The sequence below is a fragment of the Ruegeria sp. CL6 genome, assembly GCF_056536465.1.
The window spans coordinates 450,445-504,428 of the sequence record NZ_JBQFPR010000003.1 but is presented as its reverse complement, the minus strand read 5'-3'; the positions used below and the strand labels follow the sequence as shown (position 1 = coordinate 504,428).

The 53,984-nt window shown below is 59.9% G+C and carries 62 protein-coding genes (2 of these 62 only partly in view); 29 read left to right on the top strand and 33 right to left on the bottom strand.

What is annotated here, in order from left to right; genetic code table 11:
- Window positions 1-777, bottom strand: the 5' portion of a protein-coding gene (locus ACR0LH_RS12090; protein ID WP_480721137.1) for a cell division protein FtsX. It extends 123 nt beyond the left edge of the window; the window shows 777 of its 900 coding nt (coding positions 1-777); the start codon lies at window positions 775-777; its stop codon lies beyond the left edge, outside the window.
- The gene (locus ACR0LH_RS12085; RefSeq protein ID WP_170485095.1) at window positions 774-1,451 is read right to left on the bottom strand and encodes an ATP-binding cassette domain-containing protein; all 678 of its coding nucleotides are present in this window, start codon (window positions 1,449-1,451) and stop codon (window positions 774-776) included. Before ACR0LH_RS12085 ends, ACR0LH_RS12090 begins: the two co-directional genes overlap by 4 nt.
- A 183-nt stretch (window positions 1,452-1,634) precedes the next feature.
- Between ACR0LH_RS12085 and ACR0LH_RS12080 the strand changes: the two genes are divergently transcribed.
- Window positions 1,635-2,384, top strand: a complete 750-nt coding sequence (locus tag ACR0LH_RS12080) for a zinc-ribbon domain-containing protein (RefSeq protein ID WP_480721136.1) — start codon at window positions 1,635-1,637, stop codon at window positions 2,382-2,384.
- Window positions 2,385-2,393: 9 nt separating this feature from the next.
- Here the strand turns inward: ACR0LH_RS12080 and ACR0LH_RS12075 are convergent, their stop codons facing one another.
- From ACR0LH_RS12075 to argH, 5 genes are all read right to left on the bottom strand, one after another.
- Entirely contained in the window at window positions 2,394-4,934 is a 2,541-nt protein-coding gene (locus tag ACR0LH_RS12075; RefSeq protein ID WP_480721135.1) for a TIGR02302 family protein, read from the bottom strand.
- A 37-nt stretch (window positions 4,935-4,971) separates the two neighbouring features.
- Complete coding sequence (gene lysA, locus ACR0LH_RS12070) at window positions 4,972-6,237, bottom strand: diaminopimelate decarboxylase (protein ID WP_170387470.1); 1,266 nt, start codon at window positions 6,235-6,237, stop codon at window positions 4,972-4,974.
- A 65-nt stretch (window positions 6,238-6,302) separates the two neighbouring features.
- Complete coding sequence (locus tag ACR0LH_RS12065) at window positions 6,303-6,452, bottom strand: hypothetical protein (RefSeq protein ID WP_170415035.1); 150 nt, start codon at window positions 6,450-6,452, stop codon at window positions 6,303-6,305.
- A gap of 85 nt (window positions 6,453-6,537) precedes the next feature.
- Entirely contained in the window at window positions 6,538-6,720 is a 183-nt protein-coding gene (locus tag ACR0LH_RS12060; protein ID WP_170485101.1) for an argininosuccinate lyase, read from the bottom strand.
- Complete coding sequence (argH, locus tag ACR0LH_RS12055) at window positions 6,720-8,108, bottom strand: argininosuccinate lyase (RefSeq protein ID WP_170485103.1); 1,389 nt, start codon at window positions 8,106-8,108, stop codon at window positions 6,720-6,722. The genes ACR0LH_RS12060 and argH overlap by 1 nt, the downstream gene beginning before the upstream one ends.
- 21 nt (window positions 8,109-8,129) lie before the next feature.
- Here argH and ACR0LH_RS12050 point away from each other — a divergent pair, with 21 nt between their 5' ends.
- The 10 genes from ACR0LH_RS12050 to yddG all read left to right on the top strand — a co-directional run bounded on the left by ACR0LH_RS12050 (window position 8,130) and on the right by yddG (window position 16,127).
- On the top strand, window positions 8,130-8,696 hold the full coding sequence (locus ACR0LH_RS12050) for a TlpA disulfide reductase family protein (protein WP_480721133.1): 567 nt from the start codon (window positions 8,130-8,132) through the stop codon (window positions 8,694-8,696).
- 92 nt (window positions 8,697-8,788) lie between these two features.
- Window positions 8,789-9,118 (top strand): hypothetical protein, encoded by a 330-nt coding sequence (locus tag ACR0LH_RS12045; RefSeq protein ID WP_170387461.1) that lies wholly within the window; start codon window positions 8,789-8,791, stop codon window positions 9,116-9,118.
- A gap of 61 nt (window positions 9,119-9,179) precedes the next feature.
- Window positions 9,180-9,566: a hypothetical protein gene (locus tag ACR0LH_RS12040; RefSeq protein ID WP_480721131.1), complete on the top strand. Its 387-nt coding sequence runs from the start codon at window positions 9,180-9,182 to the stop codon at window positions 9,564-9,566.
- Window positions 9,563-10,534: a sterol desaturase family protein gene (locus tag ACR0LH_RS12035; protein WP_170485109.1), complete on the top strand. Its 972-nt coding sequence runs from the start codon at window positions 9,563-9,565 to the stop codon at window positions 10,532-10,534. The genes ACR0LH_RS12040 and ACR0LH_RS12035 overlap by 4 nt, the downstream gene beginning before the upstream one ends.
- A 90-nt stretch (window positions 10,535-10,624) precedes the next feature.
- Window positions 10,625-10,813 carry a hypothetical protein gene (locus ACR0LH_RS12030; protein ID WP_170387455.1) on the top strand — a complete coding sequence of 63 codons (189 nt, stop codon included), beginning with the start codon at window positions 10,625-10,627 and terminating at the stop codon, window positions 10,811-10,813.
- 100 nt (window positions 10,814-10,913) lie between these two features.
- Window positions 10,914-11,747, top strand: coding sequence for an EAL domain-containing protein (locus ACR0LH_RS12025; RefSeq protein WP_480721129.1), 834 nt, complete (start codon window positions 10,914-10,916; stop codon window positions 11,745-11,747).
- A gap of 183 nt (window positions 11,748-11,930) precedes the next feature.
- A complete protein-coding gene (locus ACR0LH_RS12020) occupies window positions 11,931-13,106 on the top strand; it encodes an acetyl-CoA C-acetyltransferase (RefSeq protein ID WP_170415051.1) in 1,176 nt (391 codons plus the stop codon).
- A 187-nt stretch (window positions 13,107-13,293) separates the two neighbouring features.
- Complete coding sequence (gene phbB / locus ACR0LH_RS12015) at window positions 13,294-14,016, top strand: acetoacetyl-CoA reductase (RefSeq protein ID WP_170485113.1); 723 nt, start codon at window positions 13,294-13,296, stop codon at window positions 14,014-14,016.
- Window positions 14,017-14,316: 300 nt separating this feature from the next.
- A complete protein-coding gene (locus tag ACR0LH_RS12010) occupies window positions 14,317-15,264 on the top strand; it encodes a transcriptional regulator GcvA (protein ID WP_170485115.1) in 948 nt (315 codons plus the stop codon).
- Window positions 15,261-16,127 (top strand): aromatic amino acid exporter YddG, encoded by an 867-nt coding sequence (gene yddG / locus ACR0LH_RS12005; RefSeq protein WP_480721128.1) that lies wholly within the window; start codon window positions 15,261-15,263, stop codon window positions 16,125-16,127. The genes ACR0LH_RS12010 and yddG overlap by 4 nt, the downstream gene beginning before the upstream one ends.
- Here yddG and ACR0LH_RS12000 read toward each other — a convergent pair.
- The 3 genes from ACR0LH_RS12000 to ACR0LH_RS11990 all read right to left on the bottom strand — a co-directional run bounded on the left by ACR0LH_RS12000 (window position 16,124) and on the right by ACR0LH_RS11990 (window position 17,395).
- Window positions 16,124-16,288: a DUF465 domain-containing protein gene (locus tag ACR0LH_RS12000; protein ID WP_170387443.1), complete on the bottom strand. Its 165-nt coding sequence runs from the start codon at window positions 16,286-16,288 to the stop codon at window positions 16,124-16,126. The two genes, yddG and ACR0LH_RS12000, sit on opposite strands and share 4 nt — an antisense overlap.
- Before the next feature lie 124 nt (window positions 16,289-16,412).
- Entirely contained in the window at window positions 16,413-17,183 is a 771-nt protein-coding gene (locus ACR0LH_RS11995; RefSeq protein ID WP_480721127.1) for a tRNA1(Val) (adenine(37)-N6)-methyltransferase, read from the bottom strand.
- Window positions 17,180-17,395 (bottom strand): putative signal transducing protein, encoded by a 216-nt coding sequence (locus ACR0LH_RS11990; protein WP_170387439.1) that lies wholly within the window; start codon window positions 17,393-17,395, stop codon window positions 17,180-17,182. The genes ACR0LH_RS11995 and ACR0LH_RS11990 overlap by 4 nt, the downstream gene beginning before the upstream one ends.
- A 56-nt stretch (window positions 17,396-17,451) precedes the next feature.
- Here ACR0LH_RS11990 and ACR0LH_RS11985 point away from each other — a divergent pair, with 56 nt between their 5' ends.
- A complete protein-coding gene (locus ACR0LH_RS11985) occupies window positions 17,452-18,450 on the top strand; it encodes a polyprenyl synthetase family protein (protein ID WP_170696565.1) in 999 nt (332 codons plus the stop codon).
- Here ACR0LH_RS11985 and ACR0LH_RS11980 read toward each other — a convergent pair.
- The 4 genes from ACR0LH_RS11980 to soxR all read right to left on the bottom strand — a co-directional run bounded on the left by ACR0LH_RS11980 (window position 18,443) and on the right by soxR (window position 23,308).
- Window positions 18,443-19,264: a 4-(cytidine 5'-diphospho)-2-C-methyl-D-erythritol kinase gene (locus ACR0LH_RS11980; protein WP_480721126.1), complete on the bottom strand. Its 822-nt coding sequence runs from the start codon at window positions 19,262-19,264 to the stop codon at window positions 18,443-18,445. The genes ACR0LH_RS11985 and ACR0LH_RS11980 overlap by 8 nt on opposite strands.
- Entirely contained in the window at window positions 19,254-20,969 is a 1,716-nt protein-coding gene (locus tag ACR0LH_RS11975) for a tetratricopeptide repeat protein (protein ID WP_480721125.1), read from the bottom strand. The genes ACR0LH_RS11980 and ACR0LH_RS11975 overlap by 11 nt, the downstream gene beginning before the upstream one ends.
- Window positions 20,970-21,070: 101 nt before the next feature.
- The gene (locus tag ACR0LH_RS11970; RefSeq protein WP_480721124.1) at window positions 21,071-22,717 is read right to left on the bottom strand and encodes an electron transfer flavoprotein-ubiquinone oxidoreductase; all 1,647 of its coding nucleotides are present in this window, start codon (window positions 22,715-22,717) and stop codon (window positions 21,071-21,073) included.
- A gap of 135 nt (window positions 22,718-22,852) precedes the next feature.
- Window positions 22,853-23,308 carry a redox-sensitive transcriptional activator SoxR gene (gene soxR, locus ACR0LH_RS11965; RefSeq protein WP_480721123.1) on the bottom strand — a complete coding sequence of 152 codons (456 nt, stop codon included), beginning with the start codon at window positions 23,306-23,308 and terminating at the stop codon, window positions 22,853-22,855.
- Between the two features lie 85 nt (window positions 23,309-23,393).
- Here soxR and ACR0LH_RS11960 point away from each other — a divergent pair, with 85 nt between their 5' ends.
- From ACR0LH_RS11960 to ACR0LH_RS11950, 3 genes are all read left to right on the top strand, one after another.
- Window positions 23,394-23,774, top strand: coding sequence for a VOC family protein (locus ACR0LH_RS11960; protein WP_170415079.1), 381 nt, complete (start codon window positions 23,394-23,396; stop codon window positions 23,772-23,774).
- 141 nt (window positions 23,775-23,915) lie between these two features.
- Window positions 23,916-24,386 (top strand): transcription elongation factor GreA, encoded by a 471-nt coding sequence (gene greA / locus ACR0LH_RS11955; protein WP_170387425.1) that lies wholly within the window; start codon window positions 23,916-23,918, stop codon window positions 24,384-24,386.
- A 14-nt stretch (window positions 24,387-24,400) separates the two neighbouring features.
- Window positions 24,401-25,393: a hypothetical protein gene (locus tag ACR0LH_RS11950; RefSeq protein ID WP_170387423.1), complete on the top strand. Its 993-nt coding sequence runs from the start codon at window positions 24,401-24,403 to the stop codon at window positions 25,391-25,393.
- On the opposite strand, the gene ACR0LH_RS11945 is transcribed toward ACR0LH_RS11950, so the two are convergent.
- From ACR0LH_RS11945 to ACR0LH_RS11930, 4 genes are read right to left on the bottom strand one after another with little or no spacing between them, the layout of a single operon-like run.
- Window positions 25,390-26,655, bottom strand: coding sequence for a molybdopterin-binding protein (locus ACR0LH_RS11945; RefSeq protein WP_480721122.1), 1,266 nt, complete (start codon window positions 26,653-26,655; stop codon window positions 25,390-25,392). The genes ACR0LH_RS11950 and ACR0LH_RS11945 overlap by 4 nt on opposite strands.
- Complete coding sequence (gene mobB / locus ACR0LH_RS11940) at window positions 26,652-27,143, bottom strand: molybdopterin-guanine dinucleotide biosynthesis protein B (RefSeq protein WP_480721121.1); 492 nt, start codon at window positions 27,141-27,143, stop codon at window positions 26,652-26,654. Before mobB ends, ACR0LH_RS11945 begins: the two co-directional genes overlap by 4 nt.
- A complete protein-coding gene (mobA, locus tag ACR0LH_RS11935; protein ID WP_170485288.1) occupies window positions 27,140-27,784 on the bottom strand; it encodes a molybdenum cofactor guanylyltransferase MobA in 645 nt (214 codons plus the stop codon). The genes mobB and mobA overlap by 4 nt, the downstream gene beginning before the upstream one ends.
- A 4-nt stretch (window positions 27,785-27,788) precedes the next feature.
- Window positions 27,789-28,730: a formate dehydrogenase accessory sulfurtransferase FdhD gene (locus ACR0LH_RS11930; protein ID WP_480721119.1), complete on the bottom strand. Its 942-nt coding sequence runs from the start codon at window positions 28,728-28,730 to the stop codon at window positions 27,789-27,791.
- Between ACR0LH_RS11930 and ACR0LH_RS11925 the strand changes: the two genes are divergently transcribed.
- A complete protein-coding gene (locus tag ACR0LH_RS11925) occupies window positions 28,729-29,445 on the top strand; it encodes an AzlC family ABC transporter permease (RefSeq protein WP_480721118.1) in 717 nt (238 codons plus the stop codon). The two genes, ACR0LH_RS11930 and ACR0LH_RS11925, sit on opposite strands and share 2 nt — an antisense overlap.
- Window positions 29,442-29,774 carry an AzlD domain-containing protein gene (locus tag ACR0LH_RS11920; RefSeq protein WP_480721117.1) on the top strand — a complete coding sequence of 111 codons (333 nt, stop codon included), beginning with the start codon at window positions 29,442-29,444 and terminating at the stop codon, window positions 29,772-29,774. The genes ACR0LH_RS11925 and ACR0LH_RS11920 overlap by 4 nt, the downstream gene beginning before the upstream one ends.
- Here the strand turns inward: ACR0LH_RS11920 and ACR0LH_RS11915 are convergent.
- The 7 genes from ACR0LH_RS11915 to ACR0LH_RS11885 all read right to left on the bottom strand — a co-directional run bounded on the left by ACR0LH_RS11915 (window position 29,763) and on the right by ACR0LH_RS11885 (window position 36,272).
- Window positions 29,763-30,395 carry a hypothetical protein gene (locus ACR0LH_RS11915; protein ID WP_480721116.1) on the bottom strand — a complete coding sequence of 211 codons (633 nt, stop codon included), beginning with the start codon at window positions 30,393-30,395 and terminating at the stop codon, window positions 29,763-29,765. The genes ACR0LH_RS11920 and ACR0LH_RS11915 overlap by 12 nt on opposite strands.
- Window positions 30,396-30,416: 21 nt before the next feature.
- Entirely contained in the window at window positions 30,417-30,551 is a 135-nt protein-coding gene (locus ACR0LH_RS11910; RefSeq protein WP_058281864.1) for an aa3-type cytochrome c oxidase subunit IV, read from the bottom strand.
- A gap of 67 nt (window positions 30,552-30,618) precedes the next feature.
- Window positions 30,619-31,179 (bottom strand): hypothetical protein, encoded by a 561-nt coding sequence (locus ACR0LH_RS11905; RefSeq protein ID WP_480721115.1) that lies wholly within the window; start codon window positions 31,177-31,179, stop codon window positions 30,619-30,621.
- Window positions 31,166-33,004, bottom strand: a complete 1,839-nt coding sequence (locus ACR0LH_RS11900) for a glycerophosphodiester phosphodiesterase (RefSeq protein WP_480721114.1) — start codon at window positions 33,002-33,004, stop codon at window positions 31,166-31,168. The genes ACR0LH_RS11905 and ACR0LH_RS11900 overlap by 14 nt, the downstream gene beginning before the upstream one ends.
- Before the next feature lie 64 nt (window positions 33,005-33,068).
- A complete protein-coding gene (locus ACR0LH_RS11895; RefSeq protein WP_170387405.1) occupies window positions 33,069-33,518 on the bottom strand; it encodes a DUF6173 family protein in 450 nt (149 codons plus the stop codon).
- A 4-nt stretch (window positions 33,519-33,522) separates the two neighbouring features.
- Complete coding sequence (locus ACR0LH_RS11890; RefSeq protein WP_170804533.1) at window positions 33,523-34,569, bottom strand: MBL fold metallo-hydrolase; 1,047 nt, start codon at window positions 34,567-34,569, stop codon at window positions 33,523-33,525.
- Window positions 34,569-36,272 (bottom strand): acyl-CoA dehydrogenase family protein, encoded by a 1,704-nt coding sequence (locus ACR0LH_RS11885; RefSeq protein ID WP_480721113.1) that lies wholly within the window; start codon window positions 36,270-36,272, stop codon window positions 34,569-34,571. The genes ACR0LH_RS11890 and ACR0LH_RS11885 overlap by 1 nt, the downstream gene beginning before the upstream one ends.
- A gap of 137 nt (window positions 36,273-36,409) precedes the next feature.
- Between ACR0LH_RS11885 and ACR0LH_RS11880 the strand changes: the two genes are divergently transcribed.
- Window positions 36,410-37,360: an L-threonylcarbamoyladenylate synthase gene (locus tag ACR0LH_RS11880; RefSeq protein WP_480721112.1), complete on the top strand. Its 951-nt coding sequence runs from the start codon at window positions 36,410-36,412 to the stop codon at window positions 37,358-37,360.
- On the opposite strand, the gene ACR0LH_RS11875 is transcribed toward ACR0LH_RS11880, so the two are convergent.
- A complete protein-coding gene (locus ACR0LH_RS11875; RefSeq protein ID WP_170387396.1) occupies window positions 37,361-37,915 on the bottom strand; it encodes a YqgE/AlgH family protein in 555 nt (184 codons plus the stop codon). It abuts the gene before it with no gap.
- Window positions 37,916-38,060: 145 nt separating this feature from the next.
- Between ACR0LH_RS11875 and ACR0LH_RS11870 the strand changes: the two genes are divergently transcribed.
- Entirely contained in the window at window positions 38,061-38,873 is an 813-nt protein-coding gene (locus ACR0LH_RS11870; RefSeq protein ID WP_480721169.1) for a protein-disulfide reductase DsbD domain-containing protein, read from the top strand.
- Between the two features lie 5 nt (window positions 38,874-38,878).
- A complete protein-coding gene (locus ACR0LH_RS11865) occupies window positions 38,879-39,298 on the top strand; it encodes an NUDIX hydrolase (RefSeq protein WP_480721110.1) in 420 nt (139 codons plus the stop codon).
- On the opposite strand, the gene ACR0LH_RS11860 is transcribed toward ACR0LH_RS11865, so the two are convergent.
- The 6 genes from ACR0LH_RS11860 to ACR0LH_RS11835 form a co-directional block, all read right to left on the bottom strand.
- Window positions 39,295-42,693 carry an efflux RND transporter permease subunit gene (locus ACR0LH_RS11860; RefSeq protein ID WP_480721109.1) on the bottom strand — a complete coding sequence of 1,133 codons (3,399 nt, stop codon included), beginning with the start codon at window positions 42,691-42,693 and terminating at the stop codon, window positions 39,295-39,297. The genes ACR0LH_RS11865 and ACR0LH_RS11860 overlap by 4 nt on opposite strands.
- A gap of 5 nt (window positions 42,694-42,698) precedes the next feature.
- The gene (locus tag ACR0LH_RS11855; protein ID WP_170696593.1) at window positions 42,699-44,153 is read right to left on the bottom strand and encodes an RND family efflux transporter; all 1,455 of its coding nucleotides are present in this window, start codon (window positions 44,151-44,153) and stop codon (window positions 42,699-42,701) included.
- A gap of 104 nt (window positions 44,154-44,257) precedes the next feature.
- Window positions 44,258-44,800: a molybdenum cofactor biosynthesis protein B gene (gene moaB, locus ACR0LH_RS11850; protein WP_480721108.1), complete on the bottom strand. Its 543-nt coding sequence runs from the start codon at window positions 44,798-44,800 to the stop codon at window positions 44,258-44,260.
- Between the two features lie 6 nt (window positions 44,801-44,806).
- On the bottom strand, window positions 44,807-45,427 hold the full coding sequence (locus ACR0LH_RS11845) for a LysE family translocator (RefSeq protein ID WP_480721106.1): 621 nt from the start codon (window positions 45,425-45,427) through the stop codon (window positions 44,807-44,809).
- A complete protein-coding gene (locus tag ACR0LH_RS11840) occupies window positions 45,424-46,023 on the bottom strand; it encodes a metallophosphoesterase family protein (RefSeq protein WP_480721105.1) in 600 nt (199 codons plus the stop codon). The genes ACR0LH_RS11845 and ACR0LH_RS11840 overlap by 4 nt, the downstream gene beginning before the upstream one ends.
- Window positions 46,023-46,787 (bottom strand): uracil-DNA glycosylase, encoded by a 765-nt coding sequence (locus ACR0LH_RS11835; RefSeq protein ID WP_480721168.1) that lies wholly within the window; start codon window positions 46,785-46,787, stop codon window positions 46,023-46,025. Before ACR0LH_RS11835 ends, ACR0LH_RS11840 begins: the two co-directional genes overlap by 1 nt.
- Window positions 46,788-47,002: 215 nt before the next feature.
- Between ACR0LH_RS11835 and ACR0LH_RS11830 the strand changes: the two genes are divergently transcribed.
- The 8 genes from ACR0LH_RS11830 (at window position 47,003) to ACR0LH_RS11795 (ending at window position 52,227) form a co-directional block, all read left to right on the top strand.
- Complete coding sequence (locus ACR0LH_RS11830; RefSeq protein WP_480721104.1) at window positions 47,003-47,188, top strand: hypothetical protein; 186 nt, start codon at window positions 47,003-47,005, stop codon at window positions 47,186-47,188.
- 409 nt (window positions 47,189-47,597) lie between these two features.
- The gene (locus ACR0LH_RS11825; protein WP_170387378.1) at window positions 47,598-48,533 is read left to right on the top strand and encodes an aspartate carbamoyltransferase catalytic subunit; all 936 of its coding nucleotides are present in this window, start codon (window positions 47,598-47,600) and stop codon (window positions 48,531-48,533) included.
- Complete coding sequence (locus ACR0LH_RS11820; protein ID WP_480721102.1) at window positions 48,530-49,048, top strand: hypothetical protein; 519 nt, start codon at window positions 48,530-48,532, stop codon at window positions 49,046-49,048. The genes ACR0LH_RS11825 and ACR0LH_RS11820 overlap by 4 nt, the downstream gene beginning before the upstream one ends.
- Window positions 49,033-49,419 carry a hypothetical protein gene (locus ACR0LH_RS11815; protein ID WP_480721101.1) on the top strand — a complete coding sequence of 129 codons (387 nt, stop codon included), beginning with the start codon at window positions 49,033-49,035 and terminating at the stop codon, window positions 49,417-49,419. The genes ACR0LH_RS11820 and ACR0LH_RS11815 overlap by 16 nt, the downstream gene beginning before the upstream one ends.
- Window positions 49,416-50,696, top strand: a complete 1,281-nt coding sequence (gene pyrC / locus ACR0LH_RS11810) for a dihydroorotase (RefSeq protein WP_480721100.1) — start codon at window positions 49,416-49,418, stop codon at window positions 50,694-50,696. The genes ACR0LH_RS11815 and pyrC overlap by 4 nt, the downstream gene beginning before the upstream one ends.
- Window positions 50,696-51,301 carry a glycerol-3-phosphate 1-O-acyltransferase PlsY gene (gene plsY, locus ACR0LH_RS11805; RefSeq protein WP_170696603.1) on the top strand — a complete coding sequence of 202 codons (606 nt, stop codon included), beginning with the start codon at window positions 50,696-50,698 and terminating at the stop codon, window positions 51,299-51,301. The genes pyrC and plsY overlap by 1 nt, the downstream gene beginning before the upstream one ends.
- Window positions 51,298-51,576, top strand: a complete 279-nt coding sequence (locus ACR0LH_RS11800) for a hypothetical protein (protein ID WP_480721098.1) — start codon at window positions 51,298-51,300, stop codon at window positions 51,574-51,576. The genes plsY and ACR0LH_RS11800 overlap by 4 nt, the downstream gene beginning before the upstream one ends.
- Window positions 51,577-51,750: 174 nt before the next feature.
- Window positions 51,751-52,227: a YHS domain-containing (seleno)protein gene (locus tag ACR0LH_RS11795; RefSeq protein WP_170387368.1), complete on the top strand. Its 477-nt coding sequence runs from the start codon at window positions 51,751-51,753 to the stop codon at window positions 52,225-52,227.
- Window positions 52,228-52,294: 67 nt separating this feature from the next.
- Here the strand turns inward: ACR0LH_RS11795 and ACR0LH_RS11790 are convergent, their stop codons facing one another.
- A complete protein-coding gene (locus ACR0LH_RS11790) occupies window positions 52,295-53,278 on the bottom strand; it encodes a quinone oxidoreductase family protein (RefSeq protein WP_170696607.1) in 984 nt (327 codons plus the stop codon).
- A gap of 193 nt (window positions 53,279-53,471) precedes the next feature.
- On the opposite strand from ACR0LH_RS11790, the gene ACR0LH_RS11785 reads away from it, so the two are divergent.
- Window positions 53,472-53,984 carry the 5' portion of a DUF2189 domain-containing protein gene (locus ACR0LH_RS11785; protein WP_480721097.1) on the top strand. Its footprint extends 345 nt past the window's final position, so 513 of the gene's 858 nt are visible here — the first part of the coding sequence; the start codon lies at window positions 53,472-53,474; the stop codon falls past the right edge of the window.

Below are 53,984 nucleotides of genomic sequence, written 5' to 3'. Positions count from 1 at the left end.
CAAAAAGCCCCCTTCGTCCGAGGCTTCGGGTAAAAGCAGCACCCCCGTCATACCTAACAATACCCCGACCACAGCCCCAAAAAAGGCCCGATAGGTAAACCGGCGAACAAAGGCGTTTGCGATGAACCGGTCGCGTGCTCCAACTAGGCGCAGCACTTCTATGATCTGTGCGTTTGCGGCAAGCGACGCATTGGCGGCCAAGGTGATCATTGCGGCCGTAGCTCCGCCGATCAGTAGAATGGACACCCACCCCAGCCGTCTCAACGATGTCGCCGCATCGACCAGAGGTTCACGCCAGCGGGTGTGGTCGTCAAGAACTGCGCCCGGCACCTCAGCCCCAAGTCGCAGGCGTAGACCGGCGGCATCCAGCCCCGGCGCGCCCTCGATGATTTCGATCAGCTGCGGGACGGGTAGCGTGTCCAACGGAAGATCGGGGCCAAACCAAGGGGACAAAAGGGCCAGTTGTTCTTCCGAAGTCAAAGCGCGGGCCGAAGCAACGCCGGGCGTTTGCAACAAAACAGTCAGCGCGGCCTCGGTCTGTGCGGCAAGCTGATCGGACGGCGCGTTGATGCGCAGCGTGGCAGCCCCCGCCAGTTCGGTTGCCCAGCGATCCGCCAACCTGCCGGATGCCAGCGACAGGGCCAAGGCGAAAACTGCAAGAAAAGCCATCGCGCCAGACACGAACAGTGTCAGTTGAGCCGTGTATCCCGTGGGTGGCACAACCCGATCCGCGCGTTTGTCACGCTGAAGCAGGTTCCGAATGGTGCCCTCACTCATAGGTCCGCCCCCGCCAGTTGTACTTGTCGTTGCGAAATGCGCAGCACCCGCGCCTGTACCTGACTTTTAGCTGCCCGGATCAGGCTTAGGTCATGGGTGGCGATCAGAACCGTCTTTCCCATCCTGTTCAACTCGACCAACAGGCGCAACAGACGCTGCGACATGTCCCAGTCCACGTTCCCGGTCGGTTCGTCCGCCAGAACCACATCGGGCGACAGGATAACCGCGCGGGCCAATGCCGCGCGCTGACGCTCACCGCCGGACAACTCAGGAGGAGCCGCGTCCTGTCGGGCGCCCAATCCGACCCAGTTCAGCAGTTCGGCCAAGTCTTCCTGCTGCGCGGATTCGGCGCGACCGGACACCATCAGCGGCAGGGCCACATTCTCGGCCAGCGTCATGTGATCCAGAAACCGGCAATCCTGATGTACAACACCGATCCGACGGCGCAGCAGGGCCATTTGGTCCCGATCCAAACCCGCGACATCCTGCTCGAACGCGCAAAGCCGCCCCGAGGTCGGCAACAACGCCCCGTAGCAGAGTTTGAGCAACGTCGTCTTGCCAGCCCCCGAAGGGCCGGTCAGAAAATGAAACGATCCGGGATGCAGCCGAAGGGATACATCGCTCAGCAAAGCTCCACCACCATAGGTATAGCTGACATTTTCCAGCTCGATCACCGGCGCCCCCGTTTTTGCTGCTGCTCTTCTTGCCCGAGCACAGTCGCGGTTTCAATGCCTGTACCGGGTCGATTTGGTGACACTTGCGGCGCGAAACCGAAAACACCCTTTGCTGTCTGGTCTTAACGGAATATCATTCCTGAAAAAACTACTATCAGGTCAATACTATGGCCGGGAGGCAGCATGCGTCTTACATGTCCGAATTGCGGTGCCCAATATGAGGTTCCAGACGAGGTCATCCCCGAACAGGGGCGTGACGTGCAGTGCTCCAACTGTGAAAAAACCTGGTTTCAGGAAAAACAGCCAAATCCTGCAACCTCACCCGACGTGGCAGAACCTGACGCGGACGTGGTCGAAGACACGCCAACACCGCCCGCACCCGAACCGCAGCCAACCAAAACCGAGTCCAAACCAGCAGAAGCTGCAACAACTGGCAATGTGGACCCGGCTGTCGCCAACATCCTGAAAGAAGAAGCTGCGCGCGAGGCCAGTTTGCGCGCGAAAGAAGCCGAAAGCCTCGAAACGCAACCCGATCTGGCGCTGGACCCGCCTCCGCAGCCAGAGCTTGATCAGGCGGTCAAGGATCTGACAACCGCCGAAACGACCGAGGATTCAGAAGAACAGGGTACGTTGCCGGATGTCGAGGCGATAAATTCCTCTCTGCGCAGCGACGAACCAGCCCCGAAGAAAAAGAAGAAGAAAAAGAAAGAAGAAGTCGAGCTGCTTCCGCGCAAGTCCAGCGGAGGGTTCCGGCGTGGATTCCTGTTGATGGTGATCATCGGCGCGGTCCTGTTCCTGATCTATGGCAACGCGCAAAGGATATCCGAAGCTGTGCCTCAGGCTGATCCGGTACTGGACAGCTACGTCACCCTGATCGATCAGGCGCGTGTGTGGCTGGAAGCGCAGACCAATTCCATCCCTCCGCAAAACTGATCTGTGACGTCAGAAGCGCTCTAACAGGCGTTTGAGATATTCCAACTCAATCTCGGGGCGGTCCGATTCTCCGGTCCGGCGACGGATTTCATCCAGCAATTCGCGCGCGCGGCGATAAACGTCTTCGCCCTGCAGCAGGTTGTCATCGGTTGAGATCGACCCAGACGCGCCCGGGCTACGGCCCAATGGATCGCGGCTGTTGGCCTGCATGTCACCTTCCTGCGCGCCTTGGCCGGGCTGATTCTGCTGGTTCTGGGCCAACGCCTCACCCAGTGAACGCATACCTTCGCGCAGGGCTTCCATCGCCTCGGACTGGCGATCAATGGCTTCGGCCAGATCGTCACCGCGCAGCGCCTGCTCTGCCTCGTCCATGGCGCGGCCCGCACGACCCAGCGCGTCACGGGCAGCTTCGCCCTCGGGCGTTCCGGTACCGGGCAGGTTCTGTTGCTGACGGCCCAACTCGTCCCGCAGCGCCTGCTGCCGGTCAGCCAGCGAACCATCGCCCTGCTGACCCTCTCCGGCCTGATCCGAGCCCTGACCCTGACCACCTTGACCTTCGTGACTGTCACCACGGCCCTGACCACCATTCCGGCCTTCATTGCCCTGATTTTCGCCTGCTTGCGCACCGGGGTTGAACTGTTCCTGCAGGTCACGGAACGCCTGATCACTCAGCCCCTGTTGTTCGCGCAGTGTTTCGGCAAGACCTTCCATGGCCTGCTGGCCCTCGGACTGCTGGCCCTGACCCTGACCTTGCGTGACGCGCATGTTCTCCATCATCTGCTGGAATTCCTCCAGCGCCTGCTGCGCCTCTGCCATGCGGCCCTGTTCCATCAGCTCTTGAATGCGATCCATCATGCGCTGCAAGTCGTCCTGCGTCATTTGCATGGTCTCGCCGTTCTGACCCTGCTGACCTTCCTGACCGTCATTTTCCTGCGCCAGCCGCTGAAGCTGCCGCATATAGTCCTGCGTGGCCTCGCGCAGCTCCTGCATCAGTTCGGCGATTTCCTCATCGGTTGCGCCGTTCTGCATCGCTTCGGTCAGGCGTTCCTGCGCGCGACGCATCCGTTCCAGCGCATCCGCCAGCGTCCCTTCCTCGATCAGCACCGCCAGATCCCACAAGGACTGAGCGATCTCAGCTTGTTGCTTTGGCTTCAGGTCGTATTCGGTGAATGTCTCAAGCCGCCGAAGGGTCACGCGCAACCGCAGATAGGCCGTGTCCGAGCGGAACAGGTCCTCGGGCAGATGCGAAACGGCCCGCAATACCTGCGCAACACGCGTGGCGTTCTCGCGCGTCCACAACAGGTCACGGCGCTGTTCGATGATCGCCGCGGCCAACGGGTCAAAGAAGCGACGGGCAGGCAGCGCGGTCATATAGGGTTCTGACTGGGTTTCCTGATCCGCAGCATCCCGCGCGGACAGAGTGATTTTGACAGGCAGATGCGCCCAGGGATGTTCCGAGAAATCCTCGATAAAGTCCTCGATAAAGTCGGTGCGATCCCCGGTAATCGGCATCGGCAGTTCTACTGAAATGACCTCGCGCGGCTCTGGCTCAAGCGTCAAACCATAGCGGCGATCAACAGAGGCGAGATCAAGTTCGATGGTGGCCGTACCGGATTGAACGCCATAATCATCGCTGGCTGCATAGGGCAGCTTCATCTGCCCACCAGCTTCGGCCGTGGCGATGTCGGCTACTGCGATTTCGGGGGGAACATCCGCGATAACATCCAGCGTCCACTCCCGCCCCGAAGGTCCGCCGATTTTCAATAGGCCGGACCGATCAGCGACAAATTCCTGCTCTGGCGCGGTCGCGCCCTCAGCCCCCAAAGGTGTCGTGGTTTCCGTAAGGCTATGTGCGCCAACCTCGCCATAAAAGCGCAGAGTGATACGGCTGCCCTGCGTGATCGATAAGGTTGGGTTCGACTGATCAGCCAGATAGAGCGTCGGCAGACCCGTATAGCGTGGAGGCTCTACCCACCCTTCCCAGCTTGGTCCCTGATCCGCCATTGCGGCACCCGGAGTCATTTCGGCCACGGATCCAATTCGCCAGAATGACCCGAACAAAGCGGCGATCACCAAGGCCAGCAAAGCCGAATACCGCAGCGCGTATGGGTCACGATCCGCAAGGCGCAAATCGGGTTTCACGGGCTGGGCCTGTGACGCACGACGGGCCATCCGGTTTTGGTGCGCTTGCCACAAGGCGACCGAATCCGCATCCTTTGCCCCAATTGCCTGATCGTCCATCAACGCCTGAATTGGTCGGCCCGGCAGGGTTTCATCCAAACGCATCAACGCTTCGGCGCGCGTGGGCATATTAAATCGCTGCGCGCCCAAACCCAGTGCGGCCAGAAGGCCCAGCACAACCAAAGACCCCACGATCCAGACTGTCTCAACCGTCACGAGATCCTGAAGTCCCAGCATCAAAGCCGCCAAACTCGCCATCAGGATCGAAAAGAACGGCCAAAAGGCACGCCAAACCCGCTCGGCCAGCATCCCAGTGTGCGTCAGCCACAGGGACAGTCTAGGGATCGGCAGGGGCAGTCGTTTGGTCAAGTCGGGCCTCCAACAGTGGGCCCGCGCGCCTATCGCGTCAAAGCCACTCTGGTATGGTATCGCGGTTTATGATTTCGTCAAAGCTCGGGCGTTCACGAATTACGGCGAATTGATCGCCATGCACCAGAACTTCGGGGATCAGAGGGCGCGTATTGTATTCGCTGGCCATGACCGCGCCATAGGCTCCGGCACTGCGGAAGGCGACCAGATCGCCTGGCGCAAGCGGCGGCATGTTACGCTGTTTGGCGAAGGTATCTCCGGTCTCGCAAACGGGTCCGACGATATCATAAGGCTGTTGTTCCACGCCCGGCGCGGGTTCCTGAACGGCGACGATATCGTGATGCGCCTCGTACATTGCCGGGCGGATCAGGTCGTTCATGGCCCCGTCGAGGATCAGGAAATCGCGACCTTCGCCCGATTTCACATAAATCACCTTGCTGACCATCAACCCTGCATTGCCTGCGATCAGTCGGCCCGGCTCGATCTCGATCTCGCAGTTCAAATGGCCCAATGTCTTTTTGATCAGCGCGCCATATTCCACCGGCAGCGGCGGCGCATCATTGGCGCGGGTATAGGGTATGCCCAGACCGCCGCCCAGATCGAGACGACGGATATTGTGCCCTTCACTGCGCAACTGTTCGGTCAGCTCGGCGACCTTGGTATAGGCCAGCTCGAACGGCTCCAACTCAGTCAGTTGCGAGCCGATATGGACGTCGATGCCAATCACCTCCAGCCCCGGCAGGGTGGCGGCATGGGCGTAAACCTCTGACGCGCGCGCGATCGGGATACCGAACTTGTTCTCGGACTTTCCAGTAGCGATCTTGGCGTGGGTCTTGGCGTCCACATCCGGGTTCACCCGCACGGTGATCGGCGCAACCACGCCCAGATCAAGGGCGACCGCATTGATCACTTCCATCTCGGGTTCAGATTCCACGTTGAACTGGCGAATGCCACCGGTCAGAGCGGTACGGATTTCATCCGCTGTCTTGCCAACGCCCGAAAACACGATCTTGTCGCCCGGCACGCCTGCGGCCTTGGCCCGCAGATATTCCCCGCCCGAGACCACGTCCATCCCCGCGCCCGCCTGCGCCAGCGTCTTCAGAATCGCCTGATTGCTGGCCGCCTTCATTGCATAGCAGACAAGGTGGTCCATGCCGTCCAGCGCATCATCGAACAGCTTGAAGTGCCGCAGCAGTGTGGCTGTCGAATAGACATAGAACGGGGTTCCGACCGCTGCTGCGATTTCGGAGATTGGGACGTCCTCGGCGTAAAGCGCGCCGTCGCGGTAGAGAAAGTGATCCATACCCGCGCGCTTAGACCAAAAAGGGCGCGCGGATCAATGGATTCTGCACAAGCCGTAGCGTTGCGTCAGTTGGTCGTTGAAACGCCGACCCGCCCATAGCCGGAAATCTTGATCCCTGAACCGCCCGAGTTGGCCTCGGGTTCTGGACGAGGGTTAGACGAAGGTTCACACGCCGCCAGAACGACAAGCGACAGGATCAGGCCAAAAGTTTTCATTCGAGTCTCATCGGTGTTGAGGTGCCTAAGCGCAGGCTACCGAGTGCAGATGGGAGCGGAACCAGTGAATTGCAATCTCCGCGCGTCAGAGGCCCAGATAAATCCCCAAGCCGCCGCGTTGCAGACCAATTCCACCGCCGACATACGTGCCGCTGCTGCCGACGCCGATATTGGCATTCATTGTTGGCTGAATCGGTTCGCCATCCGCACCGCACCCGGCCAGAACCGCTCCGACCGAGATCAAAAGCAACACACGCACGATCTGCATTACACCAGCGCCTTCCACCGCTTGATCTGGGCACGCACCTGATCCGGCGCCGTGCCGCCGTAAGACTGGCGTGAGTTTACCGAGTTTTCGACGGTAAGAACAGAATAGACATCATCCGTGATGTCCGCATGAACCGACTGCATGTCGTCCAGCGTCAGATCGGGCAAGTCGCAGCCTTTGGATTCGGCCATCGCCACCAACGAGCCTGTGACATGGTGCGCGTCGCGGAACGGCAGGCCCAGCACCCGCACCAGCCAGTCGGCCAGATCGGTCGCGGTCGAGAACCCCGACCCCGCCGCAGCCGCCAGACTGTCGCGGTTGGCGGTCATGTCCTTAACCATCCCCTCCATCGCGGCCAGCGCCAGCATCCAGTTGTCGGCGGCGTCGAAAACCTGCTCCTTGTCTTCCTGCATGTCCTTGGAATAGGCCAGCGGCAGACCCTTCATCACCATCATCAGCGCCGTATTCGCGCCATAGATACGGCCCACCTTGGCGCGGATCAGCTCGGCGGCATCAGGGTTTTTCTTCTGCGGCATGATCGACGAACCGGTCGAAAAGCGATCAGACAGTGTCACAAACCGGAACTGAGCCGAGGACCAGATCACCAATTCCTCAGCAAAGCGCGACAGGTGAACTGCGCAGATCGAGGCGGTAGACAGAAACTCCAGCGCGAAATCCCGGTCGCTGACTGCGTCCAGCGAGTTTGCCGCTGGGCGGTCAAAGCCCAGCGCCTCAGCCGTCATCTGGCGGTCGATGGGGAAGGATGTTCCAGCCAGCGCCGCCGCGCCCAAAGGAGATTCGTTCATCCGGGCGCGCGCATCGCGGACGCGCGACAGATCGCGGCCAAACATCTCGACATAAGCCATCATGTGATGGCCCCAAGTGACAGGCTGTGCCGTTTGCAGGTGAGTAAAGCCGGGCATGACCCAATCGGCCCCGGCCTCGGCCTGTGTCAGCAAGGCGCGGATCAAGGCCAGCAGGCCGGTTTCCGCCGCATCGAACTGATCACGGACCCAGAGTTTAAAGTCGGTCGCCACCTGATCATTCCGCGACCGGCCTGTGTGCAAACGACCTGCCGGTTCTCCGATCACCTCTTTCAGCCGCGCCTCGACATTCATGTGGATGTCTTCAAGCGCGGTCGAGAACTGGAACGACCCCGACTGGATTTCTGACAAAACGGTGAGCAGCCCTTCCCGAATGGCTTGCGCGTCACTATCAGTAATAACGCCTGTGGCTGCCAACATGGCGGCATGGGCGCGCGAGCCTGCGATGTCTTGGGCTGCCATCCGCTGATCGAACCCGATCGAGGCATTGATCGCCTCCATGATCGCGTCTGGACCGGCGGCAAAGCGGCCGCCCCACATCTGGTTCGAGGATTGATCGGTCATGTAAGAAAACCCGGAGTTGATATGCGCCTATTTCGTCTGATCCCCCTTTATATGGCCCTTGCGCTGGGTGCAAACGCGGCTTTGGCCACAGACGCGGAAACTCTGGGTCCACTGCGGGACGGCACGTTGAAACGCCTGATCCTGCACAAAGAGCCGAAACCTGTTGCTGCGGTTGAATTCCAGCTTGAAGACGATGGCGGTGCCGCCTCGCTTGAGGATTACCGGGGCAAGTATGTTTTGCTGAATTTCTGGGCCACGTGGTGCGCCCCCTGCCGTAAGGAAATGCCGCAGCTTGCCGAACTCCAGCAGGAATTTGGCGGGGATAAGTTCCAAGTTCTAACTCTGGCCACGGGGCGCAATTCGCCTGCCGGGATCAAGAAATTCTTTCAGGAAAACGGCATTGAAAACCTGCCGCGTCACCAGGACCCCAGATCCGCCGTTGCCCGCGAGATGGGGGTTCTGGCGCTGCCAATTACCGTCATTCTGGACCCCGAGGGCAACGAGATCGCACGCCTGATCGGAGATGCCGAGTGGAACTCGGACAGCGCCAAGTCGATCATTTCAGCGCTCGTAGAGCCTGAAAGTTAAGGCGCGCGACCTTTTCCCGTCTAGTTGTGGTAAACTGATCCCGGCCCCTATGGGCCGGTTTTCGTTTGCAACCTTCAGGAAGGGAGACGGCAATGAAACCGGTAGTTCTGCTAGTTGGTCGTTTGCCAAATGTCATCGGTGATGTGGCGCTACAGTTGGATCATCTGCCGATCCAATGGCTCGGCGCACACGACACCGATGAAGTCCGGCGGCAATTGGACACCGAACCAAGAATAGCCTGCGCAATCATTGGCGCAGGGCTGGACGACAAGACCCGAGGAGAGTTGGTGGGCATCATCGCATCGCGCAGACCCGACATCTGCATCCACCTCAAGGACAGGACATCTGGTCCGGAAGGGTTGGTGCCGTTTGTCCAGCGGGTGGTTCAGCACGAAATCCTGGAACGGCTCGAAGCAAGCTGACGTTACGCCACCTTTGACAGCCACCCGGCCACTCTGCACTTTGCTCAACGGGAGGACGGCTGTGCCGCTGGAAATTCTTTTGGTTCTGGTGATCGGAGGAATCACCGGAATCACCGCGATGTTGCATTTGACGGGCAGGTCCCGTTTGCGCGCGCTGACGCAGGATGGTGCGCGGCGTGAATGGCTGCGGCATTCTCCAGACGACTACATCATCGACGTCACCGTTGCCCATGATGGGCGTTCGGCGCTCATCCGCACGCCCTCGGGGAACGGTTTGGTCTGGGTGTTCGGTATGGATACCGTTGCCCGGCACCTGCTGGATTTCGACTGGCTGGATCGCCCCGACGGGTTCGAGATCCGGTTCAACGAATTTGGCACCCCCAAGGCAATCGTCCACCTAGATGACTTTGAACGCCAGCACTGGCGGCACCTGTTGGAGCCCTCATGACCGATCAAGTGACATTCCCGGACGCCGTGCAGTGGGCCGTCCCGGTCTTTATCGCCGCAATCCTTGCCGAGTTTCTGTGGATCGCGATCAAAGGCAAAGGCGGGCGATACGAGACCCGCGATGCCGTGACCTCATTGATCATGGGCGCGGGGAATATCGCTTCCGATCTGTTGTTGGGAGTTATTGTCTACACATTCTTCATGTGGCTGTGGCAGATCACGCCCTTGAATCTGGGCACGTCGATACCCGTGATCATCCTTTGCTTTGTGCTGGATGATTTTCGCTACTACTGGGTGCACAGATTCGGCCATCGCATCCGCTGGGTCTGGGCCAGTCATGTGAACCACCACAGTTCCCAGCATTACAACCTGACCACCGCGCTTCGGCAGACATGGACCTATACATTCACCTTCATGATGGTCGTCCGCGCGCCCTTAATCCTACTGGGATTCCACCCCGCAATGGTTCTGTTCTGCGGCGGGGTGAACCTTGTGTACCAGTTCTGGATTCACACCGAAGCCATCCACAAGATGCCCCGCTGGTTTGAAGCGGTCATGAACACGCCCAGCCACCATCGCGCGCATCACGGACGCAATGCTCGCTATCTGGACTGCAACTATGCCGGCACGTTCATCGTCTGGGACAAGCTGTTTGGAACCTTCGTGCCGGAACAAGAACACGACCGCGTCGATTACGGGCTGGTTCACAATATCGGCACGTTCAACCCGCTACGCGTCGCTTTCCACGAATGGGTCGGTATCTGGCGCGATGCGACCCAGCCGGGCCTGACGCTGCGCCAGCGACTGGCCTACTGCTTCGCGCCTCCGGGCTATAGCCATGACGGAAGCCGCGACAACTCGGAACAGATCAAGGCCAAGCATATTGCCCATCATCCCGAAGATCGCGGAACGCCCGGATTCGAGCATTTCCGAGACGATGAGCCTAATTCGCAAGCAGAACGTGCCTGAACCCACCGAATCTGCCTAGGTACTTTCTTGAATTCCGGCCTGCGCAGTCCATATCCTCAGAAAGCGCAACGTAACGACCGGAGGCGGATCATGACCCGATTTTTGACCATATCCACTGTTCTGGGTCTGGCGGGTCTGGTTGTCGCGATGCTGACAGCACTGGCTGGAACAGCGTCCTCGCTTGTCGTTCTCGGGTTTTCCATGATGGCTCTTGGCTTTGCCGGAGCTGTGATCGGCGCGGCAGCGTCCCTGGGGCGCATCTGGGAAACAGCACGCTAATCTTGCTGCCTCAGGTATTGATGCCCTCCGTTAACCGCAGATTCATGAGTTTGCTTTGATATCCGAACCTGACCGATGACGGGCAGGGAACGTTGAACTCATGCAGGACAGGACACTGGCAGATTTGCCCGAGGGGTCTGAAAACCCCCTGAACTCGGCCGTTGCCGCCAGGGATGCGACAACCGTTCAGATGGCATCGGACGCCGTGAAACACAAGCAATGCAAGCTGGCGTTTCAGCCGGTTATGCAGGCCAATCCCCCTCATGGAGTCGCGTTTTACGAAGGCTTTATCCGGGTTCTGGACGAAACAGGCCGCGTGATTCCTGCGCGCGAGTTCATGCCCCAGCTTGAAAACACCCCGATCGGTCGCGAACTGGACTGTATCGCGCTTGAAATGGGCTTGCGCACACCGGCCCGGACTCCGGACATCCGAATGTCGGTAAACATGTCCGCACGCTCGATCGGATATGCGCGATGGTCCCGCGTGATGGAGAGATTTCTCAAAAAAGACCCCAGCATTGGTGAAAGGTTGATTCTTGAGATTTCAGAAGACTCGGCAATGACCCTGCCCGAACTGGTGGTCGATTTCATGGACCGCATGCAGCCTCGTGGCGTTGCCTTCGCGCTGGATGATTTTGGTGCCAGCAATTTCAGCTTTCGCCACTTCCGCGAGTTTCTTTTTGACGCCGCAAAAATCGACGGCCAGTTTGTACGTGGGATCAGCGACAACCCCGACAATCAAGCACTTGTGCGCGCCCTAATCGCCGTCGCGCGTGAGTTTGAAATTCTGGTGACAGCCGAATCGGTTGAAACACGGGAAGACGCGGAATTCCTTGTCTCAAGCGGCGTTGACTGCCTGCAGGGTTTTTTGTTCGGCGCACCATCTGTCTCAGCCCCTTGGAAATCTGGGAAACTCAATAAAACAGGCAGTTAACCATGGAAAAATCGCCTATTCACTCCCTGAGACAAGCTGCCCGTTGCTGCAACTGCAGCATTGCGCTATGCCATGATCAGTTGGAGCGGGGGATCATGAGGCGCTCGGGACTGTCAGAGGGCGACCTCTGTGACTTGCGCCGTCACGTTTCCCACAGGACCTTGACGGTAAAGGATTGTCTAAATGACCAACGTAGTAATCGCATCCGCAGCACGCACAGGCGTCGGCAGCTTTGGCGGATCGTTCGCCAACACCCCCGCACATGATCTGGGGACCACGGTTCTCGAGTCTGTCGTGGAACGTGCCGGGATCGAGAAGGGCGAAGTGTCCGAGACCATTATGGGGCAGGTTCTGACTGCAGCGCAGGGCCAGAACCCTGCGCGCCAAGCTCATATCAACGCCGGCCTGCCAAAAGAAAGCGCGGCCTGGGGTATCAACCAGGTCTGTGGCTCGGGGCTTCGGGCGGTTGCGCTGGGTGCGCAGCACATCCAGCTGGGCGATGCCGAGATTGTGGCCGCTGGTGGTCAGGAAAACATGACCCTGTCGCCGCATGCCGCCGCACTGCGCGCAGGACACAAAATGGGTGATATGAAATATATCGACACCATGATCCGCGATGGTCTGTGGGATGCGTTCAACGGCTACCACATGGGTCAGACCGCCGAAAACGTGGCCGAGAAATGGCAGATCAGCCGCGACGCGCAGGACGAATTCGCCGTGGCCAGCCAGAACAAGGCCGAAGCTGCGCAGAAAGCCGGTAAGTTCGCCGACGAGATCACGCCCTTCACCATCAAGACCCGCAAGGGCGATATCGTGATGGACAGCGACGAGTACATCCGCCACGGCGCGACCATGGAGGCCATGGCCAAGCTGCGCCCCGCCTTCACCAAGGACGGCTCGGTCACGGCAGCGAACGCGTCGGGATTGAACGACGGCGCGGCCGCCACCCTGCTGATGTCGGCTGAAAACGCTGAAAAGCGCGGGATTGAGCCGCTTGCAAGGATCGCATCCTACGCGACAGTGGGTCTGGACCCCTCGATCATGGGCGTTGGCCCGATCTACGCGTCGCGCAAGGCACTGGAAAAGGCGGGCTGGTCGGTCGGTGATCTGGATCTGGTTGAAGCCAACGAAGCCTTTGCCGCGCAAGCTTGCGCCGTAAACAAGGACATGGGCTGGGATCCTTCGATCGTGAACGTGAACGGTGGCGCCATTGCCATTGGCCACCCGATCGGCGCCTCGGGCTGCCGGGTTCTGACCACGCTTCTGTTTGAAATGAAACGCCGCGATGCGAAAAAAGGTCTGGCGACCTTGTGCATCGGCGGCGGCATGGGTGTCGCCCTCTGCGTGGAGCGCGACTAAGTGCCCTGAAAATGGCATAAAAAGGGGCGTCCGCTGGGCGCCCCTTTTTTGTTACACTGGGGCACGCCCCGAAGATGCGACGATATTGCCACCCGGAATCTCGAAATTCATGACGAAACAATATTGCGCAAGATCACCTCTCAAAGTAACAGCATTACCAAGACGATATGAATTGGAGGAGTCCTAAATGGCACGTACAGCACTCGTCACCGGCGGTTCGCGCGGCATCGGCGCAGCAATTTCCAAGGCGCTAAAGGCCGAAGGATACAATGTTGCGGCCACCTATGCCGGCAATGATGAAGCCGCAGCAAAGTTCACCGAAGAAACCGGCATCGCCACGTACAAGTGGAACGTTGCCGACTATGACGAGTCCAAAGCGGGCATCGAAAAAGTCGAGGCCGAGGTCGGCCCCATCGACATCGTGGTCGCCAACGCGGGCATCACCAAGGACGCGCCTTTCCACAAGATGACCCCGGAACAGTGGCATCAGGTGATCGACACCAACCTGACCGGCGTATTCAACACCGTGCACCCTGTATGGCCCGGCATGCGCGAGCGTAAGTTCGGCCGCGTGATCGTCATCAGCTCGATCAACGGTCAGAAGGGCCAGTTCGCACAGGTGAACTATGCCGCGACCAAGGCGGGCGATCTGGGCATCGTGAAATCGCTGGCGCAGGAAGGCGCGCGCGCTGGCATCACTGCAAACGCGATCTGCCCCGGATACATCGCGACCGAGATGGTCATGGCAGTTCCTGAAAAAGTGCGCGATTCCATCGTTGCGCAAATCCCGACTGGTCGCCTGGGTGAGCCCGAGGAAATCGCACGCTGCGTTGCGTTCCTGGCGTCGGACGATTCCCAATTCATCAACGGTTCGACCATTTCGGCCAACGGTGGACAGTTTTTCGTCTAAGCCGGACACAGAAAACGAAAACGGGCCGGTCTTTTCAGACCGGCCCTTCTTTTATCCCGTAAGGACGCGCGCGCTGCGTTCAGCGGGAACCAAAAAGCCAGTTCAGGGCCTGCTTGAGCATCTTACCGCGTTCAGCATGGGCCCGCTGAAAGGCGCGGGCGGCTGCGGGGTTTGTCGTCATCTCGATCATGGCAGTCATCCTTTCAGTTCAGCTTTGTTTGACTTGCACTCAATATGCGCCTTATCAATGCTGGCGACAAACGAGCTTTCTGCGGGTTTCAGTTAAGAATTTCTTATGCTATGAGCGACTACCTCCCCCCACTGACCGCATTGCGCGCCTTTGATGCCGCCGCGCGCCACATGTCCTTTGCAAAAGCTGCCGAAGAACTGCACGTAACCCCTGCGGCCCTGTCCTTTCAGATCAAATCCCTTGAGGAACATCTGGGCCGTCCGCTGTTTCGCCGCCTGAACCGCGCCGTCGAACTGACCGAGGCCGGGCGCGCACTAGCACCCGGCGCGGCCGAGGGGTTCGCTGCATTGCAGGCCGCTTGGCAGGCGGCCCGACGGCAGGGAAACGATACCAGCTTGACCGTGACCGCAGGCCCGGCCTTGACCGCCAAATGGCTTGCTCCGCGCCTTTATGAATTCGCGCGGGCACATCCCGAGATTGACCTCAAGTTCTCGGCCACGCTGCGCAATATGGATCTGGAACGTGACGATGTAGATGTGGCGATCCGGTTCGGCTATGGCGATGACGAGGGGTTGTATTCCCTGCCCGTGCGCAAAGAGTGGCTAACCCCGGTCATGACCCCTGAATTGGCCGAACGATATTCAACGCCCGACAGCCTGAGGGACGCGCCGCTGATCTTTGACGACTCGATTGCGTTTCTTCAACCGCCCAGTGACTGGCCTGCATGGTTTCGGGCGGTCGGTGTGAATTTCGCGCCGACCCATGGCGCGCATTTCTCGAATGCGGACCATGCGATCGACGCGGCCGTTGCGGGGGTTGGCGTTGCTCTTGGACGCCGCGCGATGATCATCAAGGACCTGACCGAGGGGCGCTTGGTCGCGCCGTTCAAAACCGCCATCGAAACGCGGGGGCGGTTTCGGTTTCTATGTCTGCCGGGTGCCGAGAATCGCCCCCAGATCGCTGCCTTCCGAGATTGGTTCATGGACGAGATTGAAAAAACCGCGCATATCTCGGATGAATTCGAGATTATCCCGGTGGAAGAGGTCCCCGCACCATGACAAGAACCCGTGCAACGGGGATCGGATTTATCGCGGTCCTGCTATGGTCTCTGCTGGCCTTGTTCACGGTGGGATCCGCACCCACTCCGCCACTGCTGTTAAACGCCATATGCTTTTCAATCGGCGGCACGCTTGGGCTGATCTGGACCTGGGCAAATGGTGGTCTGGCGCAGCTTCGGAAGGTGCGCTGGACAACCTACCTGTTTGGAACGGTCGGGCTGTTTGGCTACCACGCGCTGTATTTCTCGGCGTTGCGCATGGCTCCGGCGGCCGAGGCTGGCTTGATCGCTTATCTCTGGCCCTTGCTGATTGTTCTCTTTTCCGGACTGCTGCCCGGTGAGAACCTGCGTCTGGGGCATCTGTTCGGTGCTTGTCTGGGGTTCGCCGGGGCCACTGTAATCATAGCCGGAGGCGGAAGTGCCGGGTTCCAGTCGGATCACCTGCCGGGATATGGCCTGGCCCTGTTATGCGCGCTGACCTGGTCCGGCTACTCAGTCCTGTCCCGGCGCTTGGGCGACACTCCGACAAGTTCGGTTGCCGTGTTCTGCGTCGCCACGGCCATCGCGTCCGCTGCGCTGCACATAGCTGTTGAAGACACCGTGTGGCCGGACACCGCAACAAGCTGGGCGTCCGTTCTGGCCTTGGGCCTTGGGCCGGTGGGACTGGCGTTTTACGTCTGGGATATCGGGGTCAAACAAGGCGACATCCAAATCTTGGGCACGGCGTCCTACGCGGCACCCTTGTTGTCTACGCTTGTTTTGGTTGTGGCCGGGATCGCGGCCCCTTCGTGGGGTCTGGCGATCGCGGCCGTTTTGATTACGGGTGGCGCGACTATCGCGGCACGCGCCAGTATGAGCCGTTAGTTGGACAGGCGCTCGATCTCTTCTTTCAGTTTCAGCTTCTGTTTCTTGAGTTGAGCGATATGGAGATCATCGATACCTGGCGAGCGTTGGGCTTGTTCTACTTCGAGACCGAGAGTTTCGTGCTTTTTCTTCAGTTCCGTCAGATGTGCGCTCACGCTCATGGCGATACTCCTTTGTTGGTGTCTCAGGTTTACGTAAGAAGTTGACCACATCGTTTCCAGCCTGTCACGCTGCAGACGCACAGAATCTGTAATAAATCCGACAAATTCGGCTGGTTAATGCCTATCACTCCTGGAAACAGGCCAGCGCTGCCCCGTCGCGCAGCACCGCTGATACTTGCGGCGTATAGCTTTCGCCGTCTTTTTCGTGGCGCTCACCTGCGTGTAAAATCAAGGGCGCATGGAGTTGAAACGCTGCGCGGCCCCCTTTTCTGGCCCGCAGAATCACCAGCTCGGCTTTGCGCCCGGACCGGGCTGCCAGTGGCACAACTTCGATTGACCCCAGCCGCCCGGAACAGGCGATCAGCATATCCGGCAGCCGATCCGCTTTTTGGATCATGTGCAGGTAACCCTTCGGTGCAAGGCGTTTCGCTGCGGCGTCAAACCAATGGTCCAGCGGCGTATCCCCGCCCAGTGCGACCCTTCGTCCCTTATCTATAGACGGGCTATGCGCCCCGGCCCGGTAATAAGGCGGGTTAGCGATCACGTGATCGAACTGACGCTGCTTCAGGTCCGGCGGCAATGCGGTCAGGTCCGCTTGAATGACCTCCAACCGCGCAGCGTTTTCAGCAGCGTTCCGGCGTGCCAAGACAGCGTATGGCGCTTGCAACTCCACCCCGACGGCCTGCAACCCCGGCACGCGCGCCATCAGCGACAGCACTGCCGCCCCTGCCCCGCAGCCCAGCTCCAGCACGCTTTGGCCCCGCTTTGCCGGAACAGAGGCGGCCAGCAGGATCGGATCTACCCCGGCGCGATAACCATTGCGGGGTTGCCACAGGCGCACACGACCACCCAAAAAGTCATTCAGGGTCAGGTCATCATCGTCAAACAGGGTCATCGGCCCAGCGGAATATCGTTGTCGCGCATCACGCGCTCGGCCCGGGTCAGGTCATCGGCGCGGACCATCAGGCGGCGGGGGAAAATTCCTATGCCGCCTTCGAGGATGCTCATATTTACGTCCATCTGAAAGCAGTCTATATCCTCGCCTTCAAGAAGGGCGGATGCAAATGCCAGGATCGTTGGATCGGTGCTGCGCAAAAGTTCTTTCATGGGGATGGATGTAAGGGCAAGGTGCGGCAGAAGTCGAGCCTTGTATCAGGAGTGTGATGGCGATCGGCACGGTCTCAAAACCGCATGAGCGGCTGGCGGAAATTCTCGCGGGTGAAATGGACGCAGTGAATGAGCTGATCCGAACCCGCATGGCGTCCGAGCACGCCCCGCGCATCCCGGAAGTAACGGCACATCTGGTCGAGGCGGGCGGCAAGCGTTTGCGCCCGATGCTGACCTTGGCCGCAGCGCAACTGTTTGGCTATCAGGGCAGCCACCATGTGCGTCTGGCCGCGACTGTTGAATTCATCCATACCGCCACCTTGCTGCACGATGACGTGGTGGACGAGAGCGGCCAGCGGCGCGGACGCCCCACGGCAAACCTTTTGTGGGACAACAAATCCAGCGTTTTGGTGGGCGATTACCTGTTCTCGCGCAGCTTCCAGTTGATGGTCGAGACAGGGTCGCTGCGCGTGCTTGATATCCTTGCAAACGCATCGGCGACGATTGCCGAAGGTGAAGTCCTGCAAATGACGGCAGCCACCGATCTGGGCACCAACGAAGCGATCTACCTGCAGGTTGTGCGGGGCAAGACGGCGGCGTTGTTCTCAGCCGCGACCGAAGTGGGCGGCGTCATCGCCGGAGCGACCGAAGATCAGGTCCAAGCCCTTTACGATTACGGCGATGCGCTGGGTATCGCCTTTCAGATCGCGGATGACCTGCTGGATTATCAGGGCGACAGCGCTGCGACAGGCAAGAATGTCGGTGACGATTTCCGCGAACGCAAGCTGACCCTGCCGGTCATCAAGGCCGTCGCGCAAGCAACCCCGGAAGAACACGCATTCTGGGAGCGCACGATAGGCCGTGGTCGTCAGGAAGAAGGTGATCTGGACCACGCGCTGGGTCTGATGGCCAAATACGGCACGCTGGACGCCACGCGCTCGGATGCGCTGGGATGGGCGAACAAGGCCAAAGCGTCACTCGACATCCTCCCCGACCATGAAGTTCGCACGTTGCTGCGTGATCTGGCGGATTACGTGGTGTCTCGCCTCAATTAAGCTGAACGGCGCGACACCACCAGTCGGGATGGGCTGCTCCAATTTCGTAGGCAGCGAAATGGGCCGCCTTCATATGCGGGTAGAGCGCAAAGCACGTCGATCCCGACCCCGACATCCGAACAAGCAGAGCGTCCTTGGTTTCCGCAAGTTCGTCCAGCACCCCGCCAACGTCGGGCGCAAGACCCTTGGTCGGACCCTCAAGATCGTTTCGTTGATCCCGCAACCAAGCGGCGCAGTCCTCAGGAGCGGTAAACGTCGGAATATCATTCGGCATGGGATCGTTGTCACGGCTGTCCAGCGCCGAGAATACAGCACCCGTCGGCACTTCGACGCCCGGATTGACCAGAAGGGCTGGCAAGTGCGGTAAAACAACCGGTGTCAGCCCGTCACCAATACCACGCATTCGACTGGCCCGCGCAGCCATGCAGACGGGGATATCCGCGCCAAGTGACAGGGCGATCTCATCTGGAATGGAGCCGCCCTGATCGGCAACCATGCGCAAAGTGGCCGCTGCATCGGACGATCCGCCTCCGATCCCGCCCCCGTGCGGCAGCACTTTGTTCAAGTCGATATGACCTGCCCAACCTGCGGCCTTGGCTGCCTTCCAGACCAGATTACGTTCATCCGCTGGAACCCCTGCCGCGTGCTCACCAGTAACCGTGATCGACAGGCAATCTCCCGGTGCAAAGCGCAGCGTGTCACCCAAATCCGCAAAGACCACCAGTGAATCCAACAGGTGATACCCATCGGCTCGTCGGCCAGTCACATGCAGGGTGAGGTTGATCTTGGCGGGCGCGAAGCCCTCAGCCTTCATTTGCGACCTTCAAAGGGTCAGCCCCCTCCTCGGCCAGAACAGCATCCAGCCCAATCTCAATCTTGCGCCTGATCCGGTCCGGGTCGGCTTCGCCATCCGTGTCATCGGGGTCGATGAAAGACAGGGCGCGTTTCCACTGGAACTCGGCCTCGCGCGCGCGCCCGACGGCCCAATAGACATCCCCCAGATGATCGTTCACCACGGGATCCACTGGCATCAACTCAACCGCGCGCTCCATATGCTCAACCGCTTCGTCATAGCGGCCCAGACGGAATAGAACCCACCCAAGGCTATCCACGATGTAGCCACTGTCAGGGCGCGTGGCGACAGCGCGTTCGATCATCTCTAGCGCCTCATCCAGCTTCTCGCGCCGTTCCACCAGAGAATACCCCAAATAGTTTAGAACTTGCGGCTGGTCCGGGTTCAGTTCCAGCGCACGGCGGAAATCGGCCTCGGCCTGATCCCAGTTCTTGAGCCGCTCGTGCGAGATGCCGCGGGCGTAGTAGAGAAACCAGTTTCCGCCGACCCCTTCCTCAATCAGCTCGATCGCCCGATCATATGTTTTCACCGCAGAGGCATAGTCCTCCTGCCTTCGCTGAAGATCGGCCAAAGCGACGTGCACGCTGGGCAGGTTCGGGCTTTGCGCGGCAAGGGTCTGCAAGACTTCGGCGGCCGCATCGGTTTTGCCAGCCCGCCCCAGAACTTCGGCGCGGCCAAGTTCGGCAGCGTGATAGTCACTGCTGTCAGCCGGTACTTTACGATAAGCCTCAACCGCCAGATCGTATTGTTCCAGCTCATCCAGCAACTCGGCGCTCAGCAAGATTGCGTCAACATGATCGGGCCTCAGGAAGGTCGCGATCTGAGCGTAGAGCAGAACGTAATTCTGGGCCGCCTCGGTGCTAAGCGCGGCACCGACGGAAAAGAACACTTCGGCCATGCCATCCTGAGCGGACCGAACGTGGGTAAATGGCAGGGTATCCCCTGCGGTCAGACGCGCCTTATAGCTTTCGATAGACGGATCACTGCCGGCGGCAAACACATCATTCAAAAACGCCAGCGCCTCCTGATTGCGGTCGAGTTGCGACAGAACCTCGACCCGTGCCAGCGCCGCGCGGCGTGAAAATTGGGCAACTACCCCGCCATCGGCGGCGAAAATAGCCTCGGCCCCTTCAAAGTCACCAACCGACGCCAAAGCAAGCGCCTTGTGGTATAGCGCAAATTCCCGCAGCCCCTCCTGCGCAGTGACCTGATCGAACTGCTCCATGGCCTTGGTCATCGAGCCTTGGCCGATATGAGCCCATCCAAGCATCAAACCATCCACCAGCGGTCCGACGCCCTCTGTCTCGGGGTCAAGCGCAAGCAATTCGTCCAGCTTGCCATCCGCGACTAGGTTTGAAGCGATCACCATCCGGGCCGCCTGACTTGGCAGGCCCATGTCCTCGATCGTGCGCGCCACGGGCAGCGCGCGCCTGATATCACCCAGCGAGAGTCTGGCGACAACGACACTTTCCAGCAGCCTGTGATTTTCAGGGTCAGCGCGCTGCGCCTGCGCATAGTAACGCTCGGCCGCGGTGTAATCGTTCTGGAAAATCGCCTGACGCCCGGCAAGATACGAACCGGACCCCGTATCCGAAAAAGCCGGAAACGTGACTGACGAAGAAAGCAGCGCAACCAGCGCTGCGCGACGGAGGAGGGAAGCCACCAAAATCCTGCCTTGCTATTGTTGACTGCCTAACAAGCTAGGACTTTGGCCGGTAAGAGGCAATGGCAGAGCCTTCACGACCCTGCCAGTGCCCGTGTTTTCGCTTACATGTTGGGATAGTTCGGTCCGTCGCCGCCCTGCGGCGTGGTCCAGGTGATGTTCTGGCTGGGATCCTTGATATCGCAGGTCTTGCAGTGAACACAGTTCTGGAAGTTGATGACGAATCGCGGTCCGTTCTCATCCTCGACCATTTCGTAAACCCCTGCCGGGCAGTAGCGCTGCGCAGGTTCGTCGAACTTGGGCATGTTGACATTGACCGGGATCGCCGGGTCGGACAGCCGCAGATGGCAAGGCTGACTTTCCTCGTGGTTGGTCATCGCAAACGAGACGTTGGTCAAGCGGTCAAACGACAGCACGCCATCGGGCTTGGGATAATCGATGGGCGCGTGCTTGCTGGCCTCTTCTGTCGCTTCAGCGTCATTCTTGCCGTGACCCAGAGTTCCGAACAGCGAGAAGCCCAGCGTGTTGGTCCACATGTCCAGACCACCAAAGGCAAGAGACGCTGTCAGGCCCCATTTCGACCACATCGGTTTAACGTTGCGCACCTTCTTCAGATCGCTGCCGATGGCACCGTCGCGCACGTCGGCCTCGTATGCGGTCAGCTCATCGCCCGCACGGTCGGCCTTGATAGCGTCAAACGCGGCCTCGGCTGCGGCTTTGCCCGACAGCATCGCATTGTGGTTACCCTTGATGCGCGGCACGTTGACCATACCCGCCGAACAACCCAGCAACGCCACACCCGGCGCAACCAGTTTCGGCATCGACTGATAGCCGCCCTCGGTGATCGCACGGGCACCGTAGGCCACGCGCTTGCCGCCTTTCAGCAGCTCGGCCACCATCGGGTGATGCTTAAAGCGCTGGAATTCCATGTAGGGATACAGGTGCGGGTTCTTGTAGTTCAGGTGAACCACGAAACCGACATAGACCTGATTGTTTTCAAGGTGATAGATGAACGATCCGCCACCTGCGTTGCTGCCCAGAGGCCAGCCCATCGTGTGCGTGACCGAGCCTTCCTTGTGCTTGGCCGGGTCGATCTCCCAGATCTCTTTCATGCCGACGCCGTATTTCTGCGGTTCTTTCCCGGCTTGCAGGTCGTATTTGGCGATCACTTCCTTGGACAGCGAACCGCGCACACCTTCTGACAGGAAGACGTATTTGCCGTGCAGTTCCATCCCCGGCTCGGTGTTGGGTCCGTAAGAGCCGTCGGCCTCCAGACCAAAGACACCGGCAACCACGCCTTTGACTTCGCCATTCTCGCCATAAACCATCTCGGAACAGGCCATGCCGGGGAAGATTTCCACGCCCAGTTCTTCGGCCTGTTCAGCCATCCAGCGGCAGACATTGCCCATCGAGACGATGTAATTGCCGTGGTTATTCATCAGCGGCGGCATCGGCCAGTTGGGGATGCGGATTTGTCCCGCCTCACCCAGCATATAGAAGTTGTCTTCTTCGACCGGCGTATTCAGAGGCGCGCCCTTTTCTTTCCAGTCAGGGATCAGCGCATCCAGACCACACGGATCCAGAACCGCACCCGACAGGATGTGCGCACCCACTTCCGAGCCCTTTTCCAGAACCACAACATTCAGGTCCGCATCCAGCTGTTTCAGACGAATGGCCGCCGACAGGCCCGCAGGACCTGCACCCACGATCACCACATCGTATTCCATCGCTTCGCGTTCAATCTCGGCCATCGCGGGCTCCTTAGCTAACTTTCCGAATTGGCGCTTTCACTGCGTGGTCTGCGCAATTTTGTTTCACGGGTGATTACATGGTCACAAAGACCTTGGTCAATCAAAACACGGCGTAACATTGCTGCAATGCGGCAGTTATTCCTCAGGAGCGTCGCCCATCAGGTACCTGGGACCGCTACCATAGGACCTGGCGCGATCGTCTGGGTTGTACAGAGCGCATTTCGGCAGGCTCAGGCAGCCGCAACCGATGCAGCCGTCCAGATTGTCGCGCAATCGCGTTAAAGTCTCGATTCGCTGATCCAGATGAGATCGCAATTCAACGCTGATTTTCTGCCAATCCTTGGGGGTTGGAGTTCGGTTGCCGGGCAGACCAGACAACACTTCACGAATCTCAGGCAGCGTCAGGCCGAACTGTTGTGCGATCATAACAAAGCTCAAACGACGGATATCAGCCCGCTGATACCGCCTTTGTCCGCCTGCGTTCCGCCACGGGGCAATCAGCCCTTGCGCCTCGTAGTACCGGATTGCCGAAACCGCCAACCCTGTGCGCTTGGCCAAAGCGCCAATAGCCAGCCCTTCGGAAATCGCCATTTTGCCCTCGTAAATACCTTGACCTAAAGTTAGGTTTAGAAATTACGGTGAGTCGGGACAAGCCTCAAAATGAAAAGGAGACCCCATGATGGCGACGCTTGAACACACAAACTTCACGGTCCGCGACCCGCAGGCTTCGGCCAAATGGATGCACGAGGTCTTTGGCTGGAAAACCCGATGGGAAGGCCCGGCCATCGCGGGCGGCTACACGGTTCATGTCGGCAGCACGCATACCTATCTGGCGCTGTACGCCCCCAGCGACCCAAAACCTGCGGATGAAACCGGCCATCACATAATAGGCGCGTTGAACCATGTCGGCGTGCTGGTCGAAGACATCGACGCGACAGAGGCCAAAGTGAAAGGTGCCGGGTTCACGCCAAAATCGCACGCAGACTACGAACCCGGAAAAAGATTCTACTTTGACGATGAAAATGGCATCGAATTTGAAGTCATCAGCTATGACTAGGCCGTATTCCGCACGTCTGGCGATTTAGCCCCCTTGCATTTCCCACGCCATTTGGGTCAGGTATTTGACGACCCATCAATTCGCCCCGACGCTTGTCTCATGCGGCGGGGCGAAGCAATTTTATGCGTGGACGACAAGAATATGGAAAAAATTCCAATGACGCCTTCGGGCAATGCCGCGCTCGAGGCGGAACTTAAAAACCTGAAATCCGTCGAGCGCCCCGCGATCATCGAGGCCATCGCCTCGGCCCGGGAACTGGGCGACCTGAAGGAAAACGCCGAGTATCATTCCGCCCGTGAAAAACAGGGCTTTATCGAAGGCCGCATCAAAGAGCTGGAAGGCATCTTGTCACTTGCGGACGTGATCGACCCGGCCAAACTGTCCGGTACGGTCAAATTCGGTGCCAAGGTCACTTTGGTCGATGAAGACACCGACGAAGAAAAGACCTGGCAGATCGTGGGCGAGTACGAAGCGAACATCGAAAACGGTTTGCTGAACATTAAATCCCCCATTGCCCGCGCCCTGATTGGCAAGGACGAGGGCGATAGTGTCGAGGTCCGCACCCCGGGCGGAGTGCGCTCCTACGAAATTCTGAGTATCGAGTACGCCTGACCGGAGCGTTAACCATGTCCGAGCCCACGCCAGAGCAGGAGACCGAGCGGCCGACCTCTCTGGGCATCTATGACACGCCGACCAAGCCGTCGGTGACCGAGATCGAGATCGTCGCGATTGTTCTCAGCGTAATCTGGCTGATCGTGTCGGTCGTATTCCTTGTACTGCCCGGCAAGGTGGAAGGGGGCGGATTCGTCGTCACCTTGCTTGCCGTCTTCATGCCGGTTGCGATGATCTGGGTCGCGGCGACGTCTATGCGTGCCGCCCGGATCATGCGTGAGGAAAGCGCCCGCTTGCAAACGGCGATCGACGCGATCCGGCAGGCATATGTTGTTCAACAGCAGCGCGGCACCAGCGCATATGAGCCCACAGTCACCAAAAAGCTCGACGAAATCGCACAGGCCGCGAAAAAGACCGAAAGTGCGCTGGCGACCTTTTCCACCCATCGCAGCGAACCGTTTCGGAGTGTCGCTCAAAGCGCAGCGGGTGATCAGACTTCTTTGGAACTTGGGACCCAGGCGGAAGACATTGCGCCACGTCTCAGCACCAGCGTGTTTATTCGTGCCCTGAACTTCCCCGAAACGCAGGAAGACACCGAAGGATTCGACGCCTTGCGCCTGGCACTGAAAGACCGGAAAGCCGCGCAGTTGGTTCAGGCATCGCAGGACGTTCTCACCCTACTGAGCCAAGAGGGGATCTATATGGATGACCTGCGTCCCGACATGGCGCGGCCCGAAATATGGCGGCAGTTTGCACAGGGTGCTCGCGGCCGTTCTGTTGCGGCCTTGGGGGGAATTCGTGACCGGTCGTCCCTTGCACTGACCGCAGGTCGAATGAAGCAAGATCCTATCTTTCGGGACGCAGCGCATCACTTTCTGCGCCGATTTGACCACATGCTTGTCGAATTTGAACCCGAGGCAAGTGACGCCGAACTGACAGCCCTTGGCGACACCCGCACCGCGCGCGCCTTCATGCTTTTGGGACGAGTGGCCGGGACCTTCGACTAAAGCCCGAAACTGCCGTAAGGAAGGAACCGGACAGGATCGCCCGGCTGAATGTGACACGCGCCGTCCTCAATCTCGACCAGCCCCTCAGCCCAACTCAGGCCACTGATCCGACCTGACCCTTCCGAGGCAAATACCTCGGCCTTTCCGTCACGGATGCGGGCGCGCAAATATTCACGCCGCCCCGGTTTCTTGCGTTTCTCGAACGCGGCGGGCAAGTCAAAGCCCTGCGGCTCCGACCAGCCCTCTCCTGCCAGCAGGCCAAGCGCAGGACGCGCGAAGATCAGCGCGCAAACCAAAGCGGCCACAGGATTCCCCGGAAGGCCGAATACTGGTGTTTCCTTCCACATACCCAGCGCCAACGGTCGTCCGGGTTTCAACGCGATCCGCCATTCCTGCATCGCACCAGCTTGCCGGAGCAGCGCCGAAACGTGATCTTCATCCCCGGCCGACGCGCCGCCGCTTGTAAGGATCACGTCAGCCTGACCAGCAGCCCGATCCAACCGGTCGCGCAACGCCTCACGGTCGTCTGCCACCTTGCCCATATCGACGGGCCTGAATCCCATCCGATCCATCAACGACAGCAGCATGGGGCGATTGGCATCAAATATCTGACCCGCCCGAGCGGCCTCTCCGGGTTCGACCAACTCATCCCCGGTTGAAAGCACCGCAACACTCAGCATCGATCGAACAGGAACTTCCGCCACACCCGTTGCGGACAGCAATGCGATGTCGGCAGGGGTCAACCGTCTTCCCCTACGCAGCACCGTATCGCCCTCGGCCACGTCTTCCCCGGCATTGCGGGCATTCGCGCCACGTTTGAGCGGGCCATGAAACGCCACGTGGCCGTCCTTGACCGTAACGTCTTCTTCCAGAACAACCGTGTCCATGCCATCGGGCAGGGCCGCTCCTGTCAGAACCCGCAGGGCATGGCCGGGCAGTACATGTCCGCTGAACAAAGAACCCGCCGCTGCTCGTCCATCCTGCAAGGGCATGACTTGAGGCCCATCCGGGGCTGGTCCGGCAAAACCGTACCCATCCACGGCGGAATTCGCCTGAGGCGGGTTAGAGCGTCGCGCACAAATATCGTCCGCCAGAATTCGGTTAGCGGCTTCCGACAGCGGCACAGACTCTGGCGCAGTTACCACCGAAAGCCTGTCACGCAACAAGGCCAGAGCATCATCCACGGGTGTCCAGTTCACCCCGGCGGGCAAAGCAAAACAATCGTTGCGCAAAGGTGGCGGCGCTATGTTCGGCTTGGTCATAAACCGACCTCCTGCAATACAAAGTCCGCAATCGCGACCGTGTCGTTCAGATCAAGGACGGGGATGCTTAGTTCCAGCGGGGTATCGCTGGCCACCGCCCGGATCGTTTCGTTTACCTCCGCGATCAGAGGGGTACCCGCCTCGGCCCGGAAAGCCTCGATCTTAGGATGGGCTTCGCGCTTGAAACCTTCGATCAGGATCAGATCGACCGGGCGCAAGCGTTCCAGAAGGCTGTTCAGAGAAGGTTCCGGCGCACCGCGCAGCTCCTGCATGATGGCGACGCGCTGCCCGGATGCAAGCAAGACCTCGTTGGCCCCAGCTTCGCGATGCCGGTAACTATCCGTGCCTTTCTGGTCCACATCAACACCGTGATGCGCGTGCTTGAGGGTGGAAACCGAATAGCCCCGCTTGGTGATCTCAGCCACCAAACGCTCCATCAGCCCGGTTTTGCCAGCGTTCTTCCAGCCGGTGACACCGTATACTTTCATGCTTGCTCCAGCAGTCGTTGGGCGCGCGCCAGATCGTCAGGTGTGTTGACGTTGAAGAAAGGGTCAAACGGGTCAACAGAGAACAGCGCCTCGCGCCCCCCGTGCTGATCCGTCCACAGGACGACTTTGCGCAGCCCATTGTTCAAAGCGTCGCGCAGATCGTCCCGCAGCGCCACGGGCCAGAGCCCAAAGGTTGGATGCCGGTTGATCTGCTTTCCACCGCCCGATTTCAACGTCTCATCCCCGGCGCGTGGCGTCGTGGCGAGGACTAGCGGATTCGCCTGCCCCTGCGCCGCTTGTGTCAGCCGCGCCACCAGATCACGAGGGAAGAACGGCGTGTCAGCCGCCGCGGTGACGATGCAGTCTGCATCGTGTTCCGCCGCCCAGTCCAACCCGGCAAGTACGCCTGCCAACGGTCCGGCAAAGCCTTCGATTGAGTCGGGAATGATCGGCAGATCAAAATCACGGAACCGGGCGGGATCGCCGTTTGCGTTCAGCGCCAAACCGTCCACCTGAGGGGCGAGCCGGTCTATCACATGCGCCATCAGGCTTTGCCCGCCGATCTGTAGCAGCCCCTTGTCGCCGCCACCCATGCGGGTCGCCAGCCCTCCTGCGAGGATCACGCCCAACGGTTTTCGCATGACCTCAGCCATTGGCGCTTTTCCTGCGATGTTTCTTATCCTCAACGGCCACGGTCGATGGATCAATATCGCGGAGCAAACGATCTTCACCCGCCAGACACACAAACCTCTGCCCGCGCATCCGGCCGATCAGAGTCAGCCCAACCTCGCGCGCGATCTCAACGCCCCATGCGGTGAAGCCCGAGCGCGACGCCAGAACGGGGATACCCATCATCGCCGTCTTGATCACCATTTCCGAGGTCAAACGGCCGGTAGTGTACAGAATCTTATCCTCTGCCGTTTCACCTTCGGACAACATCCAACCGGCGATCTTGTCGACTGCATTATGCCGACCCACGTCCTCCATATAGACCAGCGGACGGTTTTCCCGGCACAACACCGTGCCGTGGATCGCACCCGCCTCAAGATAGAGCGAAGGCGTGCGGTTGATCTTGGCGGCCAGATCATAAAGCCACGACGTGCGCACGGTAACCTGCGGCAAGCGCACGTCTTCGAGACCCTCCATCATATCCCCAAAAACGGTTCCAACGGCGCAGCCACTGGTTCGGGTCTTTTTCTTGAGCTTATCTTCATAAGACGTCTCGCGCGCCGTGCGGACAACGACGGTCTCCAGATCGTCATCGTATTCGACGCGGGTAATCTGGTCATCGGACAGCAGCATGCCCTGATTGCGCAGGAAACCCAGCGCCAGATATTCGGGGTAATCGCCAATGGTCATGGCGGTCACGATTTCCTGCGAATTCAGGAAAATCGTCAACGGACGTTCTTCAACCACTGAAATCTGGCTGGCCTCGCCATTCTGATCCACGCCTTCAACCGCACGGGTCAGCCGGGCCGCCCTGGGGTCGGGGGCGATGATATAGTCTGACAGGTTCTGTTCCGTGGCCAATTGCAACCCTTTCCCAAGACAGCTACTGCTGCGAGCAACACCATAGGATTTAGCCATGGCAGACACCACATCCAAGTCATACTTCTGGAAAGGGTTTCGGGACGGGACCCCGTTTATCTTTGTGGCGATCCCGTTCGGCACATTGTTTGGCGTGTTTGCGACCGAAGCAGGCTTGAACATCGTCCAAACGATGGCGTTCACCTCTACCGTTTTTGCCGGAGCCGCCCAGTTCGCCGCCCTGCAACTGCTGCAGGATCAGACTCCTACTGCGATCATTCTGGTATCGGCCTTGGCGGTGAATCTGCGCATGGCGATGTACTCGGCCTCACTGACTCCGTTTCTGGGCTCGGCCCCGATGTGGCAGCGCGCTTGCGCGGCCTATCTGACTGTCGACCAATCCTATGCCTGTTCGATCGTTCAATTCGAGAAAGAGCCGCAAATGAGCGTCCCCCAACGGATGGCTTATTTCGTCGGTTCGGTCACGCCGATCACACCTCTTTGGATACTGGCGACCTATCTTGGCGCGGTTCTGGGGACGCGCATTCCGGAAAGCTGGGCGCTGGATTTTGCCCTGCCGATCACGTTTCTGGCGATGATCGGACCGATGATGCGCACCCTGCCCCATGTGGTGGCAGCACTCGCGGCAATTGTGGTGTCCCTGCTGACGGTGGCGATTCCGTTCAATCTGGGCCTGCTGATCGCCGGGTGCGCCGGCATGATCGCAGGCGCACAGGCCGAATTGATGGCCGAGCGCAGAAAGGCCGCCGCATGACACAGCCTGATCCGGTCACGATCTGGACCATCATCATCGGGCTGGCCATCGGCAGCTATGCCCTGCGCTTTGTCTTTATCGGTCTGGTCGGAGATCGCCCGATGCCACCGTGGTTGCTGCGCCATCTGCGCTATACGGCCGTGGCAATCATTCCTGCGTTGATCGCGCCGCTGGTCGTGTGGCCTACGGCGACAGGCGGTCAACCCGATGCGCCGCGCATGGCGGCGGCGGCCGTGGCCTTGGCGACTGGTCTGTTTACCAAAAACGTGATCGCAGCCATCTTCAGCGGGGCCGCAGCGCTTTACGGGCTGCTCTACCTATTGGGCTGAGTCGGCTTCCAACTGGTTCAATTGCGCATTGTTGAAGGCGAGACCGGTTTGCAGATCGGCATCGTCATTTTCCCGGTACTCGGCCGTTTGAACACCCGGTAGCTGGGCAAACTGGTCCGACAGATTGACAGGGTAGAAAGTGGTTTCGATCTGCTCGAACCCCGGCACCTGCTGCAACAACTGGGCGGTCGAATTGGCGCAGAACGCACCTGCAACCGGCCCCGACTGCTTGGCGATCCGCAAGGCAATCTCAGCCTGCTGGGGGGTCACTTCGACGGTTTGGATGCGCGCATAATGCGTTTCGCGCGCGTGGCTGCTGCGATAGGCGCGTTCCACGTTCGGCGTTATGCCATATAGAACGTCGTCCTTGATCGGAACCACATCCGCCCGAAAAGATCCAGCGGGGTCAAAGATCACCCTCTCGCTGCCATTGATCATCAGCGAGGTATGGGCACCCGAACCCGTCCGGGTGCTGATCATCGTATACAGGGTCAGGGTCGACGGCCCTGGATCGCGATAGGACCGCGCCGAAATTTCAGCCAAGTCCGCCTGCGGACGCTGAGACCCGGCACAGCCTGCAACTGTCGCTGCCAACAAACAGGCAATCAAAATCCTGATCACGGCCAACCCCGTTCTTCGGATTTAAGCGGCGAAGACCGCCAGGAAAAGGCAGAGGAAGGCGATGGCAACCACGCACCATGTGGTAGCCTTGATGAACCCGTTGAAGGTTTTTGTTTGAACGGTGATGTCCATTTCGCCGTGCTTGTATTCAGCCATGATTTGAGAATCCCAATTCGCGTGTTCGAGATGTTGGATAATCGAAAATCCCGGGCCTGTCACCACGTCATTCGCGCGCAGGGGCCAAGGTTTGGAACACAGAACACCCGGGATAGCCAAACCCCCAGCGCCACGGAAGCCCGGAACAGGGGCCGCCACCAAATCGAACGGCTGCATACATCGCCTCGGCCGTGACAGAATGTGCCAGACGAATCTGATCCGGTGTCATGTCATAGCGTTGCGCGTAGTCCTCGGCACGATCCTCTCCGTGCTGTTTGACGCAGGCGCGCAACATGTCGTCGGCGGAAAGGCGTGCCTCGAAACTGTCCTCGGCCCTCAGCGCGCCACCGGCATTGTGATAGGCGCGGTCATGGGTGACGCAGCACCCCTCCCACGGCGGGTGGGCTTCGTAGAGCGCGCCGAACTTGGGAAACGTATCAGCGACGAAACGCCAGCTTGCCGATAGACCGCCCGAGCAGCCATCTGTTTCAAACGGCGTCAATTCGGCCTCGCCGCGCTGCGTGATAAGGGCGTGATGAGCGGGCATTTCGAGACTTCGGATAAAGTCCTGCGAAAAGGCCGGCGACGCGCAAAAGATCAGCGCCGCAATCAGGTTACGGACTTGCATCACGCATCGCCTCAGTATCGACAGACATACCAAACGCAGCGGCCAGCCACAGAAGCAACCGCTCGCCCGGCCCCATTTCGGCGCGCACGCGCAGGACTTCGTTGGCCATCCCGGGGCGGTCGGTGATCAGCCCGTCCACGCCCATAGAGGCCATTGCAGACATTTGCAGCGGGTCGTTGACCGTCCAGACATAGATGTCCTTGCCCGCCGCCTGAACCGAACGCACCAGCCCCGGCGTGGCCATCGCAGCATTTACGGCGACAAACTCGCCTTCAAGCCCTGACAGATCACCGATTGCGGTGGCCGCAAGAACCCCTGCACGCCAGTCCGGGCGCAGTTTCTTCATCTTTTGCACGGCCGGATACTTCAGCGACATCGTGGCGATGTCGTCCTGCATATCGAATTCCTCGACCAAGGCCGCCACGCGGTTTTCCAGATCGACATCGTGGCCATAATATTTCAACTCGATGATGACCTTGGCCTTGCCCTTGGCCGCCGCCAGCACGTCGCGCAGGGTCGGGGTGCGCTCATCGGCATATTCAGGGTCAAACCAACTGCCGATGTCGATCTCGGCTACATCTTCCATCGTCGCATCCCAAACTTTGGTTGGGACGCCCGCCAGTTTCATGAAGTCGCTGTCATGGGCGACGATCACCACATCATCTGCGGTTTCCTGCACGTCGATCTCGACCCAGTCGGCCCCATCCTCGATCGCTTTCAGGACAGCCGCCATCGTGTTTTCGGGCCGCAGGGCAGCCGCCCCGCGATGGCCGATAACCTCGGCCCGGTCCGGAGCCTGAACACGTTCCAGCAGATGCTGGCCAAACCACAGGCTGACCAGAACGGCGACGGCAGCCACACCGACCGCCGCGAACAGCGGCACCCGCAGAGTGCCGGGCTCGGGGTGCGGTGGTTCGTCTGTCTTGATCTCGAAAAACCTGTCCAGCACTACAGCCAGAGCACCCAGGGCTGTCGCTGCCAGCACCAGCCCCGCCAGCGACCATAGCCCGGCAACCAGCAGGCTGTAGGTCAAAGCCAGGCGCAGGTTCGAGCTGTCCTGAAGGGGCACGATTGCGAACAAAATTCCGGCAACCCATGCGATCAGAGCCGCAATAGCCAGTCGCAATCCCAGCCACATCGCCAGATCGACCTTTAGGCGGCCACGCTTCCCCTCCATCCGTTCTGCGCTCAGCGGGAACGCATCCGCCGGGCGAACCTGCTCGAACAACACCAGATGAAGCGACAGCGCCCACGCCGAAAGTCTGCGGATCAAAACCCAGGCCATGACCAAAACCACGGCCCCGATCAATACTACGGCCACCCAGAAGGAAGGTGGTTTGAAGGTCAGGTAGTAATTGATGTCATATTCCGTCAGCCTCCACCAAGCGATCAAGGCTGACAGGGCCGCGAAGGGCAGAACCAACAACAAAACCCTTAGAACGAACCGAACCGCAAAGCCAAACAGCGCGGGAAGGCGCGACAAAATCAGACCTATGGCGGCACTGCCAGCGCGCCACGGGTCGGACTCTCCCATGCGCAGCGATCCCGCCATAACGGAGAACACGAATACTTCGGCCAGCAGGAACAGGCTCAGAACGGCGACAGCGACTAGGAAACCGGCGGGAGACAGGACAAATGCCGCGATATCCTGATCTGTCAGCGCGGTCTGACTGGACAGCGAGACCGCAAGGTTCGCGGCAATCGCCAGCCCTGGCGTGATCAGCGCGATCAACAGCAGGCGCACCACGACATAGATCGGAACAAACACGCGGCGTCGCGCCCATGCGCCTTTGTAGGCATTTGTAACGGCTGAGAAACTTGTCACCTGACGCCCCCTTAAATGATCCCCTCATTCAAGGCCGCGCCGTCACGAATTGCAAGTCAGGCCGTCAGCTTTCTTCCAGATTTGCCGCCAGCCGGAACCCGATGCGATTTGCGGGTTTGTCTTCGACCGATTTCGGCAAGGCGCGCAGCATCACGTTTAACTGGCTCACATGTTGCACAAGCTGGGTTCGTGCCCCGGTCGCGTCCGAGCCGTAGAAGGTGATGACATCGGGGTCGAAATATCCCATCCCTTCGATCCGCATGACACCCGCATCACCGCCGGTAAAACCCATCGCGATCTCGTGGTCGCTATCCAATGTTTGTTCAAAATTCTGGATGTACAGGATCAGACGCTCATAGGCCCATTGCGCCGGGCTTTTGGTTTCAACCGGTGCTTTCAGCGGATCGGGCAGGTCTTTTGCACCGGATTTCGCGTTGGGATTGGCATGCACCTCGTAACACCGGGGAAGGGCCGCGGATTCCGCTGCCTCGGCTGAGGTTTCGATCTTGTCCATGCCTTTACCCTTTGCGCTGAAACTCCCACGCCCCGTCCGCACGGCGCGTCCGGGTGACAGCACCAATGTGGTAAAGATGGTTGAGATGTGCAACCGACTCGACCAAGGCCAGCCCGTATTCGCCCTCGCCAATCTTGCGTTTGAACAGCGGGACAAAACAGTCGGCGGCGGTTTTGGGCGTATCCAGATAGTCTTGCAGGCGATCCAGCGCGCTGTGGTGATTGTCGATCAGTTGCTTCATCCGCAACGGCAACCCAGTGAATGGCAGCTTGTGCCCACCCAGCGCCAGTTGATCGGGCCGGGCCAGACCTTGCAGACGCTCGCACGCCTCTAGCCATTCGGCGACCGGGTCGGCCATCGGTTCGGTGACAAAGACGCCAAGGTTGGGACTGATCGAACTGAGAATCTGATCCCCGGTAATCACCAGATTGTCGTCGCAGCTCCAGAATGTGGCATGTTCGGGCGCGTGGCCATTGCCCATATGCACGACCCAGTCACGCCCGCCCATGCGGATCACGCCATCCTGCTTGATCCGGGTAAAACCCAGCGGCATCGGATAAACCGTATCGCAATAGTTGAAGGGCCGTTCGGTCATGCGCTTGGCCAGAATTTCAGGCGCCATGCCTGCGCTGCGATAGTAATCCAGCGTTTCCTGGGGCCAGGTTTCCTGCACATCCAGCGTCAGCATTCGCGCAAACAGCCAGGCGGTGCGGGTCGTGATCAGTTCCACGCCGTGTTCAGACTGGAACCAACCCGCATTGCCGATGTGGTCCGGGTGGTGATGCGTCACCACAACCCGGTTCACTGGTTTACCGCGCAACGGACCCGCCAAAAGCGTTTCCCAGATCGCGCGGGTTTTCTTCGATGAAAACCCCGTGTCGATCAACGTCCATCCGTCACCGTCATCCAGAGCGTAGACATTGACGTGATCCAGCGCCATCGGCAGCGGAAGCCGCATCCACAGCACACCCTCGGCGACCTCGATCGCTTCGCCCTGGGCCGGAGGCTCGGGCCATGGATAGCGGATCGCCAGAGGGGTATCGCCGTCCATCAGGCTGCCAGCTCGTCTGCGCTGAGGGCATAAATATCGTCCGCCCCGTTCTGCGCCTGCGCCAGAAGACCGGCAAACTCAGGCAGCAGCGCATTGATATAGTAGCGCGCCAGCTTAAAGCGTGGACCTTCCGGTTCGGCCAAAGCCGCCTTGAGGTGATAATGCCCACCCAGAACACGCGCGAAGGCGTGCAGATAGGGCACGGCACCGGCAAAACGCGTGTTCATGTCCGTCTGCGACACAAGCCATTCGGTTGTTTCCCGCAGGCTTTCGGTGGCTTCCCAAACAGGTCCGGCCAGTTCAGGCATCGTCGCGCGCGCTTTTTCGGCGTGATCTTCGATTTCGTCCAGAAGACGTCCGGCCGCTTCACCGCCATCCATCATCTTACGCGCAACAAGGTCCATGGCCTGAATGCCGTTGGTGCCTTCGTAAATCGCGGTTACGCGGACATCGCGATAATACTGCGCAGCGCCGGTTTCTTCGATGAAACCCATGCCGCCATGCACCTGAACGCCGGTTTCCGACACGCGCATTCCGGTTTCGGTTCCAAACGCCTTGCCGATTGGTGTCAGCAAAGCCGCGCGGGCGACCCATTCGGGATCGTCAGTGGCCGAGGCCATGTCGATCGCGGACGCATTCGCCAGCATAATTGCGCGGGCCGCAAACGTATCGGCGCGCATCCCCATCAACATGCGACGTACATCTGCGTGATCAATGATGGTGCCCGAGGGTGTCTTACCCTGCTTACGCTCCAGCGCGTATTCCAGCGCATGTTGATAAGCGCCTTCGGCCGCGCCAACGCCCTGCCCCCCGACGCCCAGACGCGCGTTGTTCATCATAGTGAACATCGCGGCCATGCCGCCGTGCTCTTTGCCGATAAGCCAGCCCTTGGCGCCGTCATACTGCATCACACAGGTCGGCGACCCGTGCAGACCCATCTTGTGCTCTAGCGAGACCACTTTCAGATCGTTGGCCACGCCGGGATTGCCATTCTCGTCCGGCAGGTACTTGGGCACCAGGAACAGAGAAATACCTTTCGTGCCCGGCACACCATCGGGCAGGCGTGCCAGAACCAGATGGCAGATGTTTTCGGCGAAATCGTTGTCGCCCCAAGAGATATAGATCTTCTGGCCCGACACCGCATAGGTGCCATCGCCATTGGGTTCCGCCTTTGAGGTCAGCGCACCAACGTCCGAACCGGCCTGCGGTTCGGTCAGGTTCATGGTGCCCGACCATTCGCCCGAGATCATCTTGGGCAGGTAGAGGTCTTTCAACGCGTCACTGGCGTGATGTTCCAGCGCCTCGATCTGGCCCTGTGTCATCAACGGAGCCAGTTGCAGCGACAGGCAGGCCGCGCTCATCATCTCGTTGACGGCAGTGGTCAGAGTCATCGGCAGGCCCATGCCACCATATTCGGGATCGGCGCTCATTCCGATCCAGCCGCCTTCAGCAATGGCTTTCCAACCGTCGCCGTATCCGGGCGACGTGCGCAGCACACCGTTTTCCAGTCGGGCCGGTTCCAGGTCGCCAGGTCTCTGAAGCGGCGCCATGATATCTTCACACAATTTGCCAGCTTCGGTCAGGATGGCGCTGACGACATCTTCACTGGCTTCCGAGAATTTCTCGGTCGCAGCGATCTGGTCGAAACCGATGGCATTGCGGAACAGAAATTCATAATCGGAGATTGGCGCGCGGTACGGCATGTCTTCCCTCGGAGTTGTTTGATTCGGTTTACGCTGACGGGGTTGGAATTTCCACCTTCAGTCTTTATGCATCTGGGATTGAACGATTACGTAGCCTTACCCATGTTACACGCAATCAAAACGCGGCGTCACCGCCCATGAGTCCTAACGGCACTCGGGAATTTAGCGCGGACTCCCGCGGAATCGCGCAGGCTGCGGACCTGCTGCGACAGGGTCTTTTGGTCGCCTTTCCGACCGAAACAGTTTACGGGCTGGGCGGAGATGCACGCAACGGTGAAGCCGTGGCTGGCATCTATGCAGCAAAAGGACGCCCCAGTTTCAACCCGCTGATCGCGCATGTCGCTTCGGTCGAAGCCGCCCAACGATTTGTCGAGTGGTCCGATCAGGCCGACAAGTTGGCGCGGGCGTTCTGGCCTGGTCCACTGACACTGGTTCTGCCCTTGCGCGCGGGTCATGGCGTATCTTCGCTGGTCACCGCCGGATTGGACACTCTGGCTGTGCGCGTTCCGGCACATCCGTCGGCGCGTGCATTGCTAAGTGCATTTGACGGACCGGTCGCTGCGCCCTCGGCCAATCCCTCGGGCCAGATCAGCCCCACCACGGCCGAGCACGTGCGGGCCGGACTGGGCGGTCGCATAGCTGCCATTCTAGACGATGGACCCTGCGGGGTTGGGGTGGAGTCCACGATCGTCGGGCTGGCGGGTGACCCCGCCCTTCTGCGCCCCGGAGGTGTGGCGCTAGAGCAAATCGAAGCCGTACTGAAAACGCGACTGCACTTTCATAAGCCCGGCGATACCCTGACAGCACCGGGACAGTTGCAGTCGCACTATGCACCCGACGCGCCGGTAAGGTTGAACGCAGGCGAAACGCAAGGCGATGAGGTTTTGTTGGGGTTCGGACAGGTTGACTGCGATCTGAACCTGTCGCCGGACGGTGACCTGACCGAAGCTGCCGCCAATCTTTTTGCCGCCCTGCACAACCTGAATGACACTGGCCGACCCATCGCGGTGTCACCCATCCCGGATCATGGGCTAGGGGCCGCAATCAACGATCGTCTGCGCCGCGCCGCCGCGCCACGCGATAGCTGATCAGGCGCGCCCGGCGCTGGCCGACAGGGTCAGGGGGTCCACACCCAACGTGGCAAGCGCGGCCTCCCATTTCTCGTCGTCGGGAATGTCGAAAACCAGCTTGGATGACGCCTCGGCCGTGAGCCAGCCGTTTTTTGCGATCTCATCCTCAAGCTGCCCCGGACCCCAGCCGGAATAGCCCAGCGCCAATGTCGAGTTCAGCGGTCCCGTCCCCGAGGCCAGGTCTTCAAGCACGTCCAAAGTGGCCGTCATGCTGAAATCGTCCGAAATCTTCATTGAATGCAGGTTGGCGTCATAGTCCGAACTGTGCAGCACAAACCCTCTGGACATTTCCACGGGGCCGCCAAAGTGAACCAGCCGCTCGCCGACAATCGGAATCTGGCAGGCGATATTGAGCTGTTCGAGCAAGGTTTTGATCCGCAGGTCCGAAGACTTGTTCACGATCAGCCCCATCGCCCCGTCGTCACCATGACTGCATATATAGACCACTGAATGATCGAAGCGCGGGTCTCCCATGCCAGGCATCGCAATCAACAGTTTTCCGGTCAGGTCCATAAAACGACATCTCTTGCTGAATACCCCTCAACAATGGCCCCGGGGGGCCGGTATTGGCAAGGGATCAACGAAGATTTCCGCAGATTTCATTCAAGTGACCGGAACGTGACTTGGAATCGGACCCGACACGGCGCATGTTGTGGGTATGATCGCAAAGGTGACATTTTCGACGCTCGCATTGACCTTGAGCCTTGGTTTACCCGGCCCTGTAACAGCACAGGTGAAGGGGGACGTGGCACAACTGGACATTCTGGACGGTGGCCGCACGGCAAAGGGCAATTACCTTGGGGCGCTGCGCGTGACCTTGAAAGACGGGTGGAAAACCTACTGGCGCGCACCAGGAGACGCGGGGATTCCGCCTCAGTTCAACTGGAACGGTTCGGACAATGTAGGGGGCGTGTCGATCACTTGGCCCGCGCCCCATGTGTTCGACCAGAACGGCCTGCAGTCCATCGGGTACGAGGATCAACTGGTCCTTCCGGTTGAGATAACCCCAAAGAACCCTTCGCGTCCCGTGCGATTAAGTGGAACGATGGATTTGGGCGTTTGCAAAGATGTCTGCATCCCCGAGCAACTGGATTTCGATCATACCTTGAACGCGAACGCGGGTCGCAATCCCGCGATTGCCGCCGCGCTCGCCCAGCGCCCTTTCTCGGCGAAAGAAGCGCGTGTTTCGCGCACCAGTTGCCACCTGACACCCACGCCTGATGGTATGCAGATCGAGGCTCGCGTTACCATGCCCTCGGCCGGAGGGCGTGAGGTCGCCGTTATCGAACCCGGTAATCCGGCGTTGTGGGCCTCGCCCCCCGAAACAGTACGGCAGGGCGATACGCTGGTCGCCACCTCCGAGGTGATCAGCGAATCCGGCGGTCCTTTCGCGCTGGATCGATCCGAAATACGGATCACCGTCTTGGGTGCGAGTCATGCCGTTGACATTCAAGGGTGCAGCGCAGGCTGACCAGAATGACGCAAACTCCGAAAATCGGCGCACTGGCCGTTGTTGTCCACAATCAAAATGTGCTTCTGGTCCAGCGCAGCAAGCAACCTGATGCGGGGCTTTGGGGTTTTCCCGGTGGTCATGTGGAATGGGGTGAAACCGTACTGCAGGCCGCACAACGAGAGCTATTCGAGGAAACCTCGGTCATTGCCGCGCCCCTGCGCTATCTGGACAATCTGGACCTGCTGCGCCGGGACAGCCAAGGCGCTGTGCTGTCACATTACCTTCTGGTCGGCGTTGCCTGCGAATACCGCTCGGGGCAACCCAATGCGGGGGACGACGCATTGGATGCGCGCTGGTTTCCGCTGGATCAAATTCGCAGCGGCGATCTGCCGATGAGCAACCGGGTCAGTGACCTTCTGGAAACTGCGCTGGCTCAACTTTAGGCCATTTGCCTTTTGAAACGGATGTAAAACAGGCTGGACAGTGCGACCGACAGCACGAGTATCAGCAGTGCTCCGGCAAGGAAAAGTCCGAGCCCCATCCGCAATACCGCCAACCCGTCCTCGCCAGCATAAAACCCGGACAGCGGCCCGACCGGTGCGCCCAGAAGTGCAGGCCAGACCATCGTCACCCCGAACCACAGCAAAAGGACCAGCCCCGTTGCGAAAATTGCCCCTTGAACAACGCGATCCGGTGCCCGCAACGCCCGCCGCATGGCCGTCATGGGGCGGGAAAGATCGTTTAGGATGGCCAGCAATGCAGGGACCAGCAGCAGAACCAGCAACATCCCAAAGGCAAGCCCGTAGACCAATGTAATCACTGTCGGCTTGAGAAACTGCGCCTGTTGGGACCCCTCGTACAACAGAGGGGTCAGTCCCAGAACGGTCGTCAGTGTCGTCAGCATGACCGGACGCAAACGGTCCGCTGTACCCTCGATGATCGACGGAACAAGTCCGCGGTCCTTCTGATAGGCATCAATCGTCGTCACCAGAACGATAGAGTCGTTGATAATGATCCCAGTCATCCCCAGCAGGCCCACCACGGTAAACATGCTAAGCGGTACATCCCAAATGTAGTGCCCCCAGATCGTGCCCACCAAACCAAAGGGTATGATTGCCATGACAACCAGCGGCCGTGTCCAACTGGCAAAAACCCAGGCCAGCACCAGATAGATTCCGGTCAGGCACAAGATCAGACCTGTCCGCGCCTCGGTCAGGAACTCATCCTCCTGCTCGCTAAGGCCCGCCATTGTCCATTCGACCTGCCGTTCGGCGGCAATATTGGGCAAAATCTCCTCGCTCAGCGCACGGGCAATTTCCGCGGCTCGGGCCGGGTCGTCTTCGGAAATGTCACCATTCACGGACACCACCCGCAGACCGTTTTCCCGCCGAACAGTCGAAAAGCCCGATTTGCGCTGAACCGAAACGATGTCGGCCAGCGGCACATATATCCCGTCCGGGGTGCGCATCAGGGTCCGCTCAAGGAAATCCGCCGTCAATTCGCCTTCGGGCAGTTCCACACGAATCTCGGCGCTGCGCGGACCGTCGGGGAAGGTGGCGGCCTCAATCCCGTTCAGGCGATCCCGAAGCACGCGACCCAGCGTTTCGATCCGGAAGCCCAGCGCCTGACCCTGCGCCGTGAGATCCAGAATGAATTCCTCTTTGTCGTAGGCCAGATTGTCTTCCAGTGCCGAAACCTCGGAGTATTTCGACAACTCGACCTGCAAGTCCTCGGACGCGGCCTTGAGCGTGTTCACGTCCGCACCATAAAACTGCACGTCAATGGCGTCGCTGCCCGGCCCGGATCGCCAGCCCCGGAAGCTGAGCACTTCAACCTTGGGGTGGAGCGGAGCAAATTCCTGAAGCTCGCCTACGAACTCAAAACTGGAATACGGACGAAGATCGGCATCGATCAGTTCGATGGAAATACCGCCGAGCAAGTCGGAGTCCTTGCCGTCAGCTGCCGACAGTCCAAACCCCGCCGAGCCACCGACTTCGGCCAGCACATAATCGATCGGGTTCCGCCCGTGCCGTTCCTCGTAGATCTGACCCAATTCTTCGGTTGCACGTTGCAACTGATGCATCATGGCCAGTGTATCCACGCGCGTGGCCCCTTCGACCATAATGAAGTTGCCCGTGACCGAACCTCGCTCGGGCGCGTTGAAGAACCTCCAGTTCACGTCGCCGCGGATGAAAAGCGCGATCTGGCTGGCCAGAAAGACCAGCATCACCGCGACAACTACATAGCGCGCCCAGATCGCCCAGGCGATCAGCGGGCGGAACAGATGGTCCCGCACCCAGCGAAACCCGCGATTTACTACGCGGTTGGGCAGATCATACCAATGTTCCTTGGCCGAATGTGCAATGGCATGCGCCATGTGATTGGGCAGGATCAGAAAACACTCGATCAACGAGGCGATCAGAACCGCAATGACAGTGAAGGGGATGTCGCGGATCAACTCTCCGAACCGGCCCCCTATCGCGGTCAGCCCGAAGAAAGCAATCACGGTTGTCAGGGTCGCCGCAAAGACCGGCATAGCCATGCGCCGCGCCGCGCGTTCGGCGGCCACAACGGGGGCTTCTCCCAATCGACGCGCGCGAAAGTCTGCGTGCTCACCCACGACAATCGCGTCGTCCACAACGATGCCCAGCGTGATGATCAGGCCGAACAGGGATACCATGTTGATCGACAGCCCGCCGATATACATGAAGGCGATGGCCGCCGACATGGCCACCGGAATACCCGCCGCGACCCAAAACGCGATGCGGGCATTCAGAAACAGGAACAGCAGGCAAACAACCAGCCCCAGACCCACGAGGCCGTTATCAATCAGAATATCCAATCGATTGGTGATCGCCTGTGCGCGAGTCCGTATCAGCTCGACCGTCACACCTTCGGGCAGGCTGGCCTGCATCTCGGCCACGACATCCTCAACCGTGCGCTGGATTTCTATCGCATCGCCCAGGTTCGAGCGATCGACACGCACGGACATGGCCGGATTCTCACCAACAAAATAGCTTCGGTTGCGGTTCACGCCTTCGACCCGGATCAGAGCCACATCTCCGATCAACAGCTTGGAACCGTCGGCAAAGTTGCGCAGAGGAATACCCTCGATTTCCTCTGGCGTCCGCTTTTCTGTTCCCGTCCGAATACGCGCATTGGCCCCGGTCACATCTCCAGCGGGGTTGGCTGTCACCTCTGCAGAAATGGCGGCGGCAATTTCCGACAAGGTAATATCATTGGCGATAAGCTGAGCGGTCGGCACTTCGACCACCACCCGAGGAGCCGCCAGTCCCCGGATTGTCGTGCGGGTGACGCCCACGGCAAACAGACGGTTGATCAATTCGTCGGTAAACTTGGCCAAATTGTCCGGCGCAACCGGACCGGTGACCACCACGTCGGTCACGCGATCCCTCCAGGCGCCTCGGCGGATTGTGGGTTCTTCGGAGTCTTCGGGCAGGTTGCTGACACCATCGACCGCGGTTCTGACCTCCTCGACCGCGCGGGACATGTCCCAGTTCGGCTCAAACTCCAAGCGGATGCTCGCGCGCCCCTCGCGTGAAGTCGCCTCGGTGCTGGCAACGCCTTCGACGGCCAGAAGCGCTGGTTCCAGAACCTGCACGATGCCATTGTCAACGTCCTCGGGGCCAGCACCTTCCCATTCGACATTGACGTCGACCCGTTCCAGGATCACGTCTGGAAAGAACTGCGCCCGCATGTTCGGAATGGCTGCGGCCCCAAGAACGAGCATGACAAGCAACAGAAGGTTGGCCACCGTTCTGTGTCGCGTGAAATAGCTGAGAATGCCGCCCGCCGCGCTGGGAATCTCGCGCATCATCGGGCCTATCCCCCTGCCCGGTTTTCAAGCCGCCGCACCAGCGACGCCGGGACTGTGGCCTCGCGCAACTGCCCCAGCACTCGGTCCTTTACATCCTTTGGCATACGGTCGCTGGCCTCGACCTGCGCCATGAGCTGGGCGCGCTTTTCCTCGGTCAGCTCGACCATTTCGGCCGTGGCGCCGGCGTTGGCCTCTACCCGCAAGGGCCGCACCCGGACACCTGCCCCCAACAAGGGCGTTCTGCCGACCACGACCTCGCGACCTTCCAGACCCTCACCGCGCAGCAGGACCTCATCCCCCTGACGGCGAATAAGCTGCACAGGCAGCGCCTCAAGCCGATCCCCTTCGCCCAGCACCAAGACCGTGCCGACCGCATCCAGAACCGACGAGGGCAGACGCACCACGTTGTCCAACGGCTGTTCCTCGACAGTGACCGTCACGAAATCTCCGGGCTTAAACCCGGATGCATCGTCCAGACGGGCGTAGATCAACCGCCCGGTTTGCCCTTCACCGGCCGACCCGCTGTCGCGGCTGATGCGTCCTTGCGCCATCAGGTCGGTGCCCGTGACCTCAAGCGATACAGTAACCGGCGCGTTGATCAACGCGCCCTGCGCGTCCAGCAGGCGCACATATTGCGCGGTTGAAACGCGGAACGCCACCTCCAACGCATTCGGATCGACCAGTTCGGCCAGCTTTTCATTGGCGGACACCAAGCGCCCTTCGACCAGTGTCACATCCGTCAGCGTGCCGCCAAACCGCGCCCTTACGGTCATGTCATCCAGATCGCGTTCAGCGGCCTCCAACGCGATGCGCGCGCGCGCCAGCAGAGTGCTCGCCTGATCCACACGCGATTCCGCCTGAGCCAGCGCTATCCGTCGCGCCAACACCGACTGCTGGGCGGAAGCCTCGGCCAGTTCAGCCTCTTCCACGGCCGCCGGGGTTCCGACGCCCCGGCTTTGCAGGTCTTTCTGGCGCTGCAAGGCACGACCGCGCAGACCCGCCTGCGCCTCGGCCGAATTCAGTTCATCCTGCGCCAGCAGCAAAGACCGCTCGGCATCGCGTTCCTCGAACTGGGCGTCCAGAAGATCGGATTTTGCCCGATCCAGTGCAGATTGCGCATCGGCGGGGTCAAGTTCGACCAGCACTTCACCTTGTGTCACCACGCCGCCGTCCTCGAAATCTTCGGACAGCGAAATCACACGCCCACCCAAAGCAGCACGCAGTTCCAGCCGTCTGCGGCTTTGCACTTCGCCGAAAGCTTCCAGATAAGGGGTGACGGTCGATAGCTCGGCTGGCTGGACGGACACGGCAAACACACGCTCACGCGCCTGCGGAGGCTCATCGTCGCGCGTCAGCACATCCTGAACAGCGCCCGAGATCATCTGCACGGCCACAAATAGCAGGGCCAGCGTCACAGACGCCAGGAACACACCGACAAGGCTCTGCCTCAGAAATCGCATTCACTTTTCCCCGGTTGCATCAGGCTGCTATCTGCAAAAGGTAGCCGGGCCGTCAAAATTGCCAAGCTACAAAGTCCGTTTAAACGCTTGAACGTGCGAACAGTTTACTTCCGTCGCAGATGTTCGTCCAATCTGGGCATTATTTCCACGAAATTGCAGGGCCGGTGCCGGTAATCGAACTGTTTTTCCAAAATCCCGTCCCACGCATCCTTGCACGCGCCGGGGCTGCCGGGCAGCGCAAACAGGTAGGTTCCTCCGGCCACACCGCCCGTTGCCCGAGACTGCACCGCCGAAGTGCCGATTTTCTCCATCGACAGAATGGTGAATACAGTGCCAAACGCGTCGATCTCTTTCTCATAAACGTCGCGATGCGCCTCGACTGTTACATCGCGCCCGGTCAGTCCGGTGCCGCCGGTCGAGATCACGACGTCGATTTCCGGGTCCGCGACCCAGCTCCGCAACTGCGCAGAAATCTCGAGACGCTCATCCCGGATGATCTTGCGATCCGCGACTGTATGGCCAGCCCGTTCGATCCTGTCGACAAGTGTCTGGCCCGAGCGATCTTCGTCCAGCGCGCGCGTGTCCGATACGGTCAAAACGGCGATCCGGACAGGGATGAATTCCAAGGTTTCGTCAATACGCGACATCCGGCGTCAGGCCCTTTCCATGATGGCAAGTCGAAGGGCAAGGGCCGTGAAAATCCCGCCCGTCACCCATCCCATGATACGAGAGGCACGCGGGTTCGAGATCAGCACCCGCCCCGCGCCGCCTGCAAAAATTCCAACCATCCCGTTCACGACGAAACCGCCCAGCGCGATGATCACGCCCAAGATCAGGAATTGCGGCAGGATCGGTCCGATGGCCGGATTCACGAATTGCGGGATAAACGCCAGCACGAACAGAATGACTTTGGGATTGGTCAGGTTCACGACCAGCCCGTCCCGAAACGCGTATCGCGTTGGTTTGGCTGGTTTGTCGTCTGGGACCGCACCGTACCGGATCGCGCCCCAGGCCAGATACATCAGATAGGCCACGCCCATCCAGCGGATCACGTCGAACAGCCACGGCAGGGTGGACACGGCAGCACCCAGGCCAAGCCCTGCCAGCAACACGTGAACCATCAGCCCTGCCGACACCCCGGCACTGGCTATCAATGCAGGTTTCGCACCTGACCGCAGCCCCTGTCCGAAACAAAACATCATGTCGGCCCCCGGCGTGAAATTCAGCGCCATGGCCGCCGGGATAAACGCCAGCAACGTCACCGTTTCGATCATGTGATCACCTCGAACCAGTTCACTTTGGGGCCGAGATTGGCAATCTGCGTGCGCCCGATGGTGCCGCGATAGCCCCAACTGTCATGGATATGACCGTGCAGAGAGTATTGCGGCTGCAATCGCTCGATCGCGTCGCGCACGGCCACCGACCCCACCGCATCGCCCATTGACGTCGTATCGCCATACCCTTTGGGCGGGGAATGAGTGATCAGGATATCAGCGGCGTCGCAACGCTCCAGCAACTCGGCGGCTTCGGATTCCGACAGGTCACAGGACCATTCTCCGAACGGCGTGACAGGAACACCGTATCCAAGGCCGAACAGACGCAGGCCATCCACAGTCATCCCCGATCCGTGCAGAACATGGACACCCTCGGGTGCGGCATCCATCAACTCTCCGGCGCTTTCGGCGTTTCCGGGGGTCAGGACAAGCGGGGCGGAGATCTCCGACAGCATCGCCATCGCTTCATCCAGACCCTGTCGCATATTGCAATAATCACCGGCACCGATCACCAGATCAGCCTCGGCGCTGGCCGCGGCAATCTCGGCCGCGCGGTTGCGCGCCATATGCAGGTCCGAGAACGCGAGAATACGCATCACGTGCCCTCCAGCCAGGCTTTCAACTCCAGCAAATCCGCCCATGCCTGCCGTTTCAACGGCGGCTGACGCATCAGGTCTTCGGGTTTCAGCATGGGAATCACCGGCAGGTCAAACCCCTGATCCCACTTGCCGCGCAGCCGATTGATCCCACGCTTGCCCAGCACCGCCTGACAACTGATATTGCCCATGACCACCAGAACGTCCGGCTTGGCCAGCGCCACGTGGCGTTCCAGAAACGGCTGCATCATACCGATTTCCTGCGGGTTCGGGTCGCGGTTCTGGGGCGGGCGCCAAGGCAGAACGTTGGTGATATAGACGTTTTCCGAACGGTCCAGATCTATCGCGGCCAGCATCCGGTCCAGCAACTGGCCCGCTCGCCCCACGAAAGGCTTGCCCGCGCGGTCTTCTTCGCGACCCGGCGCTTCTCCGACGATCATCACCCGCGCACCCGGTGTGCCATCCGCAAAGACCAATTGGCGCGCCCCGCGCTTCAGATCACAATGCTCGAACGCCTCCATCGTGCTGCGCAACTGATCCAACGACCCTGCGCTGGCGGCGACGGCCTTGGCAACGGCAACCGGGTCCACCTGTTTCGGTTTTTCGGGCGCGGTTTGCGCCGCTTTGGGCTTTTTGGCCTTGGGCGCAGTGTCCGGCAACGCATAGCGATCCACCGGAGCATCCCCGATCGCATCTGTTGCGCCCAGTTCAATCTGCCATTCCAGCAGAGCCCGCGCCGTGTGATAGTCCAAAGCCGATTCCATAGCTCTCAATCTAACCACCTTTTGACCGAGGGAAAGCGAATAGCACTTGATCGGATGGCCCGTCCCGCCCAGCATTGCCCCATTCATGTTGGTCCTATTACGATTCCTTGCCATTGCGATGTTGCTGATCCCTCTCGGCGACCCGGGTTTTGCACAGCTTCAAAACCGGGGCGGTTTATATGACAGGAACTCTTTTCCGAACCGGGGCGGTATCTATGAGCGGAACAATCAATGCCCCGGAGGGCAGTTCAAATGCGGTGCCCGCTGCTGTTCCGGCGGCCAAAGATGCAGCTTCGACGGCCACTGCATTCCTCTGGGTGGCACCTATTGCGGCGGTGGCCGAACATGCGGCCCGTTCGAGCGATGCGTTGCAGGCGGCAGATGCGCGCCAAGAGGCATAAACAAGTGCCGGGCGCGCCTTGATTGTCCCGGCGGCAGCTTTTGCAACGCCCGGGGTGAGTGCGAGACGATCACACCCGACATTCAGCCCCTCCCCTCGCTAAAATGCAGCGACGGGCGCACCTGCGATTCAGGATCGGCCTGCCTGCCCGGTGGGGGATGCTCGCGCCCCGGCTGGTTTTTCTGCGAGAAAACCGGGTCGCAGTGCCGTCCCGGGTTCAAGTGTTCCAGAAATCAGGGCTGCGTCCCGGTCAAGGCCGTGGACTGCGGCTATGGCAAATGGTGCAAACCCGGTGAACAGTGCCTGCCCGACGGCGGGTGCGAGAAACTGCCCGAAGGGTCCGATCCTTAGGTTGCCTTGCCTCGCGCAGCTACTTATAAGCGGCTCGATTGTCAGACAGGAGCCCGCCCATGCGTTTCGCCCATCGTCACCTTCTTGGCATCGAGCATCTGTCGCAATCCGATATTACCGCCATTCTTGATCTGGCTGAAAAATACGTCGATCTGAATCGCCAGTCGGCCAAACATTCCGACGTGCTGTCGGGACTGACACAGATCAACATGTTCTTTGAAAACTCGACCCGCACGCAGGCCAGCTTTGAAATCGCGGGCAAGCGGCTGGGCGCGGATGTGATGAACATGGCGATGCAGGCCAGCTCGATCAAAAAGGGCGAAACGCTGATCGACACGGCGATGACGCTGAACGCGATGCACCCCGATCTGCTGGTGGTGCGGCACCCGCATTCCGGCGCGGTCGATCTGCTGGCGCAAAAGGTGAATTGCGCGGTGTTGAACGCGGGCGATGGGCGGCACGAACACCCCACGCAGGCTCTGCTGGACGCGCTGACCATCCGCCGCGCCAAGGGCCGCCTGCACCGGCTGAACATCGCAATCTGCGGGGACGTCGCGCATTCGCGCGTGGCCCGGTCGAACCTGATCCTGTTGGGTAAGATGGAAAACCGCATCCGGCTGATCGGCCCGCCAACGCTGGTGCCCGGTCAATTCGCTGACTTCGGGGCTGAAATCTACGACGACATGAACGAAGGTCTGAAAGACGTCGACGTCGTCATGATGCTGCGCCTTCAGAAAGAGCGGATGGACGGCGGCTTTATCCCCTCGGAGCGCGAGTACTATCACCGCTATGGGCTGGACGCCGCGAAACTGGCGCAGGCTAAGCCGGACGCCATCGTCATGCATCCCGGTCCGATGAACCGTGGGGTCGAGATCGACGGTACGCTGGCCGACGACATCAACCGCTCGGTCATTCAGGAACAGGTCGAGATGGGCGTCGCCGTCCGCATGGCCGCGATGGAGCTGCTGGCCCGCAACCAGCGCGAGGCCGCATGAACGATCTGACCGTTGCCCCCCATGAACACGGCGTGATCCGCCTGTTCACGCTGGACATGCGCCCGGAGGAGGCGAAGTTCCTGCGCGAGCCGGGCGCTGCCGATCAGGTTCTGGGCGTCAATGGGCTGGACCCCGAACAAATCGACATTTTCCCGGTCGCCGACCTCGAAGACCTCGGGCTTTATGGCTATCTCAACGAAGGATGCGGGGTATCGCAAGATCAGTTGAACCGCACGGTTCTTGAGGCGGTTGACGGCTGGGTCATGGCCGTTCGTAGCGCAGCGTTCGGTGGAAACGCCGCCGAACTGAAACCCGACCCAAGGCTGCACCTCATCGGGCTGTTCACGGAAGAAGCAACAAATTGGACCGGTGGTGCCCTTGCATCCGAAAGCGCCAAGCCGTTCTCGGCCCCGCAGTCAGCCGCAGCCAATGACACGCCGCGCCGTGTCGGGTCTGCTGTCTTGGCGCTTGTGATCCTGTTTTTGATCGGGGGTGTTCTTTGGCTGATCCTGTGACCTTCACCGCCGACAAAAGCGCCTATATCCGCACCAATACGTGGCTGGCCGCCTTTGCCATGGCGGGTGCGATGGTCGTGCTCTGGCTGGTCGGGAATCCTTACATCTGGACCGGAGCGCCAGCGGGCCTTGCCGCGGTTGGTGTCCGCGCATGGTATCTGGCCTCGGAAGAACTGACCAACACGTGGGAGATGTCCGAGACCGCCCTGACAGGTCCCGGCCCACGCAACGTACCGCTGAACCAGATCGAGGCGGTCAATATCATGGGCAGCTTTGTCCAGATCGTCACCAAGGGCGGCGACAAGCACCTGATCAAGTATCAGGCCAACCCCGCTGCCACCAAAGCCGCAATCGAAAGGGCCATGGCATGAGCAACCTGATCTTCACCAACGCCCGCCTGATCGACACCGAGGCCGGGACGGACTCGCTCGGCTGGCTGCACGTCACTGATGGCCGGATCGTCGCACGCGGCGAAGGTGTGGCCCCGTCCACCGACGCGCAGGTGATCGACTGCGGTGGGCAGTGTCTGGCCCCCGGCATCGTCGATATCGGCGTCAAGGTTTGCGAACCGGGCGAGCGGCACAAGGAAAGCTATAAATCCGCAGGTCTGGCCGCCGCTGCGGGGGGCGTGACCACAATCGTCACGCGGCCTGACACTCTGCCTGCCGTTGACACACCCGAAACGCTGGAATTCGCCACCCGCCGCGCACAGGCGGATGCTCCGGTCAACGTCCTGCCGATGGCGGCCCTGACCAAAGGGCGCGAAGGGCGCGAGATGACCGAGATCGGCTTTCTGCAAGACGCAGGTGCCGTGGCTTTTACCGATTGCGACCACGTGATCGCCAATACCAAGGTGTTTTCGCGCGCGCTGACCTATGCGAAATCCTGCGGCGCGCTGGTGATTGCGCATCCGCAGGAACCGGGCCTCAGCGCCGGGGCTGCCGTCACCAGCGGCAAGTTCGCCGCCCTGCGCGGCTTGCCCGCCGTTTCACCTATGGCCGAGCGGATGGGGCTGGACCGCGACATCGCCCTGCTTGAGATGACCGGGGCCGCCTATCACGCCGACCAGATCACCACCGCCCGCGCGCTGCCTGCATTGGAACGGGCCAAGCGCAACGGGCTGGACATCACCGCAGGCACCTCGATCCACCACCTGACGCTGAACGAACTGGATGTGGCCGACTATCGCACCTTCTTCAAGGTCAAACCGCCGCTACGCTCCGAAGACGACCGGCAGGCCGTGATCGACGCCGTGCGGACCGGGCTGATTGACACGATCAGTTCTATGCACACGCCGCAAGACGAAGAAAGCAAACGCCTGCCGTTTGAAGAAGCCGCATCTGGCGCGGTGGCGCTGGAAACCCTGCTGCCTGCTGCGCTGCGCCTGTATCATGCCGAACAACTGGACCTGCCGACTCTGTTTCAGGCCATGGCGCTGAACCCCGCCAAACGGCTGGGGTTGGACTCTGGCCGTCTGGCCGAAGGCGCACCTGCCGATCTGGTGCTGTTCGACCCGGATGTGCCTTTTGTACTGGACCGGTTCAGCCTGCGATCAAAGTCACAGAACACACCGTTTGACGGCCAGCGGATGCAGGGTAAGGTCACCGCAACCTACGTCGCGGGACAAGAAGTATACCGGAGACCCTGATGCCGCCAATTGACAGTTCGATGACACAGTTGCTGCTGTGGGCCGTGCTTGGGTACCTGATGGGGTCCATCCCGTTCGGGATGATCATCGCCAAGGTCATGGGCCTGGGCAACCTGCGCAATATCGGGTCCGGGAATATTGGCGCGACCAATGTGCTGCGCACCGGTAACAAATCAGCCGCAGCCCTGACGCTGATCTTCGACGCTGCCAAGGGCGCGGTTGCAGTCCTGATCGCAAGAGCAATGGCCGGAGAGGACGCAGCTCAGGTCGCGGCGCTGGCGGCCTTTCTGGGGCACTGCTTCCCGGTATGGCTGGGGTTCAAGGGCGGCAAGGGTGTCGCCACCTTTCTTGGGATTTGGCTGGCGCTGGACTGGCGCGTCGGTGTGGCGTGCTGCCTGACATGGTTGGTAGCGGCCGCGATCTGGCGGATTTCGTCGCTGGGCGCGCTTGTGGCGGCGGCGCTTTCAACCGTTTGGGTCATGGTCCTGACGGATACTACGACGTTTGTTCTTGGGATGGTCCTGACCTTGCTGGTCTACTGGCGGCACAGCGCAAATGTCGCGCGTATCCGTGCCGGAACAGAACCCAAAATCGGACAATCTTGACCGCCCCGGGCGCGTTTCTATCCGCCTTTTTCGCCATTCCAATCGGAACGTCGACCGGATGGAGCGGCGGTCGCCGCTATATCGTCAGCCGATCAGAACTGGCGGGAGGCAAATCTCATAAGCTGGTCGCGCAGGAATTGGGCGGCCGGGATTATGTCAGCCTGAACCTATACCTGACTTCAAACAGAAAATCATTGCTGCGCCCGTGCGAAATGCCCGTGCAAAAAGTGGTCGATTTCGTAACCGCTTTTGAACCGGAACCTGCGCAAAATTGAACAGCTCATCTTCACCCGAGCACAATCACGATTGATTGTTTTGAACGTGATGCGGCGGCTGCCCACTTCGGGGTCGTGACGGCCAATTCCCGACCGCACTGAACAAAATCCCATGAGTTGCCCAGGCACAATTTCAGTGCCTTCAGGTGGCTTAGTTCACGAAAGGTGAAGACAATGAACAAGATCAAATCTCTCATCGGCGGCGCTGCCCTGTCCATCGCAATCGCAAGCTCGGCTTTGGCTGCCGGTGTCGAGCTGAACGCAAGCTCGACCGGTTTGGCGCTGCAAGGGTATGACCCGGTTGCCTACTTCACTGTTGGCGAAGCCACCAAAGGTGACTACCGCATCACCGCGCTGCACAACGAAGCTCTGTATCGTTTCGCATCGGAAGAAAACAAGGTTGCCTTTGAAGAAAACCCCGAAGCGTATCTGCCCGCATATGGCGGCTACTGTGCCTTCGGCACCGCAATGGGCTTCAAGTTTGACGGTGACCCGAACTACTGGAAAATCGTTGACAACAAGCTGTACCTGAACCTGTCGGCTGACATTCAGGAACGCTGGGAAGGCGACATTCCGGGCTTTAACGAGCGTGCAGACGCGAACTGGAAAGACATTGCAAGCAAAACTCCGGCGGAACTGCAAGCGCAGTAATCCGACCCTGATAAAAATGACCGGCGGCAGGAATGCCGCCGGTTTTCTTTTGACAACCGATTGCCGCTTACAATTCCAGCACCGTACTGCCAGTGGTCTGGCGGGCTTCAAGCGCGCGGTGGGCGTCCGCCACTTGCTCTAACGGGAAACGCTGATCTATGTGGATCTTGACTTCGTTGCCCTCGACCTTGCCGAACAATCGCCGTGCCATGGCCTGGCAAACGGCGTGATCGGCAATATGGGTGAACAGCGTCGGCCGCGTGATCTTGAGCGAGCCTTTCTTGGCCAAAATTCCAATATCCATCAGCGGCACTGGCCCCGACGCATTGCCAAACGATATCATCATCCCCAGCGGCTTGAGGCAATCCAATGAGCCATTGAACGTGTCCGCGCCGATCGAGTCCATAACAGCGTCAACACCTTTGCCGTCCGTGATTTCGGCAACCCGCTCGGCAAAGTTTTCAGTGCGGTAATTGATGCAATGACTAGCGCCATTGAATTGGGCGAGGCTGCATTTCTCATCCGTTCCGGCGGTGCCGATCAGCTTGATACCCTCGGACTTGGCCCATTGACAGGCGATCAGCCCCACACCGCCCGCGGCTGCGTGAAACAACACTGTATCGCCACGCTTTAGAGGCGTTGTGCGATGGAACAGGTATTCGACCGTCATACCCTTCAGCATCATCGCCGCCGCTGCGTCGAACGAAATTCCATCAGGCAAGGGACAAACCTGCGCTGCTGGCATCACGCGGGCCTCACAATAGGCTCCTGCAGGGGCAGCGGCATAGGCGGCACGCTGCCCAAGTTCCAGATGCGTCACACCCTCGCCAACCGCTTCGATCACGCCTGCGGCCTCCATCCCGAGGGCGTGTGGCAGGTCCATCGGGTACAGGCCCGTTCGCTGGTAGACGTCAATAAAATTCAGCCCGCAAGCGTGATGGCGAATACGAACCTCTCCGGGTCCGGGATCACCAAGGGGGCGGTCTTCTATCTTTAGAACCTCGGGGCCGCCGTGTTCATGAATGACGACGGTTCGTGCCGTTTGATGCATTCTGACCTCCTGTTACCTACCGCCAAGCTAACACGCCTGCGACACAGAACAATCGGCACAATAACGCGAGCGCACGCCAAAACGGGAAAAATTGTGTTATACTGGTGCCTAAGCGTTGCCGGCTGGTCCGGCCAAGGGCAACCGACGCCGGATCCACTCTGCTGCGCAGATACGCAAAAGCGAGGGGATGACGATGGCTAAGACAATAGGAAATCCGATAAGTTGGGCCGCCCGAAACATCGGCGCGACCGGGGACCACATTGCTGAGAGTGTGACACGTATCGGCAGCGCGGATACGCGGCATTTGCCGACGGTGCAAACTCTGACTCTGCAAGACCTCCGGGTCTGCCTGCGCGCTGGGTATCAGGACTTTCTGGAAACCCGCGCAGACGCGATTTTTATCGTGCTGATCTATCCCATTGCCGGGTTGCTGATGTTTGGATTCGGCCTGAATCGAAACATGGTGCCTCTGCTTGCGCCGCTGATCGCGGGTTTCGCATTGATTGGTCCAGTGGCCGCAGTGGGACTGTACGAGATCAGCCGCAAGCGCGAACAGGGGAGCGATGTTCATTGGCTGGACGCGTTCGGCGTGTTCAGATCGCCGTCCTTCGGGGCGATACTGGCATTGGGGTTTTATCTTGTGGCGCTGCTGCTGGTTTGGCTCATGGTCGCGCAGAGCATCTATGTTCAGACCCTTGGTCCTGAC

Excerpts from the sequence above, each read along its gene's own strand:
- ACR0LH_RS11920 (WP_480721117.1), top strand. The coding sequence starts at position 29,442 with ATGACACAGCCTGATCCGGTCACGATCTGGACCATCATCATCGGGCTG.
- ACR0LH_RS11875 (WP_170387396.1), bottom strand. The coding sequence starts at position 37,915 with ATGGACCTGACCGGAAAACTGTTGATTGCGATGCCTGGCATGGGAGAC.
- ACR0LH_RS11880 (WP_480721112.1), top strand. The coding sequence starts at position 36,410 with ATGAGTCCTAACGGCACTCGGGAATTTAGCGCGGACTCCCGCGGAATC.
- ACR0LH_RS11995 (WP_480721127.1), bottom strand. The coding sequence starts at position 17,183 with ATGACCCTGTTTGACGATGATGACCTGACCCTGAATGACTTTTTGGGT.
- mobB (WP_480721121.1), bottom strand. The coding sequence starts at position 27,143 with ATGAAAGTATACGGTGTCACCGGCTGGAAGAACGCTGGCAAAACCGGG.
- ACR0LH_RS12025 (WP_480721129.1), top strand. The coding sequence starts at position 10,914 with ATGCAGGACAGGACACTGGCAGATTTGCCCGAGGGGTCTGAAAACCCC.
- ACR0LH_RS11890 (WP_170804533.1), bottom strand. The coding sequence starts at position 34,569 with ATGGACGGCGATACCCCTCTGGCGATCCGCTATCCATGGCCCGAGCCT.
- ACR0LH_RS12035 (WP_170485109.1), top strand. The coding sequence starts at position 9,563 with ATGACCGATCAAGTGACATTCCCGGACGCCGTGCAGTGGGCCGTCCCG.
- ACR0LH_RS12045 (WP_170387461.1), top strand. The coding sequence starts at position 8,789 with ATGAAACCGGTAGTTCTGCTAGTTGGTCGTTTGCCAAATGTCATCGGT.
- ACR0LH_RS12000 (WP_170387443.1), bottom strand. The coding sequence starts at position 16,288 with ATGAGCGTGAGCGCACATCTGACGGAACTGAAGAAAAAGCACGAAACT.
- yddG (WP_480721128.1), top strand. The coding sequence starts at position 15,261 with ATGACAAGAACCCGTGCAACGGGGATCGGATTTATCGCGGTCCTGCTA.
- ACR0LH_RS11845 (WP_480721106.1), bottom strand. The coding sequence starts at position 45,427 with ATGATCGAAACGGTGACGTTGCTGGCGTTTATCCCGGCGGCCATGGCG.
- ACR0LH_RS11930 (WP_480721119.1), bottom strand. The coding sequence starts at position 28,730 with ATGGCTAAATCCTATGGTGTTGCTCGCAGCAGTAGCTGTCTTGGGAAA.
- ACR0LH_RS12050 (WP_480721133.1), top strand. The coding sequence starts at position 8,130 with ATGCGCCTATTTCGTCTGATCCCCCTTTATATGGCCCTTGCGCTGGGT.
- ACR0LH_RS11885 (WP_480721113.1), bottom strand. The coding sequence starts at position 36,272 with ATGCCGTACCGCGCGCCAATCTCCGATTATGAATTTCTGTTCCGCAAT.
- ACR0LH_RS11950 (WP_170387423.1), top strand. The coding sequence starts at position 24,401 with ATGTCCGAGCCCACGCCAGAGCAGGAGACCGAGCGGCCGACCTCTCTG.
- ACR0LH_RS11825 (WP_170387378.1), top strand. The coding sequence starts at position 47,598 with ATGCGTTTCGCCCATCGTCACCTTCTTGGCATCGAGCATCTGTCGCAA.
- ACR0LH_RS12080 (WP_480721136.1), top strand. The coding sequence starts at position 1,635 with ATGCGTCTTACATGTCCGAATTGCGGTGCCCAATATGAGGTTCCAGAC.
- greA (WP_170387425.1), top strand. The coding sequence starts at position 23,916 with ATGGAAAAAATTCCAATGACGCCTTCGGGCAATGCCGCGCTCGAGGCG.
- ACR0LH_RS11895 (WP_170387405.1), bottom strand. The coding sequence starts at position 33,518 with ATGGACAAGATCGAAACCTCAGCCGAGGCAGCGGAATCCGCGGCCCTT.
- ACR0LH_RS11970 (WP_480721124.1), bottom strand. The coding sequence starts at position 22,717 with ATGGCCGAGATTGAACGCGAAGCGATGGAATACGATGTGGTGATCGTG.
- ACR0LH_RS12065 (WP_170415035.1), bottom strand. The coding sequence starts at position 6,452 with ATGAAAACTTTTGGCCTGATCCTGTCGCTTGTCGTTCTGGCGGCGTGT.
- ACR0LH_RS12060 (WP_170485101.1), bottom strand. The coding sequence starts at position 6,720 with ATGCAGATCGTGCGTGTGTTGCTTTTGATCTCGGTCGGAGCGGTTCTG.
- ACR0LH_RS11980 (WP_480721126.1), bottom strand. The coding sequence starts at position 19,264 with ATGAAGGCTGAGGGCTTCGCGCCCGCCAAGATCAACCTCACCCTGCAT.
- ACR0LH_RS11860 (WP_480721109.1), bottom strand. The coding sequence starts at position 42,693 with ATGATGCGCGAGATTCCCAGCGCGGCGGGCGGCATTCTCAGCTATTTC.
- ACR0LH_RS11925 (WP_480721118.1), top strand. The coding sequence starts at position 28,729 with ATGGCAGACACCACATCCAAGTCATACTTCTGGAAAGGGTTTCGGGAC.
- ACR0LH_RS11905 (WP_480721115.1), bottom strand. The coding sequence starts at position 31,179 with ATGCAAGTCCGTAACCTGATTGCGGCGCTGATCTTTTGCGCGTCGCCG.
- ACR0LH_RS11830 (WP_480721104.1), top strand. The coding sequence starts at position 47,003 with ATGAGCGGAACAATCAATGCCCCGGAGGGCAGTTCAAATGCGGTGCCC.
- ACR0LH_RS11835 (WP_480721168.1), bottom strand. The coding sequence starts at position 46,787 with ATGGAATCGGCTTTGGACTATCACACGGCGCGGGCTCTGCTGGAATGG.
- argH (WP_170485103.1), bottom strand. The coding sequence starts at position 8,108 with ATGACCGATCAATCCTCGAACCAGATGTGGGGCGGCCGCTTTGCCGCC.
- phbB (WP_170485113.1), top strand. The coding sequence starts at position 13,294 with ATGGCACGTACAGCACTCGTCACCGGCGGTTCGCGCGGCATCGGCGCA.
- soxR (WP_480721123.1), bottom strand. The coding sequence starts at position 23,308 with ATGGCGATTTCCGAAGGGCTGGCTATTGGCGCTTTGGCCAAGCGCACA.
- ACR0LH_RS11795 (WP_170387368.1), top strand. The coding sequence starts at position 51,751 with ATGAACAAGATCAAATCTCTCATCGGCGGCGCTGCCCTGTCCATCGCA.
- ACR0LH_RS12030 (WP_170387455.1), top strand. The coding sequence starts at position 10,625 with ATGACCCGATTTTTGACCATATCCACTGTTCTGGGTCTGGCGGGTCTG.
- ACR0LH_RS11985 (WP_170696565.1), top strand. The coding sequence starts at position 17,452 with ATGGCGATCGGCACGGTCTCAAAACCGCATGAGCGGCTGGCGGAAATT.
- mobA (WP_170485288.1), bottom strand. The coding sequence starts at position 27,784 with ATGCGAAAACCGTTGGGCGTGATCCTCGCAGGAGGGCTGGCGACCCGC.
- moaB (WP_480721108.1), bottom strand. The coding sequence starts at position 44,800 with ATGTCGCGTATTGACGAAACCTTGGAATTCATCCCTGTCCGGATCGCC.
- ACR0LH_RS11840 (WP_480721105.1), bottom strand. The coding sequence starts at position 46,023 with ATGCGTATTCTCGCGTTCTCGGACCTGCATATGGCGCGCAACCGCGCG.
- ACR0LH_RS11790 (WP_170696607.1), bottom strand. The coding sequence starts at position 53,278 with ATGCATCAAACGGCACGAACCGTCGTCATTCATGAACACGGCGGCCCC.
- ACR0LH_RS11960 (WP_170415079.1), top strand. The coding sequence starts at position 23,394 with ATGATGGCGACGCTTGAACACACAAACTTCACGGTCCGCGACCCGCAG.
- ACR0LH_RS11855 (WP_170696593.1), bottom strand. The coding sequence starts at position 44,153 with ATGCGATTTCTGAGGCAGAGCCTTGTCGGTGTGTTCCTGGCGTCTGTG.
- ACR0LH_RS11870 (WP_480721169.1), top strand. The coding sequence starts at position 38,061 with ATGATCGCAAAGGTGACATTTTCGACGCTCGCATTGACCTTGAGCCTT.
- pyrC (WP_480721100.1), top strand. The coding sequence starts at position 49,416 with ATGAGCAACCTGATCTTCACCAACGCCCGCCTGATCGACACCGAGGCC.
- ACR0LH_RS11990 (WP_170387439.1), bottom strand. The coding sequence starts at position 17,395 with ATGAAAGAACTTTTGCGCAGCACCGATCCAACGATCCTGGCATTTGCA.
- ACR0LH_RS11910 (WP_058281864.1), bottom strand. The coding sequence starts at position 30,551 with ATGGCTGAATACAAGCACGGCGAAATGGACATCACCGTTCAAACAAAA.
- lysA (WP_170387470.1), bottom strand. The coding sequence starts at position 6,237 with ATGGATCACTTTCTCTACCGCGACGGCGCGCTTTACGCCGAGGACGTC.
- ACR0LH_RS11865 (WP_480721110.1), top strand. The coding sequence starts at position 38,879 with ATGACGCAAACTCCGAAAATCGGCGCACTGGCCGTTGTTGTCCACAAT.
- ACR0LH_RS11820 (WP_480721102.1), top strand. The coding sequence starts at position 48,530 with ATGAACGATCTGACCGTTGCCCCCCATGAACACGGCGTGATCCGCCTG.
- ACR0LH_RS11945 (WP_480721122.1), bottom strand. The coding sequence starts at position 26,655 with ATGACCAAGCCGAACATAGCGCCGCCACCTTTGCGCAACGATTGTTTT.
- ACR0LH_RS12020 (WP_170415051.1), top strand. The coding sequence starts at position 11,931 with ATGACCAACGTAGTAATCGCATCCGCAGCACGCACAGGCGTCGGCAGC.
- plsY (WP_170696603.1), top strand. The coding sequence starts at position 50,696 with ATGCCGCCAATTGACAGTTCGATGACACAGTTGCTGCTGTGGGCCGTG.
- ACR0LH_RS12010 (WP_170485115.1), top strand. The coding sequence starts at position 14,317 with ATGAGCGACTACCTCCCCCCACTGACCGCATTGCGCGCCTTTGATGCC.